This window comes from Methanobrevibacter sp. (assembly GCF_051877095.1).
GTDB lineage: Archaea > Methanobacteriota > Methanobacteria > Methanobacteriales > Methanobacteriaceae > Methanocatella.
Window position 1 is genome coordinate 1 of sequence record NZ_JBJEIO010000004.1, and the last position, 57,671, is coordinate 57,671.

Genomic DNA, 57,671 nt, shown 5'->3' on the forward strand with positions numbered 1-57,671 from the left:
CAAACAAAAATAAACAAAAAACATTGCAAAACTAAATTAAAAATAAAAATAAAAAATATTATTAGAAATAATAAAAAATTACTTAAAAATAAATTGGTATAGCATATAATACCCAATTAAATTAATAGTAAAATTTCTAATGTTTCATGAATAACCTAACCAACAATAAAATAAATATATGTATTACAAAAAATAAAATAATTAATATATACTATTTTTATATAGTTAACAACAATGACAAAACATGATTAATATATAAAACTTTCTATCTAATTCAAATAAAAATTACTTTATATATTACTAACCAAAATTAGTACTGGTGATAAAATATGAAATTCGGTATAGAATTTGTACCAGACAAACCTTTAGATGAAATTGTAAAATTAGTAAAATTAGCAGAAGACGTAGGTTTTGAATACGCATGGATCACTGATCACTACAACAACAAAAACGTATACGAAACTTTAGCATTACTCGCAGCTAACACTGAAACTATTAAAATGGGACCTGGTGTAACCAACCCATACGTAAGAAGCCCTGCAATCGCAGCTTCCGCAATCGCAACCATTGACGAAATCTCAGAAGGAAGAGCAACTTTCGGTATTGGTCCTGGTGACAAAGCAACTTTCGATGCTTTAGGAATTGAATGGACTAAACCTGTATCCACTATTAAATCAGCTATTGCTGACATTAATACTTTATTAGCAGGAGAAAAAACTGAAGGCGGAGCAAAATTAGGTGGAGTAAAAGCAGTCCAAGAACACATCCCTATTTATATGGGAGCACAAGGACCTAAAATGTTAGAAACCGCTGGAGAAATCGCAGACGGTGTATTAATTAACGCTTCCAACCCTAAAGATTATGAAGCAGCTATGCCAATGATTAAAAAAGGACTTGACGCAGCTGGCGAAAAAGAATTCGATGTAGGTGCATACACTGCAACTTCTATTGGAGCTGACTCTGATGCAGCTAAAAACGCAGCTAAAATCGTAGTTGCATTCATTGCAGCTGGATCCCCAGCACCAGTTATCGAAAGACACGGATTACCTGAAGGATACAACGAAAAAATGGGTGCATTCTTAGCTAAAGGTGACTTCGGTGGAGCTATTGGTGCAGTAACCGATGAAGCACTTGATGCATTCTCCGTATGTGGTACTCCTGATGAATTCATTCCAAAAATTGAAGGATTATCTGAAATGGGCGTAACCCAATATGTAGCAGGTTCCCCTGTTGGTAAAAACGTAGAAGAATCCATCAAATTATTAGGAGAAGTAATTGCAAGTTTCTAAACTTGATTACTTTTTCTTTTTTTATTTTTTTAACTTCAATATACACAACTTATTAATAAAACTATTTTTCTAACAATAATTTTTAATTACAAAAAAGTCATAATAATATTACATTAATATTAATTGCAGGTATTATGATGGAAATTGAAAATTTAACAAAAAATATAAGAACAAGAGCTTTTGAGAGAAAAGATCCAAAAACTCCAGAACAAGTTGGAGCAAGCTGGTATAATGATGATTTAACTTATAATGGCATTTCAAAAACATTATTTATAATCTTACCAACACCAGGATGTTCTTGGGCGCTTGGTGATAGTGGTGGATGTACAATGTGCAGCTATGTATCCGATTGTACTTTAGAACCAATTGACACCAAAACCATCCTTAGGATATTCAATGATCATTTATCAAGACATCCAATAGCTGAAGAAGATAAAATTTCAGTAAAATTATTTGCATCAGGAAGTTTCCTAAATCCATATGAACTTCCAAAAGATGCTCGTGATGAAATTTTAAAAACATTAGTCAATCTAAGTAACGTTACAGAGATTATTGTTGAATCAAGACCAGAATATGTAAAAGAAGAATATTTAGATGAAATATTTGAAATCATTGGAGATACTTTATTCGAAGTAAGTATGGGTCTTGAAACATCAAATGATTATACTAGACTTAAAAAAATCAATAAAGGTTTTACCCGTGATGATTTTGAAAATGCAACAAAATTGATTCAAAATTTAAGAAAAACAAAAGGATATAATCTAAAAGCAAAAGCATATATTTTTGTAAAACCTATCCTAATATCTGAAAAACAAGCTATATCTGAGGCAATAGAAACCGCAAGATATTGTAATTCCATTAATGTTGATAGACTTTCATTCTGCCCTGCAACAATACATAGCGGAACCGTAATTGAAAGATTATGGAGAAAAGGAGCTTATCAACCACCGTGGATTTGGTCATGTATTGAAATCATAAATACCGTACGTGATGAATTAGATATACCTGCACTTTTAGACACATCAGGATTTGGATCAAGACGTGGACCATATAACTGTAAAAAATGTAATAAAGATTTAAAACATATGATAATAGCTAACAATTTAACTCAAAGCAAAATTGAATATGAATGTGAATGCAAAAATGAGTGGTTAGCTGAAATCAATAATTCAGATATGAATAGCTCAACTATTGAGATTAAACATATCCCATTATATTAAATATATTAAAAATATTAATTAATATTAGGAGGAAATTATGAAAACTAAATTTGTTAGTTTACTATCCATACTTTTCGGATTAATAATCATTATATTTCCAATAATGGGAATTATTGGAATCAGTTCCTTAATTAGTTTATCCGTACTATTAATGTCTATTTATTTACTTGTCGTTGGAATAACAATAATAGACTACAATAGTAGCGGCGCGATACTTGATTTAATTTTGGGAGTTATACTTTTATTATTAAGTATTTGTTTAATATTCCATCCAGCATTGCTTGGATTTTTAGCTCAAATTTCAATGTATTTCGCAGGAATAATGTTAATTATTGTTGCTGTTGTTTCATTAATTAATAACCGTAACACAAGATACGGATTTTATAGTGGAATCATTGGAATTATACTTGGTTTAGCATATATAATTATTGGAACTTATCTTTTAAATCCAGTTATTCTTGGAACTTTAATCGGAATATGGTTAGTGATAAGTGGTATTTTTAAATTAATGGATAGATAATTTATCCTAATTTTTCTTTTTTTGGTGTTAATATTGATTGGAATTAGTGCAGATTTTGACCCTGTTCATAAAGGTCATGAAAAATTAATTAAAGAAGCTAGAAAACTAGCTGATAAAGAAGATAAGAAATTAGTTGTTTATTTAAATAAAGGATTTAGTGCAAACCATGCTCCTTTTTTTGTTAATTTCGAAGCACGCAGAGACATGGCATTAGCTTTAGGGGTTGATGAAGTTAAATCTTTTGAAGGATTACATCATAGATTGGTTTTATCTTACAGTGTACCAATTAGGCTTAAACAAATGATTGACGATGGAGTAACTGATTATATTACTTCCGCAAGCATTACCCTTAATGAAATTAAATCAAAAGCAAAAAAATTTATTGATGAAGGAAACTTTGTTGGAATGCCAAAAAGTTACACTAATAGAAACGAAATCCGTTGGTATGCTATAAATCATTTTCTTGGATCCAAACTTAAATATCATGTAGTAAAGGAATTCAACAAAAATAAGTATTCCGGCAGATTGATTAGACAATCCATAATTAATAATGAAATAATAATAACAGAAGATGTTAAAAAATTACTTCCAAAAACAACTGTTGAAATTCTTCAGCGTGAAATCGATGCAGGTAGAGTCCCTGGAGATAGAAACTGGAATGACATTTACAAAAAGATGAACACTTATTCCAGAGGAAACCTTGAGAAAATAGCTTATCTTAATGGAAACACCATAAATGAGATTATAAAAAGACGAGTCTATAGAGATCCCGAATCCATTTGGGCAGTTTTTAGAAGATCAAATTACGGTCCTGTAATGACCAGATTGGCAATCAGTTCAATTGAAATGGGAGTTACAAAAAAAGAAGTAATGGATTTGATGAAAAGCTATGAAGCACAAGGGGTTATTCCTGACAATCAAAAGGTACAAAGGGTTATTGACAGAGCATGGTATGTTGCAAGCAGCAATTTGGATGCACGTGAAGCTAATGATAAATTCAGAAGTGAAAAAATTGATGTTAATGCTCCATTAAGTTTAGAAGCTGGATTAAATTTAACTAAATTTGAAACAAAAATCACAGAAGAAGGGTTGAAAACAGATTTATACATTGATAAAAACGGTAAAATTTCTGTTCAGTTTAAAAGTGAAGGTAAAAAAATCAAAACAAACTTAAGATTACCTGCAAAAGAAGTTACTTATCTAAGATACATTATGGACTCTCATTTTATCCCTGTTAATGGGGAAATAAAAAAAGCTAAAAAAGGATTTAAAGTTAATGTGGTTATTGGCTAAGCTTTTCTAATGCTGCTTTAACCATAATTAATTTATTTTTATTGAAACACTTCAGTATTTCATCAAGCTCTTCTGATTTTCTTTTTGAACTATCTAAAGTATTATTTATTCTTGAGATAGATTTTTCCTTAAAATCATCCCCCTCAGTCAAGGCCAAAATATCAAAAAATTCTTCCTCTAAATCATATTCCCTTGCAATTTCTGTTGATTCAATTAAAAGAGCAGACAACGTTTTTGTATAAGTACTTCTAAGTAATTTTAAAATAGATACATCACCAATATTATCACTAATCTTTTTAGTCTGTATAAACTCATTTAAAAATAATAATTCTTTTGATTTTTCACCAGAAAGATATAAAATTGGATTATCAGAATCTATTTTCCCAATTATGGCACCATCAACAAGATTTTCAACATATTTATTTATTTTAAATGTAGTTTCAGGAGAAATATTATTTAAATCTAAGTAAATTCCTTTTGTGAACTTTCCATAATCTTTTGCAACTTGAAGTGCATTTTTTGGAGAATTTGCAGAAATTAAAATATCACAATCAATAGCTACTTCTTTAAATGTATCTAAAACTTCAATTTTAGATTCCTTAATAGATTCTATAGTTTTAAGAGATCTATTTTCTATAGAAGTTACAAATTTAATGTCCTCTGATTTAATCAAATTTACAAGATTTTTTGAAACTTTTCCAAATCCAATTAAACCAATAACCATAATATTCTCCATTATTTTTTAAAAAGAAGCATATCATGTAAATTTGCACCAATATGCCTTGCAATAGTATTACATTTTACACACAGCAAAAAGTAAATATCCTTAGTAGATAAGTCTAGTTCAGTTAATCCTTCATAATTACCCATACCTTTTGAAATTATGAACTCATGACTATCAAAAATTTCTCTAAATTCATCTGAAATTTCACTATCAACATAACCAACAGTTCCAGCACCTATTTCAACAATATCCCCAAATTCATCAAGCCCTACATCTAATGCTTCAACCATTGTAGCATCATTTAAAATAGGCTCGGATTTTACTGCAATTGTAATATCTAAATCATATTCCTTAATTTTATTTAAAAGTAATTTATCAAATACAATCTCACCAGTATTATCTACTAAATATAAAACGTTATCATGTTTTTTCAAAGAATTTTCAAATTCTTCAATATCTTTGACAGCTAAATCCTTTTTAAGTGAACTTTTAATTATACTTTCAATATCATCATCTAAAGTGAATGCACCAAAGTCCAAAATATTACCTATAATAGCTATTTTAACATAGTTTTCTAAGCTATCATCTTCTGTTAGTATCTTTTTAACATCTGGTAAATATTTAAGAGCAATTTCATTACCTTCAACTTTTTCATTATAATAAGGATCTCTGCAATCAGTTTTTTGTTTAATAATATTATGCATTGCAGAACCTGTACCATTTGAGTTTGCGCCTGCTTTGAAATTATTACTTAAAAAATTAAAAATTTCACCCATAACTTCCATTTTAAGATTTTCATCATCAGTTGATAAATCTAAAGCTTCACGAGCTTGTCTTAAAAAACAAGGCCCACATTCATAACTAACATTCAAAATTAACCACCATATATTATTTGAACTATTTGAATTTCATCATCATTTTCTATTACAGTATCTTCAATTACAAGTTCTCCATTTTGCTTTGATACCACATTTTGAGCAGATAGTTCTAATTCATTAAGTAAATCTTTAATTGTATAATTATCATTTGGTAATTCTCTTTTTTCATTTATTGATTTGTATTTCAATGTAAATTGCATTTTATCACAATCCTAATTCTTCTAAAAATGAACAAGCTTTACATAATTTATTTGCTGCAGGTTCACCACATTTAATACATCTTCCATGATTAAATTCCTTTTGTAATTCCTTTTTTAATACATTTTTGATTTTATCATATCCTCTAAGTGTGGAATACTTAATGGTAGGGTGTTTTTCAGCTAATTGATTAATAACCTCTGAAACTTCACCTCTGAATGATTGCATTGCATAAGGACAACTATCAAAATGGACTTCTAGTTCTTTTGCAACAACATATAATCCAATTTCACGTTCAGGTATTTCACGTAACGGTTTAATTTTAACTGTGAACTCTTCTGCTTTAGATTCTGTTTTTGCACCTAATTTAGTTAAATTATCAGTGTTGCCTTCAAGATAATTCATTAAAATTCCTTGAACTTCATCATCCAGATTATGTCCAGTAGCTATTTTTGTTGCACCCATTTCACGAGCTGCTTTATTAATAATAGTTCTTCTAAATACGCCACAATATGTGCAAGACCCCTTGTGGTTTTCCATCTGCATTATTTCATCTAAAGTAATACCATATTCATCTTTTAATGAAACTATTTTGTGTTCAATACCTAATCTTTCAGCATGCCTAATAGCTATATCAACACCATCTTGTCTATAATTATCAATTCCCTCATCAACAGTAACAGCACAAAGATCAATAATGTGCATTTGACGAAATGTATTTAATATTTCAAGTGTTGTCACACTATCTTTTCCACCTGAAAGGGCTACCAAAACCTTATCTCCTTTATCCAATAGTTTTTCTTTTCTAACTGTTTTAATAGCTTTTTTCTCTATTGATTCTATAAAACAATCCTTGCATAATAATTGGCCAGATTGTTCTTTTTTAATAATAACTTTAGGATTACCACATTTACTACATTGCATATTACTACCTACATTTGTTCTACGAATTGTGCGAGTTGATTTAAAGTATTAACCTCAAATACTTGTGCTCCTGCATCCCTATACAATGAAACACAACTATCCACAACGTCCCATTTATTTCTATCTTCCGGATTTAAAATTATAAGTTTTTTAGAGTCTCTTACCATTTCTTCAACAAGTTCTACACTGGCAGGAATACCATTAACCTTTGGTCCTGCCCAATCACGACAATCTGATAAAATGATAACATAAGATTTATTATTAATATTAGCTTGTTCTTGAAAACTTTTAAATGAAGAATACATATTAGAAGTACCATGAATCATCATGTTTTTAATGCGTAAATCTTTGACTTTTACGAATGAATCTATAAGATACTCTTCTTTAAGAGCATCTGTAGTTTCAATTACCTTATTATCAAATTCAAAAGTTCTTGACCTTTTAAATGCTGTTTGTGCTGAAAACATTAACATGAAAAACCAACTACTAATCCACTCACATGATCCACTAATATCATTTAAAAACAAATGTTCATTCTTATGAGGTCTTGGCTTTGCTTTTACAAGTTCGACCGGAACCCCACCATATTTCAAGTTAGCCCTTATAGTTTTTCTAATATCAATCTTATTACAATTTGTTTTAACTTTTCTTCTTGAACGTCTATTAGCAATTCTTTTACCTAATCTCTGACAAATTTCAAGCATACGGGGATCAAAACGATTTAATTTTGTTAAATCTTTATTCATCAATTCACCATCACGTTCAAGTTTTCTAGCCTCTTCAAGTAATGGTTGGCCAGAAAGTATTTTCAACTGTTCATTTGAAATCTTTTCTTGCCGGACTTTACTAGCCATATTCCCTTGCTTTTTAATTATGTATTTATTTGATTTAGGTCCAGCACCATCATATGCCTTACTTTTTTGAGGTTGTTCTGGCATTTCAGCCTTTTCGTTAATAGCAAATACTTCATCAAATATCTTATTAAATTTAGGAATATCATATTTATCCTTAACATAAACTGCCATTAATGCAGTTTTAAGTAAGTTTCTATCATCTTCACCCAAATGCTCGTAAATTTGCACTGCTGATTGAGTACTTCTAATACTCACTGGCAAATCTTTTTTTCTTAACTGATCCGATAAAGTCGCTATTTTAGTTATCATTTTATCTTTTATTAAAAATATCTTTTAAAACTCTTTTCTTATCGCTTTCAGTTTTAATAGCTACACCAACACTATCTTTTAATGACTGGTCTAAATTTTTAGTTCCTAAATTCATAACTGATTGAACCCAATCAACAGTTCCTCTAACAGATGGTTTTTTCATTAGATTAAGGTTACGTATATCATGAATTAACTTAACAACATGTGATACTATTTCATCATCTGCATCAGGTAATTTTGACTTTACAATTTCAACTTCATGCTCAACACTAGGATACGGAATATATAAAAACAAACATCTATCTTTTGTCTCATCAAGTAATGATCTTTGAGAATTTGATGTTAAAATAACAATTAAATTATTTTTCAACTGGAAAGTACCTAAATCATTTATTGTGATTTCTTGTTCACCTAATGCCTGAAGTAAAAAGCTTTCTACTTCTTCATCAGCTTTATCAATTTCATCTATTAATAATACTGAATCATTATCATTTAAAAATGCATTAAGCAAAGGTCTTCTTATGAAAAATTCTTCATCAAATATTTTATCTTGAGAATTTATCTCATTTCTAACAGCTTCTAAATGAAGTAACTGTTTTTGATAATTCCACTCACCAACAATTTGCTCAAAAGTAATTCCTTCATAACATTGTATCCTGAAAAAGTCTCTATTGAATGTTTTTGCAACTACCTTTGCTAATTCTGTTTTTCCAACACCTGGAGGACCTTCAATAAGCATTGGTTTTCCTAGTAAAAAGGATAAATATAATGTAGTTGAAATTTCATTATTTGAAACATAATTTGAATCTAAAAGACTTTTATCAATATCTTCAATAGTAATATTTCCAACTTGCAATTTTTAAACCTTCATAATAACTTTATTATAAGTTAAAATTTAATCTAAATTTATTTAAAGTTTGTGTACTAATATAAATAGTAATAATTTCAATATGTAAAATATAGGAGGTATACTATGAAAGCTGATAATGCTATCATAATTGTATTAGTAATATTAATTGTAATTTGTGGAGCAGTTGCTTTTGTTATTTCCGGCAATGGATTTTCATTTAATAACACAACTAACACTACAAATACAACAACAAATACAACAAATACAACTAATATCACGGCTAATGATACATTTAATGATTCTAGTGTAGACCGCGATACTGGAATTGTAGCTTCAAGCTCTGATGATAGTGCTAGCTACAGTAGTAACAAATATAGCAGTGATTCAAATAGTAGATATAGTTCATCATCAAGTTCCGGTTATTCTAGTAGTAGTCCTAGTTCTGGTTATTCTAGTGATTCTGCTGATTATTCTGATAGTGGTTCTAGTTCAGAATCAGGTTCCGCAGGACAAGACGAAGGTGATGGACCATCTGTAGACTTTGATTAAAACTATTTTTTAAATTCATCAGGATTTTTGAATAATTCAAAATCCTGAACATATTCTTTTCCAGTGATCATTGCAATTTCTGCTTTTTGTAATTCAGAACCTAAATATGCGGCGTGTTCCATTCTTGTAACTAATTCTTTTCTTATTATCTCTTCATAAATTTCGCGAGCAGAATGTCCTACAATTACAATGTCCGGTTTATTTTTATTAAAATGAGTAGCAGTAATAACACTATTTCTAACTGTAGTACCATAATCAACATTAATTTTAAAGCTACCTGCTTTATCCCTTATGAATTTCATAGGTTTTTCTTGTGTGATTTCTGGAATACCATCTCTTTCATTTAGTATAATATCATTTCTTTTATGTTTATCTTTAAATGCAACTAGATTAATCCCTAAATCTTTTGGAATTGATTTTCTGTGTTTTGCAAGAAACATCATTTTAGATGCAGTAGCTAATTCATAAACACTACCTCTTGTTTTTCCACTTTCTTCAGGCGTAAATAAAATACTTACACCTAATTCCATACCCATTCCTGCAAGTAAAACATTAACTCCTCCTGAATCAACATCCATTAATTCTGTAACATTACCCACACCAAAAAACATTGGCGCAGGATTTGTTTTATGGAATTCATTGCAAGCGATTATGGATTCAACAATACTAGAACTATTCACCGGATCTAAAATTAAATCAACAACATATTTTAAACCCTCAGTATCTTTAATTAATTGATGCATTGCTTCCACTCTTTCAGTTGGAGATTTTGGAGATTTTCCCTGTGAGAAATTTGTTGGAAGTAAAACTGCAGGAATTCCTTTTTCTTTTAAAATTTCTTTAATTTCAGAGTTGTTACCTAAATCTAAACTTAAAACAAAATCAATACCATGTTCAGCAGCAACTTTTATCTCCTTAGCATTTAATGTATCAATACTTAATGGTCTATCACCAACAATAGGTCGTAATGTGTCAATTAATTCAGGAATTTTATCTGAAAAATCTTCACCAGCAGCCATTCCTATATCAATCATATCTGCTCCTGAATCAATGAAATATTGACATTTATTAACCAATGCCTCTTTTGATAAAAATGGTGCATTAGCTATTTCAGCCAATACTCTCATTGGAAAATCTTCACCAACTGGAAGATTCCTAATTAGAATGTTGTTTGGTTTTTTAAGAAGTTTTTCAATATTTTTTTTATCATTTTCAAATTCTTCAATGAATTTAAAAGCTTCTTTCCTCTTTTCTTCTTCAATTAACTTGTCTGCAGGTTTATCTTCAGATAATTCAATAGTTTTAACTAAATTTAAAACCATTGCAAGGTCTGCCCCATCAGTAGATCCTTTAAATGTAGGTATTCCAAGTTCTTTTGTAATTTCTTTTGTTCCTTTTTTAATTAAACCTGGGACTAGAATCATATCAATTTCATCCAGTTGATTTGAAAAACAAGATTTTATTTCTTTAATTATTTGATTAGGAGTTAAAAATGCTGCTACTTGAGTATTATTAACAACATGTACGACAATTTCTTCTTTTGAATCTGAAACAACTTCTTTTATTAATGGATATGCCAGCTCACCAGTGATAATCAAAACTTTCATAATAACATTCCAACAAGATTTTTCTTAATATAATATATTAATTATACATTATTATTAAATCCTTTTAAAATAACTTAAATTTTTCAGTATCATCATTCTAATAAAAATTAACATAAAACTTTATATATTTTAGAATTTATAATGATTATACATGATAAATATATGGAGGAAAAATTAATGATTGAAATTCGTTTTCATGGAAGAGGAGGACAAGGAGCTGTAACTGCTGCTGAAATATTAGCTAAAGCAGCATTCAAAGACGGCAAATATTCTCAAGCTTTTCCATTCTTTGGAGTTGAACGTAGAGGAGCTCCAGTTATGGCTTTCACAAGAATTGATACTGAACCAATAGCTTTAAGATACCAAATCTACAATCCAGACCATGTATTAGTTTTAGATGATGGATTATTAAATGTAGTAGATGTTTTCTCAGGAATTAAAGACACTACAGAAGTTATAATCAACACTGAAACTTTTGAGGGTGATGGAAAACATGTTGTAAATAGCATTGATGCAACTGGAGTTGCATTAGATATGTTAGGACGCAATATAGTAAATACCATTATTTTAGGATATTTTGCTAAAAAAACCCAAATTGTAAGTATTGAATCACTACTTGAAGTGATTAAAGAAACTTTCCCTGGAAAAGTCGGAGAATTAAATGTAGAAGCTACTAAAAAAGCTTATGATATGGGATAAAAAGGGTGGATACAATGGTAAATGTAGGTTGCGTAATTAAAACACCAGGTAACAGTAGAAATAACAAAACTGGAAGTTGGAGAACATTTAAACCAATTTTAGACAAAGAAAAATGTATTGAATGTGATAACTGTATTATTTTTTGCCCAGATTCCAGTGTAAACAAACAACATGATATAGATTATGATTACTGCAAAGGATGTGGAATTTGTGCATACGAATGTCCTTCCGATGCAATAGAAATGGTAAAAGAATAAAGAGAGTGATTTAATGATAAAAGAAGTAATGACCGCAAATAAAGCAGTTGCAGAAGCTGTAAGATTAGCTAAACCACAAGTTATTCCCGTTTATCCAATTACTCCACAAACTACAATTTCAGAATATTTAGCACAATATGTTGCAGATGAAAAAATTAATGCTAAATATGTTAAAGTAGAATCAGAACACAGTGCAATAAGTGCTGCGGTTGGAGCAAGTGGTGCTGGAGTAAGAGTATTTACCGCGACATCTTCCCAAGGATTAATGTTAATGCATGAAATTTTATTTGCAGCAGCAGGTATGAGAGTACCTATCGTCTTAGCAGATGCAAACAGAGCAATTTCTGCACCATTAAATATTTGGAATGATCAACAAGACTCAATCGCACAAAGAGATGCTGGATGGTTACAAATTTATGTTGAAGATGCCCAAGAAGCATTAGACACTACCTTAATGGCATATAAAATTTCAGAAAACTCTAACGTATTACTTCCATCAATGGTATGTCTAGATGGATTTATTTTAACACACACAGTAGAACCTGTTGAAATTCCAGATCAAGAAAGCGTGGATAAATTTTTACCTCCATATGTTCCAGAACATTCCTATATTGATCCAAATGATCCAATGTCTATTGGTAACTTTGCTGACCCTGAATATTATACTGAAGCAAGACATGACATGGAAGTCGCAATGACCAATTCACTTGGTGTAATTAAGAAAACTTGTGAAGAATTTGCAGAAATCTTTGGAAGAGAATATGGTCTCGTTGATCCATACAAAACAGAAGATGCAGACATTATTCTTGTTGCAATGGGCTCAATTTGCAGTACACTTAGAGTAATGGTAGACCAACTAAGAGAAAAAGGTGAAAAAGTAGGTTTACTTAAAATTAGAGCATATAGGCCGTTCCCTGTTGAAGAAATCAGAGAAGTAGTGAAAAATTGTGAAAAAATAGCAGTTATTGATAAAAACTTCACTTTCGGAATTGGTGGAGCACTTTATGCAGACATGAAAGTTAAAGTTGATAAAGAAATCTATGGATTTATCGCAGGTTTAGGTGGAAGAGACATCACACCAGATTCAATCATGGAAGTTTATGAAAAAACAAAAAATCCAGTACAAGAAATTACATGGATTGGACTTAAGGAGGAATAGATATGGATATACCTGATAAAGATTTATTAGCACCAGGACACAGAGGTTGTGCTGGTTGTGGAGCATCAATCGCTGTAAAATTAGCTCTTAACGCATTAGGAAAAAATACTGTAGCTATTTCTGCTACCGGTTGTCTTGAAGTAATGACTACTCCATACCCTGAAACTTCATGGGAAGTTCCATTTATCCACGTTGCATTTGAAAACTCCGGAGCAGTAGCATCTGGTGTAGAAAGTGCATTAAGAATTCAAGGAAAAGATGATGTCAATGTAGTTGCTTTCGGTGGTGACGGGGGAACTGTAGATATTGGTTTACAATCATTATCCGGAGCTATGGAAAGAGGACATGATATGATTTACATTTGTTATGATAATGAAGCATACATGAATACTGGTATTCAAAGAAGTGGAGCTACTCCATTCGGTGCAAGTACCACTACCTCACCAAAAGGAAGTGCAAGTTTCGGAGAAGATAAACCTAAGAAAAATATGCCGATGATTATGGCTGCTCATGGAATTCCATATGTAGCAACTGCATCTATCGCATATCCTGAAGACTATGTTAAAAAGGTCAAAAAAGCAGCTGAAACTAAAGGACCTGCTTACATACATTTACAACAACCATGTACTACTGGTTGGGGATTCCCATCTGAAAAAACCATAGAAATGGGAAGATTAGCAGTAGAAACTGGATCTTGGGTATTATATGAAATTGAAAATGGTAACTTTGAAATTACATATAGACCTGAAGAGATAAAACCAGTTAAAGATTATTTATCAGTGCAAAAAAGATTTAAACACTTAGATGATGAACACATCGAAAAAATCCAAAAATATGTTGATGCACATTGTAAAGAATTAGGATTATAGGAGGACTATCAATGGAAAATATTCTTGTAAATAGTGATTTATGTGACGGATGTATGAATTGTGAAAACATGTGTGCATCAGTCCATAACGCTAGTAGGATAAAAATTGTTGAACAGGATTCTTCCTTTTATTCCATTGTATGTCAACATTGTGAAAGTGCACCATGTATAAAAATCTGTCCAACAGAAGCAATCACTGACTACGGCGTTGATACTGAAAAATGTATTGGCTGTGGATTATGTGTAATGGTTTGTCCATTTGGTGCTATGACTTTCCAATCTAAAGTTGCTGAGAAATGTGACCTCTGTGCTGATAGAGAAGAAGGACCTGCTTGTATTAAAGCATGTACTAAAAGAGCTATCACTATCGCAGATCCTGAAAAAGTCAGAGCTAAAAATCAAGAAAAATATTTAGCTAAACTAGCTGGAATCTACGAGCCAGATAGTAAAAAAGGTGGATTTGTCCATGTTATAACAAGTCAAGCAAGAGCAAGACTTGTTTTGGATGAATAAACAAAATTATGTATTCGCAAATATGTACAAATTGTACAAGCTGTGGAAGTTGTCAACAAACACCAAATGTTGACACACCTATTTTATTTTGTATGCACTGCCAACCATCGGATGCACCATGTTTAAAAGTTTGTAAGGAAAATGCAATAGAAGTATTAGGTGGAGCCATAACAATTAATGGTAAAAAATGCACTAAATGCCAAGATTGTATTGAAGTTTGTCCTATTAATGTAATTAAAATTTAAATATTTTAAAATCAAAAATAAAATTAATTAAATTTTATAGGGTTTTATTTTGATTACAAAAGATACTATTAAAGATACTGTTTATGAACTTTACAAACAAGCAGCAATCGTTTTAAGTGATGATGTAAGAAAATCACTTGAAGATGCTCTTAAAATTGAAGAACATAACCTTGCAAGATTAAATATTGAAGCTATTTTAAAAAATATTAAACTTGCTGAAGAAAAACAAATTCCAATGTGTCAAGATACAGGTTTACCAGTAGTTTTTGTTAAATTAGGAAATGTTAAAGTTGAAAATCTACGTGAAGGGATTGAAGAAGGGATAAAAAAAGCAACTAAAGAAATCCCCATCAGACCAAACATTGTTGACCCACTAACAAGAGAAAATACAAATGTAAATGTTGGAGATTACATTCCCCCAATAGATATTGAACTAATTGATGATGATTATCTTGAAATAACTATATTACCAAAAGGATTCGGTTCAGAAAACAATAATGATTTAAAAATGGCACTTCCAGCTGAAGGAATTGAAGGAATAAAAGAATTTGTAATAGAATCTGTTCTTAAAGCTAAAGGAAAACCATGCCCCCCAACAGTTGTAGGTGTTGGAATTGGTGGAACTTCAGATTTATGTTTAAAACTTGGTAAAAAAGCATTACTTGGTGAAATTGGTAAAAGAAATCCTGATCCTCAAATAGCCAAACTAGAAGAAGAAATTTTAACTGAAATTAATAATTCTGGAATTGGACCAATGGGTCTCGGTGGAAAAACAACATGTTTAGATGTGAAAATCTTAAAAGCACATACACATACAGCAGGCCTACCAATTGGTGTTTGTATCCAATGTTGGGCAGACAGGCACGCAACAACAAAAATTTATGATAATTAGATTATTATCTAATCTAATTACTTTTTTAATATTATCTAAAAGTTCTCGGAGTAGTTGAACGAGGAATATTTTCATGAAATTCAATTGAAACATCCATCATTTCTACAGAAATATCACCCATTCTTTCAAATGCTTTAATAACTCTAAATAAATAAATAAAATAGTTGGAACGCTCTTTTTCATCAAATGAATTTTCAGCCATTTGTTCTGCTATTAAATTAATAGCTTTTGTTTGAAGGATATGAATTGATTCTTCTAATTTCATTAAATCATCTTTAAGTTCTGTTTTACCTTCAATAAAAGAAGTAATAGCTAAACGAATCATTTTTTGAGCTATTTTATACATCTTTTTTAATTTCTTCAAAACATTCTCATCAATTTCATAAATATCATTAATAACAAATTTAGCAATATGTGCAGAATAATCACCAATACGTTCTAAATCATAAGCAATTTCATTATAAAGCATTGATTTTGATATTTCAGAATGTTTATTCATATTAACAATTGTTTCAACAGAAGTTCTTATCTTCTCAACCATATTATTTGTGGCATAATCCATCTCTAAAGCTTTATTTGCTTTTTCTTCATCATATTCTAAAACAGCTTCAAATGAAACTTCAATTTGTGAATGAACATGCCTAACCATATTTGCAATCATATCATTAACAATCACATTACCTTTTGTCTCAGTGGGCCCTATATAATCACTTAAAGACTCAGCAACTTTTTCATAGCTTTTTAAATCAATCATATATGCTCTTTTTACGGTTCCTTCTTTAACAAGAGGTTGTAATAATTGAGTAACATATCTACGAGTTATCCCAAGCTTTACAGCAATTTCATCTTGAGTTGAAGGATTCTCATATAAAATAATATCCAAAATATCCTTCAAAGTTTTGTTTTTTTTACTCATTATATCACTATTTATAATCATCTAATAAATCATTAGATTGATATTGGATATTACCAGATGATTTATTAATACCTGCTTCTTGATTTGATGATTCATTCTCATCAGATTCTTGCTTAACAATATTTTTAAATTTTACTTCATGATTAACATAATCATCATATTTAGGATTATGATAATTTCGTCTTAATTTATCTCTTTCAGCATAATCAAAATCATCATGTTTTTTAGAATGATGTATTTTACGAACATTATTAGTTGAAAAATTCTCTTCATTGATTTTATGATTAATCACATTGAATTTATTTTCCTGGCTTTTTGCTGATTTAAGTATATTAATTATTACACAAACTATTAATGCAAATGCCATAATAGCTATTGGCAAATCAAAATACCTGAATACTGCATCATATATATTTGTAACCATATTTCCTAAATCTACAAACCCACGTGCTAAAAATATTAAACCAACAAAAGCAATAACTAATCCATTGGATTTTTTAACAATACCTCTTTTTAGTACAAATGGATATACACTCATAACTAGTAATGCGAAACCTAAAATACGATATAAATTATAATTAGCAATTTTTTGAATTGATAAAAATATATTTAAAAAAGTATAAGGTAAAATACCAACTTCAGATAATAAAGCTGCAATTAAAATAAATTGAATTAAACCTATTACTATAAGAGGAAATACATATGCAATTTCCCATTCAAAATTAGGATTAATTGTTTTTTTTCCAATTGGATTTCCTAATACTTCTGTAAGCATATTATAAAGAACAGAAGAAATAACTGAACCGATAATTGTACCTGCAACACCCATAACTGAAGTTAAAATAGCTACAAATGCTGAAATACAACCAACTAATACAAGTTTTTTATAGTTCATAATTCACCTTATAAAATTTAATATAAAAATAAAATTAATATAATTAATAATATTTAATACTATTTCTTTTTACAAATTTAAACTTTAAGGAAAGTAAAAATAATAAATTTTAAAATAAAAAATATGAAAAATCAGAAGCCTTAGGGGGGATTCGAACCCCCGACTTCCACCTTACCAAGGTGGCGCTCTACCGGCTGAGCCACTAAGGCATAATCAGGAATAAATAAAATTCAAAAATCATAAAATAGTGCAAGGGAAGGGATTCGAACCCTCGAAGGCCTATACCAGAGGATCTTAAGTCCTCCCCCTTTGGCCGCTCGGGCACCCTTGCATACAACAATAATAATATTTATTTTCATAGTATATAAATGTTATTATTTTTTTAAGATAATACTACAAAAATAATAAAATTATAAATTAATATTGATTAACAAACTATTTAAATATTACATATTAAAAATAATTAATATAAAATATATTTTAAAAATAAAATTAAATGGTGAAATAATTGAAAATTGATATAGAAGAATGCGGAGTTTGCGAAGATTGTATTGATGTGTGCATAGAAGAGGCAATTAAAAGAAAAGCCTACACTATAATTATTGATCCTGAAAAATGTGATGATTGCGGAGAATGTGTTGATGTTTGCCCAGTTGGAGCTATTTACAAAGAATAGGCATTGAACATGAAACTAAAATTTACTTTAATTGATTACGTAATAATCGTTTTAGTCATAGGTGCAATCGCATTTGCATTTATACATATAACAACAGATGACTCATCAGAGATACAAAAAACAGCATTTGATTCATCTACAATAAATAAAATTCCAGATACTTATTCTAACTATTATAAAGATGGATATATTGTAAAAGCTACTGTCGATGGATTTAATGCAAGCACTGGTGAAAGAACAACAATAAATGGTACTGTAAATTGGATTGGAAATGATGGTGGAACAGAAGTTAGAATATTAATTGAATCCAACAACACATCATACCTTGTTGGTCTTTATAAAAGCATTCCAGAAGCAGATATTTACATAGATAAAATTTCACTTGAAACAGATTATAGTACATATCCTAATTTAGTGGAGATTAAAGCAAATCCTGAAAATATCTCAACAATTAATGATTTAAATAAAAATTTATCAAGTAATGATTTTGAAATATCAACAACTATTTCTCTTGATTCTATTGATCCAGTGAAAATCCAAGAGATAATAAACAAAATCAATTCACATGATAAAAAAGTCTCTATTAAAACACCTAACTCAGGATTAGAAAATAATTTAATATTAGAAAAAGCTGATAAACAGACACTTGATGATGCTAATTCCATTTTAGGTAATATTCATGGAATTACAAGTGAAATTACTATTAGAATATACAACTGTAATGAAAGTCAATTAGACTACATTAAAAAGAACTACGATGTTACAAATATAAGAAATTTTTAAGTTGTGTAAATAATGAGTATTATCTATTCTAAATTAACTTCAATAATAAATAAAATTAGTGATGGACTCCATAACTCTTTTTTATTTACCCAAATATTCTCCATTTTAGGATTCATTGAAAATCAATGGGTTAATAGTTATTTTAAAAAATTATATCCTAATGAAGAATTTTTAAATTTTTTAAATAAAAGTAACATCTTAAAAAATCATTTATTCCATCCATTAATAGTACTTTTATTATTCTCTTTCTTTTTAATTTTATCAATGAATCCTCCATCTAAGAGTTTAGTCATTACTCTACTCATCGGATTTATAACCTTTTTCATAGGATCAACAATATTACCAAAATATTTTTTAAACAATAATATTAAGCTTATAGAATTTGATAAAAAAGACATATATTCCATTGGTTTTTGTTTAATATTAATTAGTATTGTATTTTTCATAATATGCATTGCCTCTATTGGAGGAATTCCTCTCCTAAAACCATCAATAAGATATTTATTAAAACCTATATTTACAATGCCAGTGTTTTTAATAATACCTGGAACCTGCCTAGTAGCGGGCACTTATTTAAAAGATTTCCAGATGAAAAACATTACCCGTTCACAAGTACGATTTAGATTCCTATTTTTACTTGCCATGAACTGTGCATTATTATTACTCCTAGGTTATAGGACACCACTACTTGCAGCACTTCTCATCATAATTATAATCGGTTTTTATGGAAATATTGTTTCCCTTTGGGAAGTCATAATTGGAGGATTAATTGGTGTAGGTGCAATAATTGGAATTGGCTATTTTAGATCACTTGGTGAAATGACAATAACCTCATCAATAAATCCATTTTACACATTACAATCCAGAGCAGATTTTACATTACATGTTTTAAACTTGCTTGATTTTGTTGGTGGGAATTTTGGATTAACACATGGTAAATTACTTGCTAGTTCCATTCCTGGAAGTGATTTAGGACCAAGAATGCTTGTTGGAAAAATCATCGCATGGAGAACCGAAGTTACAGTCACACCTACATTAATAGGACAAATGGTAGTTGACTTCGGCAAAATAGGAGTAGCTATTGAAATGTGCATTCTAGGATTCATCTTAGGCATTGGATTTAAAATAATGCAAAAGAGTAAAAATTATTTTTACATTGCTATTTACTCATTAATTTTAACATACTCCATTTTAGGTATAGAAACAGGAATTTTAGACATACAAGTTTTATCATATTTCGCAATAACTATTTTTATATATTTAATTAACATTAAAAAATCAAAAAATAACTAATTTTTTTAACAAATAATAATACAAAATTAACAAATAACACTAATTAGTATTACTTTAATAACCTTTATATATTGTAAATTAGATAATTAAGTTTACATATCAAAGGTAAAAAAGGATTATTAATCATTAAATTAATAAAAAAAGAATTTACCTTGATATTATTAAAAAATAATTAAATATATATTTTTAAAAGTATTACTATTTTAAACTTAAAATCAAAAAAAGTATTACTAAAATTAATGGAGGAATTAAATTTGCATATACCTGATGGATTTATCCCTATCGCACAATGTATTATATACTATGTAATTTTAATCGTTGCATTATACTTCTCTGTGAAATGGGCTAGATCAAACTTAGATGAAAAACGTATCCCACTTCTAGCAGTGCTTGCAGCAGGTATCTTCGCAATCATGTCCATGAATATGCCAATTCCATTCGGTACAAGTGGACACATGGTTGGTGGAGCATTAGTAGCCATTGTATTCTTAGCACCTGAAGCTGCTGTTTTAGTATTCACTGTTGTTTTACTCATCCAAGCATTAATCTTTGGAGATGGAGGAATTACTGCTTTAGGAGCTAATGTCTTAAACATGGGTATTATTGGAGGATTTGTAGGATTATACACCTTTAAAGGATTAAACGAAAAAATAGGAAAATACCCTGCAGCAGGAGTTGCAGCATGGTTAGCTACAGTAATTGCAGCATTAGCAGCAGCTATTGAAATGGGTATTGCAGGAACTTTCCCAATGAATATTGGTATCCCATCAATGCTTTTATATCACCTCTTCATTGGAATAATAGAAGCAGTATTAACAGTAATTGTTCTTGCAGCGTTAGATAAATTCAGACCAGATTTACTCGGTTGGAATAAAATTGGAGGAAGTGAGTAAGATGGATAAAAAAGATAGTTATTTAGTTATCATTGCAGTTGTCATATGTGTCATAATTGCTTGCCTTTCACCATATATTGCATCAGGAGATCCAGATGGTCTTGAAAAATCTGCAGAAGATGCTAATGTTCCTGAAGACTTCCAAATAGAAGAAATTAATGGAATACCAGATGCATTATTCCCAGATTATGCATTCGCAAGTGCTCCTGATAACCAAGCATTACAAATTGTTGCATTAATAATTGGAATAATAATAACACTTGGTATTGGATATGGAGTTGCTTTAATAGTAAGGAGAAATTAATTTTATTTTTCCTCTTTTTTTCTCTTTTAAAATAGAATTGACATAATTTAAAATTTACAAAACACAACGATAATATATTACTAATTTTCAATATTTTAATAGTGAAATAATATGGTAGACATAACACAAATTATAAGATTTGATGAATTATCATCTAAAAGTAGTCCAATACATAATCTAGAAGGACGAATTAAATTACTTTCAACTATTTTCATTATACTAGTTTGTGTTATCTCCAAAGAACTTTTTATACCAATAATATTAGAGATAATACTATTGATTATTTTGAAAGTAGCTAAGTTATCATATATAGATTCTGCTAAAAGATTATTGATGTTACTGCCCTTTGGTGGTGCAGTAATAATATTTCAACCTTTTATTCAACCTGGAAATATAATTTGGAGTTATTCTTGGGTACATATTACTGACTTTGGACTCAATTGGGCTATTCTACTACTTATTCGCATGATTGTCTGCTTAACTGCAATAATTATTTATTCATCAACAACCCCCCTGCAAGAAATGGCAAGTTCTTTTAGAAAATTGAAAATGCCTAGAGATTTAGCAATGATCCTTTCAATTATGGTAAGATTTTTATTTTTATTTGTTGATGAGTTAGGATCAATTAGAAAAAGTCAAAAATCAAGAAATTTCAGCATAAACTCCAAAAGTACACCATACAAATGGAGAGTGAAACAGGTTGGATATACCATAGGAATGATGTTTTTAAAATCATATGAACAAGGAGAACGTGTTCACAAAAGTATGGTAAGTCGTGGCTTTTCAGATGCATCCGAAATGTTTGATGAAAAGAAACATATGGAAAAAAGTGATTATATATTTCTAATTTCAATAATACTAATAGTAGTGGTGCTTGAAATTATTATATTCAAATATAGTGGACAATTAGGTTACTTTGGCCAAAATTTCTCAATTAATTAGGTGACATAATGGAACAAATTCATTTAGAGACAAAAAATTTATCTTTTACTTATCCTGATGGAACTAAAGCCTTAAAAAATGTTAATATACAAATCAAAAAAGGAGAAAAAATTGCAATTATCGGACCAAATGGTGCTGGTAAATCAACTCTCTTTTCACATTTCAATGGTTTAACAGAACCTACATCTGGTCATGTTGAAATTGAGGGTAAAAAGATAACTTTTAATCGTGAAGAACTACTTAAAGTAAGACAAAAAGTAGGAATTGTATTCCAAGATCCCAATGATCAGTTATTTGCACCTACTGTTAAAGAAGATGTTGCCTTTGGACCAATGAACTTAGGTCTTGATTATGATGAAGTTAAAACTAGAATCACCGAATCATTAGAAATGGTTGGGATGAGTGGTTTTGAAGATAAAACTCCTCATCATTTAAGTGGAGGCCAACAAAAAAGAGTGGCTATTGCAGGAATTATTGCAATGAAACCTGAAATCATGATTCTTGATGAACCTACAGCAGGTCTTGACCCTGAAGGTGTTGATAAAGTATTAAATATTTTAAATGACCTTAATTCTGAAGGTATGAGCATTGTAATCTCATCACATGATATTGAAATGGTAAATCAATTTGCAGATAAAATATTTGTATTATATGATGGAGAGATAATCGCTCAAGGAGATAAACACCAAATATTCTCAGATAAAGAATTAATAAAAAAAGCTCACTTAAGACCTCCAGTAACAACAGAAATATTATATAAATTAAAAGAAAACGGACTCGATGTTGATACTGAAAAGATAACCGTTGATGAAACAGTTAAAGAGATTTTAAATACTAAAAAAATTAAATAGAATCAATTTTTGATTCTGTTTTTTTAAATCTATTTTTAAATTTTGTTATAAATTCAAATTCTTGGTCCAATTCAGGTGAATTAGCAAATCCACAATTCGGACAATGAATTTGATTACAATGATGTTTTCCACAATTAGAACATCCACGAGTTTCTAATTCATTTTCATTGAATTCAAAACCACACATTCGACATTTCATAATTTAACACCATTAATAAACTACTTAAACGAATGATAAAAAATTGAAGTTACATGACTTCAATATTTTTAGCTTCTTCTTTACGAAGACAAATATCATATCCTTTTACACTCATTTCAATAGGATCTCCTAAAGTAGCTACTTTTTTAAGAGTAATTTTTGCTCCTTTAACAAATCCCATACCTAATAAATGTCTTCTTAAATCAAGATCTCCAGTATCATGATATTTAACTAAAGTTACTGTTTCACCAGGTTTTGCATCGTTTAATGTTTTCATATTATCACCCAATTATCACCTAAATAATTTTTAGGCATACTAAAATTTCTTAATTCATTATTTTATTTTAACCAGTATATAAATATTTAGCTATAACTAAAAATTTTGATTTTTTACAAAAATACGAAATTAATTATCAACTTTCTTAGGAACTTTGACTCCACGAATTCCACTTTTACTACGCATAATTATCACCTAACTAATTTTATAAGTTCAACTACTAATATTTAGGAATACCTAAAAATTTTAAGAAGATAAAAAAAGATGGTAGAAAACCACCTTAATTATCCAAATCCTGCTAATAAACCAACATTATAAATTAAGAATGAAACAACAAATGCAGTTACTAAAGTAATAGCACACATAATTAAAGCCCATCTATAACTGTTTGTTTCTTGTTTAATTGCACCAATAACTGCAAAACATGGAGTATATAATAATGTGAATGCCATGAATGAAAATGCTGATAAAGGAGTAAAAGTATCATGAACTAATTGAGTAATTCCCTCTTCATCATCTTCCTCCATACCTGCAAGAGTTCCAAATGTTGCAACTACAACTTCCTTAGCAGCTAAACCAGCAATAATTGCTACAGCAGCTTGCCAAGTACCAAATCCTAATGGCGTAAATATTGGAGCAATAGTAGCACCAATCATACCTAAAAGGCTCATTTGAGGATCAGTTCCACCATATGGGAATATGTTTTGTAAAATCCATAACACTATAGAACAAGCAAGAATAATAGTACCTGCTTTTCTTAAGAATCCTTTTACTTTTTCCCAAGTATGTAATAATACACCTTTTAAAGATGGAACTTTATAAGTTGGTAACTCCATAACAAACGGAGTAGATAATCCTTTAAACATAGTTCTTTTAAGAATAGCAGCAACAATAAGTGCTACAACAATTCCTAATAAATAAATTGCAAGTAAAACATTACCCCCATTATCTGCGAAAAATGCTGAAACAAAAATAGCATAAATTGGTAATCTTGCAGTACAAGACATAAATGGAACAAGCATCATAGCAAGCATACGATCCCCTTCATTTTCCATGGTTCTTGTTGCCATAATAGCCGGTACACCACAACCAAATCCTAAAATCATAGGAATAAAAGCTTTACCATGAAGACCAACTATTTTGTGCATGATTTTATCTAAAGTAAATGCTGCTCTTGCAAGATAACCACAATCTTCTAAGATACTCAAGAATAAAAACATTAAAATAATAATCGGTAAGAAAGTAAGAACACCACCTACTCCTCCAATGATACCATCACAAATAAATGAAGACAGTAAACTATCACCAATAAATGTAGCTACCCATTCACCCAACATACCAAATGCTTGATCAATCATATCTTGGAAAGGAGCTCCAACTGTAAATGTTAATTGGAACATTGCCCACATGATAACAATAAATATAAATGGAGCTAAAATTCTATTTGTAACAATTTTATCAATTTTATCAGTCATTGTTTCTTTTTCAACAGCAGGTCTCATAACCGCTTCAGCAAGTAAACCATCAATAAATGCATATCTTGCATTAGCAACAACTTCTTCAGCACCTTCATTATAAATACTGTAAAGATGTCCAGCCACTTTATCAGTTTCAGCCATAATTTGAGAACCAATTGAAGATTCTTGTACTTTCTGAATTACAATAGAATCTTTTTCTAATAATTTAATTGCAGTCCAAATTGGTGGAACATCCAATAATTTATTGTCTTTCTCAATTAATTCTTGAAGATCACCCAAATGTTCTTTTAATTCATCCCCATATGATAATTTAATACTAGTATCTTTTGGTTTTGAAGCAACTTTTTCAATAGTATTTAATAAATCATCAAAACCATCTTTATTTTTTGCATTAATTTCCACAACAGGGAATCCTAATAATTCACTCATTAATTTAATATTAATAATGTGATCTTTTTTCTTTGCAAAATCATTCATGTTAAGTGCCATTACTAAATTAGCACCCAATTCCATCATTTGAACTGTTAAGTATAAGTTACGTTCTAAATTAGCAGCATCAACTACATTAACAATAACATCAGAATCATCATCCACAATAAAATCCCTAGAAACAATTTCTTCCATAGAATGAGCACTTAATGCATAATTACCTGGCAAATCTACAATATCATACTCATATTCACCATGATTAAAATGACCTTCTGCCCTTTCAACAGTTTTACCTGGCCAATTCCCAACATGTTGACGCATACCAGTTAATTGATTGAATACAGTTGTTTTACCAACATTAGGATTTCCTGCTAATCCTACAATTAATTTTTTCATCAATAACCTCCATATTTAATTGATTAACAAATATTCAATATTTAGGTTAACCTAAATAATACATTATTTTTACTTCATCTTATTTAAATATTTAGATGTACCAAAACTTTATAGATTAATAATAACTATTAATTATATATCATAATTTCCACTCACATCGAATATGAAAAAAATTAGGTATACCAAAAAAATAGAAACATTCATATATAATGAAAACAAAGTTTAATACAAGTGACATAATTTAGGTATGCCTAAAAATGTCGCTTTAACAAGACATTATTAATTTAAACAAATAATGCAATCTCCAAAAATATACATACCTTAATATTAAATTAGCTTTACACAATTTTCTAATTTAATACCTGAAAAATTATCTGCCAAAATTTTTCAAAAAAAAAACAATAATTGGTGTTATCAACCTCAATTCAACACCAATTATCTCTCTTTTCTTAAAAAAAATTTCTAGACTATTAACTCCCATAGTTACGAATTTATATACTAGTAGCTATTAATAATCACCATTAATAAGATAATTCAAATACTATTTAAATATTAACTAAAAAATATATTACTACTTATAGGTGAAACCCATGATTAGCTATGATGATATAATTAACGACTCACCATTTATAATAAATCATTTAATTACATTAAATAAAACTCATGATTTCTACATTAATAAACACATTAAAAATGAAACTGACATCCAACCAAGCCAATATTATATGCTGATGTTTTTATATTATGAAATGGGAGCAACCCAATCGGATATTGCAAAAGCCTGTTTAATGGATAGAAGTGGTGTTTCAAGAGCATTTAAAGAATTTGAGGAAAAAGGATTAATTAAAAGAAACATCAATGAAAATAATAAAAGATCTTATAAAATAAACTTAACACAAAAAGGTAAGAAAACCGCTGAATTTTTAATCCAAAAAGAAAAAGAATGGGATAATATTATTTGTGAGGAACTAGACATAGCTCATAATGATTTACTTAATTTATTATCAAAAGTTTCTTTAAAATCCCTTGAATTTAATAGAAAAAAATTCTAAATTATAACTATCAGTCTTATAATATTAATCTATTAAAACAAAGTAAATATTAAAAATTTAGATTATTATTTTTAATTACTTAAACAAAGTTTAAATTATATTTTAATTAATTAATAAGCATGATAGAATTAGTAATTGCTTGTTTTATAGGTATATTTATCGGAACGACTACAGGACTTATACCAGGAATACATGTCAACACTGCTGGTGCAATAATGTTTGCATCATCCAGTTTATTATTAACACAAGTTTCACCAGAATTCCTTTGTGTATTGATGGTTTCCATGTCAATTGCTCATGCTCTAATAGAATTTGTACCCTCAATGCTTCTTGGAGTCCCACAAGAAGGAACTGCAACATCCATACTTCCAGGACATAGAATGGTTCTAGAAGGTAGATCAAAAGAGGTAATACGAATCGTATCTGTAGGTGGTTTTGGAGCAATACTCGTTACCATTCTAATGCTTCCAATTTTTTCAATTGTCTTACCATTCCTACATGAAACTTTAAAACCATACACTTGGATAATTCTTCTTGCTGCATCAATTTATTTAACCTATAACTTAACAGCAAATTTCAGGGATTTTTTATGGTCATTGCTTTTGTTTATATTATCTGGAATTTTAGGTTGGATTCTATTTCAAAGCCCAATAACCTCAGGAGTTACATTAATGTGTGCATTTTCAGGTCTTTTTGGAATAAGCACCATTCTATTTAGTTTAAATGAATCATCAACTCTCCCTCACCAAAACCTCTTTTATGAGCTAAACATAGATTATAATAAATTTAAAAGTATTTTCGCAGGTGGAATAACAGGAGCAATCTTAGGATTTCTTCCAGGATTTGGACCTGCACAAGGAACTGTAATAGCTCAAGCAGCAAGTGGAACTAATGACAATGACGATAATGATACTGTTAATTTTTTACTTGCAACATCAGGACTTAATATTTCAGATTGTCTGTTTTCTTTAATAGCAATTTACATTATTGGAAATCCTAGAAGCGGAATAGCTGTTTATATGTCTTATCTTATTTCAGAGATGAATATGAATCATTTGTTAATTTTTATTTTTGCATCTCTGATTGCAGTATCAGTTTCACTTGTATTATCATTAAGATTAGGAGATTCATTTTCTAAATTAATGGAAATGGTAGCTTATAAGAAACTATCTATTGGTGTTATTCTACTTCAAATTGTAATATTATATATCTTCATTTTCTACTATAATGCCCCCATTGTTTATATGACAATAGCTTTAATTACTTCAATTGCTCTTGGAATGTTACCTCATTACATTGGTGTCGGAAAATCTCATTTGATGGGCATTTTAATAATTCCTGCTATTGTAATTTACATGAAAATGTTTATTTAACTATATAATTATTACATTATCAGCTATTTTTTCTGCTTTTTTTACAATTTCTGAAGTATCCACACCAGGAAATGCATCAATCACACATAAATCCACATGATCTGTATCTAAATCCTCAAATGACTCATTAAATATTTCAAATCCCTCAAAAATATCATTAATCTCTAAATTTTTTCCTAAACTTTTAATCATCTCAGGATTTATATCATTAAAAATTACTTTCTTAAATCCATATTTTAAAAGATAAATTCCTAATGCTCCAAGACCACACATTCCATCAATAGCCGTTCCTCTATTAATATTATTATTTTCAAGATAATTATGTAATCTCAATAGTTTCTCTTCAGTAGTCATTGCAACTTCTATATGATGCATAGATTGATTTTTAACTATAACAATTTTATCTTCTAACAATGTCCTCATAACATTGATTTGCTCATCATCTCCTACAAGTATTTCAAAATGATTGAGTTTAGAATTCTTATCAAATTGACCAATATGACTTTGAGGACTTCCTTTTAAAACACATTTGACTTCTGGAACCTCTTCAAATAATCGTATAGCAACATCATCATTAAAATCTGGATGAAGTAATATTAATGTATCTTCACCAATAAATTGAGGATTTAAACTACTATAATAAAAATTAGATAATGGAATCGGAGAATTGTGTCTCAATGTGGCTTTTTGAGGAACTATTTCTTCATCAATCATTATTTTTAGAATATGACTCATCACAATATCAAGTGGTCTTTTCCCACATTCACATTTCATATAACTCCCATCAAGCTCATCAAAATCAATTAAATCTTTTAAAGGAGAAAACTTTTTAATTTGAACATCCCTACAGTTTTTACAATAATCTAATGCTTTAATCTGCTCATCAAAATCAATCATAGAAACACCATAACCATATAATATTTTATTATTGCCTTCTAATAACTATTTTGAAATCAAAAGTAATAAAAACTATATAAATTAGTATTACTAATTTCTAAATAGAATTATAAATCGCCATTGGTGAAAATATGGACAATAATAACATAATACCACAATATGACATAATTAAACAAGACTATACATCCTATGAAAAAATATTACTCAAAGAAATTAGAGAAAAATTAGTCGATTTAGCTATATCAACTGGAGAAAACTTTCAAGTAAATAAACATAAGCTATTAAATAATATCAAAGGATTTTTATTTGAAAGATTAAATGAAAACCCACAAAATAACAATATCACAAATGAATATTTAGATAAGTTATCTCAAAAATTACTTAGAGATATTGTAGGGTATGGAGAAATTGATCCATTAATCCAAGATGACAATCTAGAAGAAATTATGATAATTGGTACAAATAAACCCGTATTTGTTTATCATAGAGAATACGGAATGATGAAAACAAACATAACCTTCGATAACGAACAAGAATTAACTGATTTAATAGATGCAATCGCAAGACAAATTAACAGGCGTATTGACCAAGAATCACCAATTTTAGATGGGAGGTTAATCGATGGTTCAAGAATTAACGCCACATTTACATCTGTTTAAACTAGAGGTATTGTCAAAATCAATATAAGTAAAATTATAGGAGTGAAAAACCTATGCAATTAATAAAAAGAAGCTACCACAGAATAAGAAAGATTAATTTACAGAAACCAAGCTTGAACCACAGCAAAAAGACAATTAAAAAAGTTTACTTCAAGCCTAGCATTAACAATCCAATTATTAACACCAATCAAAGAAGCAGTAGGCATAAAATAACAATAACAAAACTAGGAACCTAATCCAATTGAGGTTGGCATTAACAAACCCCCTCAATTTCTTTTTTTATTGATTCTCTACTTGAATATCAGTCTTTTACCACCAATATCAATCTCAACCTTATCCTCAATTGGAGCAATAGTTACTTCTTTATTATATTCAACAGTATAATCATCAGGTATGTTCTCTATTAGGTTCTTCAAGACATCAATAGTTAAAATTGCCATAATATACCCCATTATTAAAACTTCAAAACATTATGCAATATTCTTTTCTTCTTCAATAATTAATTGCTCAATTGTGCCGTCATTTAATTGCATAAGCAAATCATATAAATGATACTTGAACTCTGACATCACTTCTACTTCTTCGTGCCAGTTAGCATTTTCATACTCTCGTACTTCAGACCATTTTTCATAGTTTACATCTACAGCAAATTCACTTTCATCTATTTTTTCCAACATTGCAAAATATTTGGCTTGAATATCTTTTCGCAATTGTTGGAGCTGTTCGTAGCTATTGATTAAATCTTTTAGCTGATAACTCCATAATTCAAATCGTGCCTTATCGCATTCAATTTTCATAGCTCGAAACATATCTAACACATAATGTTCATCATTATTCAACTCATTGTATAACTTTATTTTTTGATTATTCATTTAATCACCTATTTAATTATTGATTAAACGATTATAAAATCTTTTTGTTATGAGTGTAGAGCAATATTGATGTTAACTTGTAAAATAACAAGTTTAGAGCAATATTGATATTGGCATGAAAATACAATAACATACTTTTAAGCTAATTCTTTTATACCCACACCCAATAATACATCATATGTCAAATCTAAAACAGAAATTGGTGGAACAAAGACAATAAATCCATCACGAACTCATGTTTGAACCGACAATTATTTTAATGATTTTTAATACTTATTTAACAATAAAGTAATACTAAAAATTAAAATTCCAAATACATAATTTACCTTTGATTCCATTACCAAATCAAACCAAAAAATACTCCATTAAAACAATCAATTATTTTAATTATCATTCATAAAATATTAAACATATTATTATAAGGTTGAATTTGCATGACTACAGAAACAAAAATAGAAAACAACTTGTTCAATGATAAAAAAATGGAAGAGTTCATAGAACTATATGATGATGCTTTAACCATCCAATCTGATTGTGACCCCATCAGCTATTGGATAAAAAAATTAGAACAAGATTACATTTAAATCCAAAAAACAAGCAAAACAATCGGGTTATAAGGCATGTAAGATTTGCCATCCGTAGTTAGTTTAATCAAAGCTCATAGTTATTTGTTATGAGCTTTGTTTAAATCATCTTTTTTTTATTCAAGTTTCTTAATGAAACTATCCAAAACTTTTTTTGAAATACTTTTGAACAGTTTACTGCCAAAGTGTTTAATTAAGAAAGGACTTGTGCGATAATATACTTTAACAAATAACTTTCCGAAGAAATTAGTTAATAATCTCTCATCTCTGAATTGCCTTAAAGTTAAAACTTCTTGAGCATCATAATCTCCATATACGAAAGTTGCAATATAACAATTTCCAGGGTCTTTAGTGAGCTCTTTTAGCCGAACAGAAGTCTGACCATTCCGTATTGCATTCACCAATCTTTGCCCATCTTCGATGTCTCTCCCTGGAAGTAAGAACTTCATTGACTTTTGTCTATTACTTACAGCAATCTCAATTCCTGCCTTGTTATTGAAATAAACAGCTTTAACAATCTTTTTCCTATCAATAGTTCTCTGCTGACCCCCGCCAACATAATAAACCTTATCACCTTGAAGAGTAAGTGTTCCCCTTCCCAGCTTAGTCCATTCTTGAGTAGATGTGGAAGTACTACTATGAGTCCTATACCCTTTTTTTCCATAACTGGCTCCCCTTGAATGCCTAACTGCTCTTGTTTCATAAAAGTCTACATAATTAACATTAGAATAAGTAGCCAGACCATCATCAACAGTTGTAATATTATTATTAATGACATTTCTTTTAAATATAGGAGTTGCATCGTTTTCAATTATAAATCCTATATTGGATATAAAATCATCAATAGGAACATCAGACTTTAGCATTCCGTTTTTGCCTTTAATATCAAATGTTGGGCAATCCTCTTTATTTTGGAAATATTGAACAAACAAAGTTGTTTTTGTAGAAGATATCCAATCAACTTTATCAGCAGATTCATAATCGATATCAAAAGTTTTCATTAAATCTTCTATCCTTTCATCTCTTGGAATAGAATTATCATAATATGATAATAGTTTTTTTCTCAACTCTTCTTTGTTTAATCCAGTTACTCCATCTGTACACATCTTTTCAACAACAACCCTTGTCACTTCATCTTTAGGAAGAGAAGCAATATCATAAGATGATTGTTGTAAAACTAACGAATTGCCTTTATGGATTTTTTCTCCACAGTTTGCACAGAACAAAGCATCATCAGCTAAATCAGCCCCACAGTTCGGACAATATTTCATCTTCATAAAAATATCACCATTATTTATTTTTAATTCATATAATATAAAAATTTTAGTGATTATTTAATTGCGAAAATGATTTAATTTTTATAATAGAAAAAGGATATAAGTTAGTTTTATCCCTAACTAACTCAGAATCCATTAGAGTCAAAATCACATTTTTGAAAAATCATCGTAAAATTAGGGCTAAAAATGGGCTTTGATTCATGGGTCGCTCCACTATTTTTTATCATATTTTCACAGATATGGTTAATTAATTATTTACTTAATTGATTAAGTGATTGAATAATTAATTGACTTTTTAATTTAATGATAGAGATGACTGAAAATTTAATGGATGTGCTGTGATAACTATATGTTCAAGCAATAATATGTAATCTTGAAGCATTGGTCTCCGATTGAGTATACCTCATGGGGTACCCCAACTTCAACTGTTTAGTTTCTGTATGTTAAAGTGGAAAGTTTCTTTACAATATTTAGTTAATTTTTTTATTTGACTTCATAATTCAAAATTTCGAGTAATTTTTGAACACTTCTATAAAATGTTAAAAATTGCTTACATTTTTTTGATGATTTAGGAATGCCTAAAAAAATTAAATCGCAAAAAGAAGCATTTTCCTTCCTTTTTGGCAAGTCAATTCGACATCCTAATAACATTGTTATTAAATATCATCAAATCTTTTCAGCAACTATGCCCAACAGCACCACTACTACCATAACTGCTGAAGCTATTGCAACACCACCACATTAGCAGTTGCCCATGTAATTAATCAATCAATTAATCATGTAAGCAAGCAAGAAATCAACAGCTATTGCACCAGAGCAACTGAAAATAAGTGAAATATACCCAATGGCGAAAAAATAACTTGCAATTCTTGAAAATAAGCACTAAGAACCCCCCCCATTCAATATATATGACTCTAGGTTCATTCAACATGTTGTTTTTTTAGCTAGTTGTCTTACATATATAATTATCAAAATGATTACTTGTCTTACAGCTATTTAGAAACATTGCTGACCTATTAACAATCAATTCATGCAAAAACCATCAATACATATATCTATAATATCTTTTATAACAGATGAATTAACAACAAATTCACCATAATCAAGAGTATGATAAGTCAAATATTCTTTTAATACATTATCTAACTGATTATCCTCAATGTAAACTGTATAACGAATGCCAATCTTATCAATCAAATGCTTAATCTCATTAATTTTAACATTAACGCTGTCTTCATCAACTAAAATATAAATTTCATCACCATAATCTTCAATTAAAACTTGGACTTTAGCTTTTTTAAAATAAACATCCAATGAATCATCATTAAGAATGAAAGTATGATATTTAGAATCTCTATAATATATAGCTAAATCATATACAATACCACATAACCTATTATATTCATCATAATCCACTTTATGTCCTTTTTTAATATTATTCATATAATAAGAGATAATCTTTTGCTTAATATCAAATTCAGAATCGTCATAATTATCTTCTACTTCCCCATCATCATTATTTACATTATTGTAAATAGCATGTGTCGAATCTATTGTTAAATATTGCACCAAATCCAAGTAATATCTCTTAATATCTTTATTATAGAACTTATTTTGGTCAGTTGTATTAGCTTGAAATAAGTCAATTAATTCATTTTTATCAGAACCCTTTAATGACAAATGTTCTTCACATATTTTAACAAATGTGTGTCCAATATTGCTTGCATTAAACAGTACCATATCACCATTATGAAATTTATTTAATTCCCTTTTCTTGCGACTTAATTCTTTCGTGATAAAATCTTTATTTAATGGTTTTTCATCAACGATAGGAGTTTTATTTTTATCATAATTTTTAAATAAATAACTCTCTTCAGTTAAATCAACATATTTTTTTCTATCTTTTAAATAATCAAATAAATATTTAGTCGTTTCAGGAGTATTAAAAGCAATACAGACATTTGACTTATCGGATATTTGCCAACATGAGACAATATCTAATGGATTTTTATTTAACAAATCATCAATACTTTCACCATCATCCACATATTCACTACAAGAAGATAATAAATCTTTAATTTTCAAATTTCTAATCATATTATGCTCTAATCCAGTAGTAAAAAGAAAACTAATTATAGCTTTATGTAAAAGATTTGATGAACTACACACCTCAAAAATAATATCATTAGATAATTTCTGCTTCATTATAATATATTTTTAATAACTTATCTAAAATACATTTTGATAATAAAAAAATACACGAAAAAATTATTCGCAAAAATGCGAAAAAATAGAACCTATATAAATATACAATACTCGCAATAATAGAAACAAATTCGCAAAATAACGAAAAACTAATACTTATAAATTACTTAAATCACATACATACCATCTACACTATAATGCAAGGTTGCATATATAGTAAAAAATGAAATTGGAGGCGATACATTAAGAATCAATTGAGTTAAGTAACTACTAAAAAAAGTCTATCTTCTTTTTATATTTGTTAGAATTTAGAATACAAACTATAACAAAAATTAATAGGGAGAATTTATTATGACTGTTAAACACAATAATAATCCAATAACTATTAGAAAAACTGAAGAAATGGAAGAAATGTTAGATTTTTTACAAAAGAAATTGTTACTAACTCCAACATCAATAATGCGTATAGGGTTAGCAAGATTATATGAATATGAAGTTAATAAAAGAGTTGATGATATATGAACACTTTCGAAAAGGTTGTTAATCTTGAAGATGATTTGGCTTTTTATAATATGTTAATTGTCAATTATAAATTTGAGTTAGCAAATATACGAAAATTGTTAATAAAACTAGAAAATTGCCCAACTAGTGAAATAATGGGTGATTTATGTAAAGATATAACTGAATCTAAAGAAGATAGTCAACTCTTTTTAGAAGAGATAGTAGATATATCAACACAGTTAATTAAAGATATGGAATCATTAAACCAAATGCTTGAAGATTACGCATTATAAATAAAATAACATGAACACGTAATAAAAATTAATTTTTAAGAAAAAGAACATTATGGTGTTGTTCTCCATGAACATGAAGAACAGTTACCAACTTAGTACAATGTAACTGTTTCTTTTCTGATATTTATAAATATTTCTACCAATATGGTTACAAACACTAAATTGTTCTTTTAAGTAGTGGAATACTTAAGCAAGTAATTGCGTAATTGATTGCTTAATTAACTAAGCAATTAACCATAGGAGATGATAAAATATGGTTACAGAAACCGTTACTGAATCAAATTCACGACGAAACGATTCAAATCAATATTATAAGCAATTAGAATCAATCTATGAAAATTTGTTTTATCCAATCAACGAAAAGAGAAGAAGCTATTGGATAGAACCTGCAAATAATGCAGAGAAATTAGTAGATTATGCAATCAACTGTAATAATGAAGATAAATACATTGAGATATATACATCAATCAATGATGATGTAGTTGGTACACTACGAACGATATTTTTTGACTTTGACTTAAGCACAGAAAACCGATTAGAATGGGAATTAACCCACACACTTAACGACATAACAGACTCTGAAGTTAGTTCAGCTATTGCAAAATACGAAAAAAACCAAGACATATCAGATTTAACTGATGACGAACGAACGAAATTGCTTGATTACTTAAGCAATTACGAAGCGGAGCGATTAGCTGGATTAACCGATGAAGAAATTCAAAGCTATTTTTATAAAAAGATTGAGAATGGTTACTTGAAAGAGCCATTTGAAGATGCAATGAAGGTAGCAAACTATTTCACAGAACATGGAGTTGATGTAACTGTAAATTGGTCTGGAAGCAAAGGTTTACATATTAGGATACCACTAGATGAGCTATCTTTCACCGATAAGATAAACAATGACCCCAAACTTTTCATATTATCTTTAGCTGAAGCTATTGAAACAACAATATTAGATAAATCAATCAATGAATCCAGTATTGATTATGTAGTATTGAATCGGAATAAAGGTCTTCAGCGATTGCCATGTTCACAACACACCACAAGTAAACTTCACAGCAACTTCATCAACATAAATGAAGACTATTCTACAGCTATCCAACATTTATTGCATGCTAAATCAGATTATCTTCCAAATATTGTAGATAAAAAATCAAATACTAAAACATTTATGGAGTTAGCTATTGTTAAAGAAGCTATTGCTACAGCAACTGAAAATGAATCCTATGACAACTACAATGATGAATTTGCGAACCCCAATTATACCTTTGGTTCAGATAATAAAGAACTAAAAGAAAATATTGGTAAAGTATACATTAACGGACATAGGAATGAAATCGGCTACAGAACTATCCATGTATTGCGACGGAGCGGGTTTAAGCGGGAAGAAGTAGAGAACATCTTCAAAGAGTTACATGACCCACAATCTAGCGACTATGCAGATACAATTGCTGGAAGCATCAAGTATGCCTATAGCAAAGACATGAAAAAATTATGTGGATTACGACATTTAATAAAAGGGATAAAAGAATTACCTAACTTTGAAGGTAAAGAAACTGTAATCGATTACTTCAAAAATAACTTTGGTTATTATGATAAACCTACTGAAACCAAAGTAAAACCATTTAAACTTGAAGATAGGACTATAGAAGTTATTGTTTATGAAAATCATACAGATAAATGGATTATGTTCTCTGAAATATTTGATGGAGTAGACCTTGAGTTAAACTTCAACAAATTACAAGGAGCATTTATTAGAAAAACTGACAATGAGAATATAATAACTTTTGAATTTAAGTATAACAAACAATTATTTAAAATATCAAGAGACGAATCAAAAACTATTGTAGATTTTTTAGATGACGAAGAGATTACAGTTCCTAAGCTATTCTTCCAAAAGTTAAAACAGTATTTTAAAAATAATGACTCTTCCATTACAGCAACAAAAAAATTAAATGCAGAACAAGAGTTGTTTAAAATATTTTCAAGCGATAATGTACAAGTACGAACTGCTCGACGGAAATTAGGACATTATCTAAAAGAAAATGGAATGATATTGCGAAGAGGAATAAATACTCCATATTTATTAGATAAAAATACTAATGGATATAATTCTGTAGATATAGATGACATTGTGATTGGACTAGACAATGACATATTTAATAATGAAGATTTAGTGCATTCTAAAGATGTTGAAGAAGCTATTGGATTCATTGCTGAAAGAAAAAGACCAAAATACAACATTGTTAAATTTAACAATTGTTTATATGATATGACTAATTTCAAAGTAATATCAGCTAATGATGAGCCAGTATTTACATTAATTGAAGTTCCACACAATTATAATCCCCAAGCTAAAGGAAGCAAAGTAGAATATTTTCTGAAAACTTCACTACCAAAACCAAATAAGGAATCAGAAGAAATCAACATAGATGAACTAGTGCAAGGGTTTTTAGAAATGGTTGGATATATTTTAACAAGTGGGAATCCATTAAATGCTTTTTTTATTTTTTCAGGCATTCCTGGAGCTGGTAAAGGTGTAGCCAGTAATTTAATCACAAGCATTTTTGGAATGGATAAAGTAGGTAAGTTACAATTACAAGAGCTTACACCTGACAACAGATTTGCAACAGCACATTTAGAGAACAAACAAGTTAATATTGTAAGTGATTCGCCTGAAAAACCTATTGAAGATACTGGAATGTTAAAATCAATAACAGGATATGATGATATACCTGTTGAGCCAAAAGGTAAAGATAAATACCTTATTCCTAAAGAAGAAGTTCCAGACATGATTCTTTTCTGCAATAATATTCCAAAGTTTAAAGATGGGATAGAAGAAGCTATCGTACAACGAGCAATCATATTTGAGTTTCGTAACCGATTTCGAAATACAGAAAAGATGAACCCTAATCTCCTTAATGAAATATTATCCGACCCACAAGAAATGGAATGGTTAATTTATAATGGTATTGAAGCTTACAAAAAAATGATTACTGAAGGTAAGGACTTTAAAGCTCGAGTTGATGAGGAAGAAACAAGAGAGCTATTAGGTAGACATACAGACCCTATTTCCCATATATTACCCAAATTAGTCAAATATTCTGATAAAGACATTGGTTCTGAAGAGCCAGTCGTGGCAAAAGAACTAAATAAATTAATCATTCGTGTTGCAAATTGTGAAGGATACTCTATAAGTCATATTGATACAAATGGACTAATAAATGCTAAATATTTAGCTTCTGAAATTCGTGAAGTATTCGAATTAGATAGTAGCTGGACGACTAAATTAGCTAGTGTTGAAGGATATAAAAATTCTGTTACAATTTACCCAAAACTTTACAAAGCACCAGAATATTGTGAGTTATGGGAAGAAATAAAACCGAGTGATAACGAAGATAATGAATAAAGAAAATCTAGAGTTCTAGACTTAGATGACATGAAGTCTAGCTAACTCTCCTTCTTCTTTTTGCCATAAATCCCCGCCAAAACACTTCTTTTACTACACCTAGAGAACAGCCACATATACGAAAAAATGACAAAATATTTTTTTTATTAGCTGATTTTTTTATTATATGTGTATGTAGGTGAGTATGGGGCAAACTCTATGAAATCATAAAGACCCGCTGTTCCGCCGAACCGCCGATGCTCCATCGTCTAGACTTATAAACCTAATACTCTAGAAGTCTAGAATTGCCCCATTTTTGGCAAAATTTCACCACATCAAACAACTTTAGTAGTGAAACTTAGTTTCACAACAATCAGACCATCAATCCACTAGGCAAAAAGTTTTAGTAAAACCATTAACAGACACAAAAGTATATCATCAGTTATTATCATACCTTTAATTCCAAAGATAAATATGCAATTAAGTGATTAATTAATTAAGCAAGTAATTGAATAATCAATTAGGCGATAATAAAGATATAAAAATAGAGCTTTAGTCATAATTTACCTTTTCCAAGCCTCAATAACACAAACATGGAAAAATAACAGATACACCACTAATGCATCTTATGTTCAAAAAAAGCCTATTGTAATTTATCCAGCATATCAAGCCCATATTCAGTTAAACGATAAGTACGACCTTTACGAACTTCAGGATTAATTACTTCAGCAATTTCTTTTTCAATTAGTCCTTTTAATATTGAACTTACTTGATTTTGTGGTATCTGAGTTTCTTTAGCTATTTTTGATGGGAATTTTGAATCATTACCTAATGATTTGATTACTTTAGCTCGATACCCTGAATTGTTGATGTATTCTATTATATCTTCCATAATAACCTCTTAAACTTATTTATTCAGATAATTTAAAAAATCCAGCTATTATAATCACCACAATTACTATAATATAAATTAACATTGACATGGGGTCTGTATAAGGAACAAAAGCACTAATATACGCTCCAATAATAAAAATGCCAATTAAAGGAATGAAGCAAAATAATGCGCTTTTTTTATCTGAATCTGTAATCATAGAAAATATAAAATACAGTATTACTGCAACAAATAAATATGTACCTATCGTAATTAATGTTTGAGGAATGAAAAAATTGCCTCCAATACCTAAAAATGCAGTAAGAATATATAAAATTACCAAAAACATGGGTAATATACAACAAATAACTTTTTGTGAATCAGATAAATCAGAATCAGACATGTAAAAATCCCCTTTAGTTTTTTGAATAAAAAACAAACAACAATAATACTAAAACAGCAAATCCTAAAACAACATAAACAACAGCATCAACGAAATAAAATGAAGAAGCCATATAATAAATTATTCCACACATTACTGGCAATAAACAACAAAGCCCATACATCCCTAAATCTGAATCATTTGATATAGTTGAGTCATTCCCCATTTTTGAAATCAGAAATGATATTGAAATAGATAAAACAATGCCTATTAAAATTACCAGTACCCAATTAAAAGGGCTGGAAAAAGGAGCAGTAACACCAAAATTACATATAATAAAAAATAATATCGGAGCAGTTATACAACAACCAATAATATATGAAAATCCTTCATCTTCCATTATTAGCACCTATATAAAAAGATAACTTAAGCCAAACATTAATCCAGTAATCAATCGCAACCGATTATTACTTTCTCTTAATTTAAAAAATTGTGTAAATCCATCCAATAATAATGGAAAAGTTAGAATAAAGCAAATAAGAAAATTATTAGGTAATGAAAATAATTTAAGATACTTAAATAATATTGAAATAAAAAAACCAATATAAATTCCCGTACACCTTGAACATACTGGAAATTGACGTCCTTTAAAGAAAAAACTCCTTTCTGGAAGTCTATGGCAAATCAAATAATGATACTTATTCATGAGATTAATCTTCCATATCAATTTTTTTACAAAATTTAAATTTTGTATGTATAACTATCTCTATAATAATATATAAAAATTGTGTTTAAACCGAAGCATTATGAATTATAAATATTAATTAAGAACGATTAAGAACCTTTATTTAACTATTAAAGTAGTTAATAAAGAATATAACAAATAAATATGAGTGAAAAAGAATCAAAACAAAATTTTTGGTCGTTGATAGGTTATATAAAAGTTTCTCCAGCTCGTTTGAACTGTGTAAAAATTATCAGTTTGGAATACAAAATGCCAACAGAAATTGTTAAAGAAAGTGGGATGAGAATAACACAAATATCAAATGCACTGCATGATTTAAAAGTAAAAGGGATAGTGTTTTGTTTAAATGAAGATAATATTAAAGGCAGATTATATCAAAATACGGAATTAGGATTAAAGCTACTGGAAGAATTAAATAAGACCAAAAAATAATAAATTTCAAACACCACTCCCCGCCACCAAATGAAAATATGATTGCATAATTCCATAGTTGATTAATTAGTTTACAAATTTAATAAACCAATTTATCGATTATTTAAGATACATATATAAAGTACATATAAAATCAAAATTACATAGACATGAAAAACAAAAAATATGGCTATACCTATCTGACGGTACTTACAACAAAGAAATTATGAAATCGAGCAATTAAGCAATCAATCGATTAATAAAGCACTTTGCATTAAAATAAGGAAAAATAAAAGTGTGTTGCTGAAGCTATTTTTATGGGAAATATTATCCAAAATTGCAGTAATAGTGGAAATAATGAGGCAAGTAAAAAAGATATTAGAAAGATAAAATGAGATAAAAGGAGATTATAAAAGCTCATTTTACACAAATTACCTTTTTACGAGGCATTATTTTAAATTCCATTAATTACTTCAAGTAGTATATCTTTAACTAAATTTTCATCTTCTAATTCTTCCATAGTTAAAGGATTTTCATCTAAATACCTAATAACACTTTTTTCAGCAAGTTTATAATTAGAACGAACAATTTCCTCAACATAACCATATTTAGAAGATGCTACTAAAATCTTATTAACTTTTAGCTTCAATTCATCACTTATATGGACACTATCTGAATAATGAGAAGAAGCCTTTTCATATACTTCATCGAAATTATCAGGGTACAATTCATTAACTGCTCTTGCCTTATCAAACAAACTTTCAAGATATTCTTTATCATCTGCATTAAAATTAATAACATCTTTAATAGCAAATTCTAAAGCATATTGACATAAAACATCAGCTTCTTTTTTATAGTCTTTAATTTCAAATTCCCCTTCTTCAATGTATTTTTCTACCATACCATGCTTTGAACGATAATAACTAAAGAGAACTTTCCAAATATCTTCTTCTACTTGAATATTGATGTTTCCAATTTTCTTTTGAGCTTCCAATTGAGCTTTCACATCAGCTAGTTCTTTCTTAAGTTCTTCTCCTTCTTTACTAGTCATAACTCTAGCATCAATATTTTCCAAAGTCAAAGATTCCCATAAACTATCCTTATAAACATCCATAACATCTTTTTTAGACTTTTTCACATAAGATGGGTCATTTTTACTAGGTGGTTTATGCCCTTCCATTAAACTTCTCAATCTAGAATCAGGACATTTCTTATCAAGAACATTAATAAAGTATTTTCTACAACCATGTGCATGAAATCTAGGTATCTCTTTTTCCAATAGCTCAAAATCTTCTTCACTACATTCTCCTTGAGCAATCTGATTCTTAATTTGGCTTACTCTCCATTCATGCAACTTATGGCTTTTTAATGTAAATTGGTCAGTAATACTTTTTACAGTCATTGGTTCTTTATACATCTTATGATGAGAGCCAAATAAAGCATCATCTTTTGATATTTTTAGTTCTTTTTTCAATCGTTTACTTTTTCTAGGCAAATACTGGTTTTTTATTCGTCGAAGGTTTTGTAATATGTAGTTGCTAGATTCAGCAGAATTAACTGTAGCACATTTAATATTATATCTACTAGTTTTTTTAGGTTCAAATTCCCAATAACCCAACATATCATCGGGAGCATTATCAATAAAATCATTAACATCTTTAAATTCATGACTATCACTAGTAGCTTCCATAAAATCCCTAATAGTAAAAGTTAAACAATCCCCTATCCTAATACCAGTAGATAACATAAAAGTTATAAGTGATTGATGAGGTAAAGACGAATCTTTCATAACAAAAATAAAATCTTCTTTCGTTAATGGTGTCCAATCATCATATTTCTCTTCTAATGGAGTCCATTTAGGCAAATCAATATCGTAACTCTTTAGAAAAGTCCTAATAACAATTACTCCATTATTAATAGTTACATTACTATTGTCTTTATCTTTACAGAAATCAACAAATTTATCTTGTGCTATTTTAGCCAAAGAGTTAGGGTTATTAGCATCAAATTCAATTAAATAAGACTCATTCGGATTATCTTCATTAGGCACTATTTTAGTTCTTTGCTGAATTTGACATTTCTCAATAAGACTTCCAAATTCCATATCGATAGCTTTACATAATTTAGCTATTTCTTTTGCATATTTTTCCTCAGATATCTCATTTGCAGAACTTCCACTAAAATAACCAGTAAAATAAACATCATTTCTAACATCATAATCATTATCCATTACCAATCACCACAAATTATATTTATTATCATAGCAATATATATACTCTACATTACCACTAGTTTAAAAAATAGAAAACGCCACAATACCTCCAATCTCAGCAGATGGACCATCCCTTACAATAAGAAAATTTAGAAAAGACCCATTTACAATAATTGATTTAATAAAATCAAAAACCATATCTGTTGAACTAGCAGCATTCTTTTGGTTATGTTTTGATGGATTAGGAGTTAAATCCGCAAATGCAATAATATCTGGAGGAACAAGTTCTGGAAAAACAACAACACTTAATGCTCTTTCAGCCTTCATCAACCCTAAAGAAAGAATAATCACCATTGAAGACACCCTAGAACTTCAAATTCCTCATGAACACGTTATCAGAATGGAAACTAGACCTAGAAATGTTAAAAATAAAGGCGAATTAACTATGGATGACTTAGTTAAAAATTCCTTAAGACAACGCCCTGATAGAATAATCGTTGGAGAAGTAAGAGGAAATGAAGCAATTACATTATTTACAGCACTAAATACTGGACATTCAGGATTTGGAACTCTTCACTCAAATGATGCAAGAGAAACTATAACAAGATTGACTAATGAACCTATGTCAGTACCAAAAATAATGATTCAAGCTATTGATTTTATAATAATGCAAAATAGAATCTACACACCATCAGGAGTATCTTTTAGGAGAATTAGTGAAGTAGCTGAAATAGTTGGAATTGAAGAAGGAGTTGTTCAACTAAATAAAATATTCCAATGGAACCCTGAAACTGATACGATTGACAATATTAGTATAAGTAGCAGAACAATATCTCAAATTGCAAATTTAAGTGGAAAATCTGTTAACGAATTATATCAAGAAATCGAAAATAGAAAATCCGTTTTAAAACACATGGTGAATTATAATATACGATCCGTTGAAGAAGTAAATGCTGTTTTAGAATTATATTACAAAGATTCTAAAAAAGTCTTAGATAACATATTATAGGTGATTAAAATTTTGAAAGAATTTTTCATAGCTATTGGAGATATATACCTCTCCTCCATTGGCTTTCTTAAGAATTTATCATTTAAACAAAATGAAAAAAAACAAAGATTTAACCCTAAGATAACTCAAAAATTAAATTTACAACAAAATATAATCTCCACCAATAACGAAAATACCCTCCTTAAAAAAATTAGAGCATTATTAATTCTTTATTTAATGAATAAAATAATAATTGGAATACTTATTATAACCTTCATTATAATTGCATTATTTATAAATTTAGAGCTATCAGCAATATATTTTATATTAATTCTAATGACTTATGTATTTGTAATTTATTATCCTCAAATCCAACAACAAAGAAACTACTCAGACATAAATCAAGAACTACCCTACGCATTAAGACATATAAGTATTGAACTAAAATCAGGAAAAGGACTTCATGATACCTTAAGAACAATTAAAAATGCAAATTATGGATCTCTTTCGCAAGAATTTACAAGAGTCCTAGAAGAAATCAAATTTGGTAAACCAACAGAGGAATCTTTACTTGAAATGTCCACTAGAATTAAATCAGAAGGATTATCAAGAGCAATACATCAGATTATTAGCACACTACGAGTTGGTGGTAATTTATCTAATAGTTTAGACATAATTGCTAAAGATATTTCTTTTGATATGCAAATTAAATTGAAGGAATATTCTCAAAAATTAAACTCATTCATATTGATTTACACATTTATTGCTATTTTAGCACCTGTAATTAGTCTAATAATGCTAATGGCAAGTTCAACAGTTATGGGAGATATAATCTCATCAGGTTTATTGTTTATAATCTATGGATTATTTTTCCCATTACTTGTGATTTTTATGGGAGTTTTTATTAAAAAAATAGAACCTAAAATTTAAAAACAACATCAAACCCTACTTTTTATAACAGAAAAATTTAAACTTTAAAAAATGTTAGAATATTTAAAAATAATACTAAAATCCGAAAAATAGTAAAAATAAAATAAATTAGGATTAATTTAAATAATCCTACATCAATCTTCCAACACCAGTAATTTCAATACTAGCTACGCCTTCAATAGCTTGAACCATTTCTTCAACAGGTTCAGATCCACCTTCACCATCTTCAGTGATGAATTGTAAGATAATAGCAACTAAACCAAAAGCAATTGGCTCTTCAGCAATCTCATGGATTTTAGCAGTTTCTGGCATTGAACTTTCTATAGTAGCTTTAATAGCAGCTAAATCAACATCTGGACTATCAGGCATGATTTTCATAGTAGTTAATACTTCACCCATTCTAATTCCTCCATTTTAAAAATCTATGGTCCTTCAAAGCCACATTCACATTTGTAAGCATGACCAAATGTACGACATTTTTCACATCTTGCGATTTTTGCTCCACAAATAGGACATTCGAATTCAACAAATGTACCAGTTAATGGAATTTCTTGTTTACATGAAATGCATTCTACAGTTTTCATTTTTAATCACCTATTATTTTTGTGTAATCGAAGTTATAATCAGATATATTATCATCTATTAAAGATAACACCCTTTCAGGGTACTTCCCATTCACAACATAACAATTAGTCCCGAACTTTAATAAAAGAGACGGTAACATTACATCAATCGATGACTCTTGAGAATTTAGTAAAGTTTTTGCATCAATATTATCTATGAATGTTGAACCTGGCTCTTTAGGTTCTTGGGTATATATACCATTTACATCTGTTACTATTAAAAGTTTTGCATTTAGAATGTGTGAGATATAAGCTGCAATTGAATCTGAAGTTACATCCCAAGAACATTCAAAAGGATCTTCATTTCTTAAAAAATCTGAAACTACAAAAATTGGTGTAAAACCTTCATCAGAAATATTTTGAACATCTTCAATTGAATATGCTAGTTTTGTAGACTCAATTTTATCATTAACAAGCTTAGCAATTATATCCATACAATCTATAGCAGTCCAGTGATTAACTTCTTGTGAAAAATTAATTTCTAAGTCATATTTACGAATAAGATTTGCAAATTCGCCTCCACCTAAAACTATAAGTGAATTAGTGTTTTTTAGTTTTTTTACTAATTCTATTGCATAATTTGGAAATAAACTCCCACCAATTTTAACAACCTGTTTTATGCTCATAATTACAACCACATTTAATTAAAAATAGCCCCCATTAAATAGATAAAGATCCTATAAAAGTTTTAAATCCCCAGTTATCTTATCAATTATTTCATCCTCATCAGGACCAAGTGCTAAAACTGTAACACTTGATGTAGGTATCTGAGTTCTCCCAGCATCAACTACAAGATAATTAGGAACTTTATTAATATCAGCTAATTTTTTAAGTTCAGTTAATTCATCTAAAGTCTTAACTTTTAAAACAACCTTAGCATAAGCTTCATTTTCCCATTTTTTAATTTTATCAGGTGAAGCTTTCTTATAAGAACCAATAGAACCATGACAACATTGAGCAGCTATCTTTCCTTTACCCATCTTCAAATCTGTTCTAACGATTATAACTTGTTTCATAAAATAACATCCACCTTTCACACTCTCAAATAATATATTTATGAGAGACATAAAAATAATTTTTGATATTAACAGAGCATATATATTTGGGACAAGTTGGGGTAAACTTAATTTTATAAAATTCCTACACTGTAATAATTGATACTTCTACCTAATTGAGCTTTATCCAACACACTAAATTTACATTTTTTTAAGCCTTTGGTAGGGTCTGCAACAAGATAATCCGTACTATTAGCCCCATAAATAAGTACATAATGACCGTAATTATTCTTGTATCCTAAACATGTTGCTGGTTTTGTGTCAATATGTGCGATAACTGGTTTACCCATGCTTAATTGTGCTTTAACACTAGATTTATTACGACTAATCTTATGTAAAGAATATCCTAATTTTTTAGCACCATTTACCATGTCAGAAGGTGATGTACCACTACCAATAATAGTATTAACGGCTTTCGCACATTCCTTTTCAGAAACATAACCAAACAACATCTGAATACCCATAGATAATGAAGTTGGACCACAAGTATACGCATTATCCTGATAATCCATCACCAATGGATTATTTGCTGTTGAATTCAAAGTTACATAATTAGGATAACGACCATGTTTCCTAATAAAAATATTCTGAGCTTCAAACAAACCCATATACTCAGATTTACTTATTTCATGTTTCTTACCAGACATGTCAATCATTGTTATACTAGACAAATATCCTTTATTCTCTTTAATACCTTTTCTTAATTGATTACTTGCTTTACTCATTTCATTTTTACTAAACTTAATCAATTAAACCCCCTCCTTTTAGGTTACGTTCAATTTCACAGTCCTTGTACTTCCACCATATTCAATATCTCCTCCAAACTGATACTTAACAGTGTACTCACCTTTACCGGAACTTATTTTTAATTTAAACACCCCATTAGCATCAGTTTTCATAGAATATGTTTTTGTCCAACCTTTCTCAGTCGTAGTAGTAGTCACAGGAGTCTTTTTAGTCACAGTAGTAGTTTTAGGAGTAGTCTTATAACCTGGGAAATTATTAGCAATTTCACTTGCAGATTTACCCTCTGCAATACCAATACCTGCTTTTAACAAACTACTACGAGGCTTACTCCACCCTTTAAAACTTGATGGACTAAAATTATCATCATGAGCACGAGGAAGAAACTTATCAGTTAACACACGATTATACAAACCAATAACCATTTTAGCATTCCTACTTTTCAAAACAGAGTGATAATGATTAGAATAACATTGCTCTTTTAGTGTACCAGCACAAAGACCACCATACAATGTGAAATATACACCATTCTTTTTCACTTTACCAATATCTGCATAGTGAGTACTTGGACCAATACCCCCAACAGTCACACTATACCCTCTTTTTCTAAGATACTCTGCTATATCATTCATTAATTTTTTATCCTTTGATTTGCTGTTAATATTGTCAGTGTTCATGAATACATGGACACCACTTCCCTCTTTTTTCGCAACAGTTTGTGTACTAGTCACAGTTTTAGTAGTAGTGACAGTAGACTCACCTTTTGTAATACTAATAGAACAAACCTTTTTATCTAATTTCGCTCCATTCTCATCACTCAAGACTGCAGAAATATATTTTCCTTTTTTAACAGTAACATCACTTGCAGAAATACTTGTAGCTTTCTGATTAATACGAGTACCCACTTCAGCATTAGTCAAAGAAATTTTAGTATCACCAGGCAAATGAGGATCAGTTTCTATCTTACCCACTTGAGCACGAATTAAAGAATCATATTCAGGTATCTTTACATACACTTTATCATACAAATTAAATGTTGAATTTTCAGATAATATCTGATTTAAATCCTTTAAATCAACTTCTAAGTCTAACTGAGGATATCTTTTATCAATTAAAGCAACAGCACAATCATTATAAATAGAATACTTGTTCGTATCACTTGTAGACACTGTTCCAATCTTAGGAGTAGTAATAGCTGGTGTAGCGGCATCTGGTCGTGATAAGATTTTCTCATATTCCACACCAGTATTCACATCATCACGAATAAACAATTCACCAGCAAGCTTCTTAAAAGGAGCAGACCAATAAGCAGTTATAGTCTCAACAACAGTAGTACTACCATCAGCATTAGTAACATTCTCTTTTTCCACAATCATAGGAATAGTTTCGCCTTTCTTCACAGCTAAAGCTTTCCAATCACTAATAACTTTCCCTAAATCTTGTCGAGTCATAGTATTCGCTGAATCATCAGTTTTTAAAGATAATACTGGGGCAATACCTCTATAAGTATTTGACTCATCAGTTTCATACTCAATATTTTCAGCATTAAAACTTAAATCAATAACAGTATCATGTTCCACACCAGCATGACTCGGTTGTAAAAAATCAAGATACCTATGAATAACATTAGTTTCAGCATCTTTTTCATACCTAGTTATGAAAATATTACTAGTTTCCTCCTCAATATACCTGAGAAGTTCTAGTTTAGTCATTGTTCCGTTTAAACTGACTTTACCTCTACTACCCATACATGATTCAACAGTTCCTATATTGAAATAATTTCCAAACTCAGATTCCAAAAAAGAAGCATTAATTGTTCTTGTCTCAGCAGTTCCCTGCTGGAATAATTCCACAAAATTTAACTCTACAAGCACTTCTTCAGCTTCAATTTCAACATGATTATTCTCCCAAAAATCATACTTCGAAAAAGAATTAATCACATACAAACAAGAATCATCACCATTAGGAATCCATATTTTATTCCCAATTTTAAAAAGACTTCTTATCTTGTTAATATCATCACCAAGAGGATAAACTAGTTTAATTGATTTTAATTCACCTATTTCAGAAGTCTTTTCAATATCACATTGCTCTGAATCAAGATAATATAATGGTTCTTCTTCTTGATTTAAAACTAATATCGTAAAACTCATAAACTATCTACCACCGTTCATAAAATGAGATTGACTGAATATTAGCAGTATTATTACAATTAAAACGATATTCTCCTTGAATCAAGAACCAATCACTATTAAAATCCACTTTATTCGTAATATCCTCATTTACAAAACTTCCATCTTCTTGAGGAACTAATTTATTCACTGTACGATTTGCACAATCAATACGGATCATATCCCCACTCAATGTAGAATCATTAATAATTAATTTTTGAGAACTATTTTCTTCAACAATAGTTATTGTTGTCCCATTCGCAATTAATATTATTTCCGGATTAACTTTAGCCATACTACTATTCACACCAGTAGCATTGGTTATTACTGCATCAGTACTACGACTATCACCAGAAGGAATTACCAATTTAATTTTACCGGAATAAGTACTGAATTCTACATCTGCATCAATAGCATCTTTCATAATAAACTCCCAAATTCTACCTGGAAAATGACTAAATTCAATAGTATTTAATATAGGTTTATTGAATTTATCCCTATCATTTGAAAAAAGCCTTGATATCCTCTCCATGAACTGACTTGTTTCTACAATATCACAACCAGGCACTACAAAATCAATTTCTAATTCTTTTTGAGATATATTAGACCGATAAGCAGAATTACTATCAGTCCCAGTTATCTCTAAATACTTAACATCAAGATTATGCCCCGCAGGAATTTTAACATCATTAATAAATACATTATAATATCTTAAATCTATACCATTTACCCATGCTTTAATAATACTATCCGTAATCTCAATGTAATGGAATGTTATATGTAGGTTATTTAATTCTATATAGGAGTCGTGAGTGTAATTATTTAAGAATACTATTTCCAATTCGCAGTTTTCTAGTGTTTCGGGGTTAAAATCTTCAAAATCTAACCCCCATAAATCAAATTGCCCTCCAATTTCCAAAGAGCCAGTCGTTTCATTAACAATAATACTACGCTCACCAATTTTTCCTTCTGCAGTTATTAACCTCACCAACACACTCATAGTAGAATCAATATTAACATCAAAATTAACACTAACACCCTGTATAATAGAGTTATCATCAGTTAATAATCCACTTGTGTCAATATCATATGCTCTTACTTGATTAGTTGTTCTAAAACTATTTAATAAACATGCACAATAATCATCTGCAAAAGGCAAACCTTTCACTGGATATGGGAATAAACCAGGTTCTTCTAAAGACATATCCTCTGATAAAATCTCACTTATACACGGATAAGTATATAGGATATTAATTGCACTTGCATCTGCTTCAACATACTCACCAGTAATAAAGATCATAACCGGATAATCCTCACAATATTTAAAAGCGATGGATTTTTCTTCAAAATCATTAATCACAGAGATAGGTTCAGACCATACACTATGGCTAAAATAATCCTCATCAGTCTCTAATCCAGTTGGATTCTCATTAAAAACACCTATACGGTAATTATAATCATAAGCATCATATAATGAACTATTTTCTTCAGAACAACTCAATGACATTACACTACTAACCAAATAATCTTTACCATCACCTAACCTATCAATAACTTTTTCATCAAGAATTAACCTAGCAAAATAAGGTAAAGTTAAATTCTCAGGTCTAACCTTTACAGAGTATACCTTTGTAATAGTTTCAAACAAAGTAGTGAATTCATGATTACCTGTAGTATTACATGTTAAAGTAAAAGTAATTTCATTCACATTTTTCTCAGATAAATCTGGAGAAATAGTATAAACATTACCCGTATTAGTAACAGCATACTCTGATTCAACAAAATCTATTGTGAAATTGTCAGAAAATGTGACAATCACATCTTCACAGCCATTTAAAGGTTCATCTGCTGAAATCGTTACTACTGCTTCAAAAGGTTCAGACTCTTTAACAACATCATCATACATGACATTGACTTCAGCAGTGTTTTCCTGGACTTGCAATATAAGTCTAGATGAACTATCTGATGAGTCTTCTACGAAGTTTAGTGTTTTTGTACCAATTGTAGTGAAATACACTTGAAATGTCACTGATGCAGTTTTCTGATTTAATAACTGAGCATTCCAAGTCAACACATTATTTTTAACACTTACTGACCCCCAACCAGAAATTTTACCATTAAAAACCGTTCCAGCAGGCAATGTAACTGACACACTCGAGTTATAATTCGATAAATTCGATGCAGTAGCTAAATCTAAAGTAATATCAACAGGTTTATTCACATGAGGTTTAAGATTATCTGCAGATGAATTAACTGAAAATTTAACCGCAGAATAAGTAACTTCAACCCAAACATCACTTAAACGAATAATACTAATATTAGTACTAGAATTAGCAGGATAATTTAATTTCAAACCAAAATTATAATCATTTACCTGCTTAGGAGTTAAAGAAGTAGTAAAAGAGGTAACAAAATTCTTTTTACTAGTAGGTACTGCATAACCTTTACTGGATAAATTCTTTGCATTTAATATGGTGATTGTAGGAGCTGCAAAAACACCATATGCTCCACCTACTTTTAATTTATAATGACTATAACCTACACGTATACGAGTAATTTTCGCATAATCTGGAATATTAAAACCGAAGTTCTTAAAGGAAATAGTACTTGGACGAGGCCAAGTCCCAGTTTTACCACCAATATAAGTACTAATACTATTACTTTGACCACATTGACTAACTCCTCCCTCAGATTGTAGATTGTTTAAATTCGACCAAGTACGATAATATTTCTGATTAGCATATTGACCTGATGTTTGAGTAATATTTTGAGCATATTTTTTTACAACAACCATAAATTTATATCCCTCCTTGAGCCGGCGTATAAGTCGCAGTTAATTTAACACCATATAAACGAACTTTACCCATATTTCCACCAGCATTAGCTGGGAAATTCACTTTAACTTTTACTCCATCATTTAATTCAGAAGCAATTGCTCCAGTCATAGTAAATGAATCACTTACCCAACTACTTTTTCCAGGAGCTTTATCTTTATGTGAGTGACTTTGACCAGTTCCAATATCTGAAATAGTAATTGTTGGAGCACCAATTGTAGGATAAGCAGTTGTTCCAGAATATGGTAACTGTGCACTTTTCCATTCAGCTTTTAAACTAGTGACAACAGCATCACCAGGTATAGCGAAAGAGATATCTTGTGTTAATACTGCAGGTCGATTATAAGACCCTGATGCAGTTGCAATATTTGTACATTCAGCATAATTATCAGTACAATTATTATACACATCATTCCATTTACGGTATGGTACACTATCATTTCCACTTGTAGACTTAGTCCCAGCACATACACTTGCAGTCATAGGTGCTAAAATATTAAATATTTGATTAAAACTTACTGGATTATAATAATCATCACCAGCAAATGAGTATGTAGCATCTACACTTTGAACACTACCAGTTACTGTTTTCCTACATTTACCCATATCATCAGTTGTTAAGTCAAAACTAAATGTGTTTCCAGCTCCATTAATCCAAGTAAGTAGTACAGGTTTACTTGATAATACATTTCCATTACTATCTTCAAGAACTGCTCCAATTTGCCAACCGGAATAAATATCTGAGGTTAGGGAAGTTAATACTGGAGTGTCTTTTACCACTTCAACAGTTATATTAGTACTAGTAGATTCACGATATACTCCACTACTTTCAAATACTGCTTTATAAGTATGTGCACCAATAGTGACATTAGAATGGTTGAAACTAGCAATTCCAGAACTATCAGTTACACCAGTCCCAATTACAATATCCTCTTCATAGAATGTGATGTTTTGCTCTGAAATAGGATTACTATTACTATCCAAGAGTACGGCAGATAATTCAATAGGATTAATAACAGACACAGTCGGGGTAGTAGAATACAAGTTAAGTGTTGTTGGATCACTTACTTTGATTGCTTCAGAAACACTTGTACTAAGGTAAGTATCATTTTCTATAGTGTTTATTTCAATTTCTGTTTCCACTGCAGAAGCTAACGTATGATTAAAAATACATTCACCAGCTTCATCAGTAGTTAAATTATGTTCCTCACCATTAATCACCATTTTAAAATCTAATGAAATAGGATTATCGAATTTATTAACTGTTTTAATTGTTAATGGTAATACATCACCAGATTCATAGACTTCTTGAGGATATGTTAAGATAATTGATGGAGTTGCTTTAATGAGATTTAATGTTAATTCATTAGAAACAGAACCTAAGTATTGTACTGGTGTTTCAGGTTCGAATTTAGCAGTAATCTTATTTTCACCAATAGAAAAAGCACTTGTTAATGGTGAAAACATTGCAGTTCCTAGTTGATCTGTTTGTGCAGTAGACACTAACTCATCAAGAGAGTATAAATTCACTGCTTCATCAAGAACAGGATTATTTTCTTCATCTAATAATGTAGTGGTAAATTGGAAAGTATCCAATAAATCACCACTTAAAGAGTCTGCAGCTAATCCCAATGTGGTTGTGTGGAATACATAAATATTAACTTGTGTGGAAGCAGCATCATAAATTAATTCATCATTAGTTGTAACAAGAATTATATGATCTCCTCGAATATTTGATGAATAGTTGAAACTGCATGTTCCATCAACTGTTTCACTAGATCCTAAGAGAGTATTATTTTCATAGAAGTATACATCTACATTTGATATGAATTCTCCAGTTTCTTCTTCTGTGAGTTCAATATTTAAAGTTGTTGACTCATCAGGATTAATACTAAAGTCACCAGTGACTTTTAAAATCACTGGAATTCTATTTAGCATTATCTTGAATATTGGCCATTCAATGTTTTCCACGATTATTTGCTCACCAGTTAATACTGGAGAACAGTTAACCCCTGTAAAATCTTCAGGATTACTGTTGTTATTAACTACGTTTCCTAAAGCTCGTGTTTTTGCAGGATATACGCTATATTTCTTCATGAGAGTACTCCTTTACTCCTTTTTTGTTTTCTTTCAAGTCTTGTTTTTGCTTTTAAATCTGCTAATTGGAATTTAATATTATTAGTTAAAGATTTTATCCAATTTTCATCATTTGTTGTTTCACGGATTAGTTTCATGAGTGTTTGTTCATCGATGCCATCTGGAATGTTCTCTAAATTATGGTTAATGTTGATATTAACATCTCCGGAGAGAACAACATCATCTACAACAGTAGTGTCTTCTTTTTCTATGTTTTTAGTTTCTGGAGAGGATAATTCTGATAAAGTAGTGCTTATTTTTCCAAGTGTTGTGGTTAAAACATCTGCCCTACCACCAGTTCCTGCTGACTGTGAAGGTGTCCAACCATATCCATGCTGGAATCCTGTAGTGTCCATTTTGTGACCTTCCACAACTGCCCAGAAATGACCTATACCATTCCAGGAACCATGTTGTTTATATGCAGATAAACCACAAGTATGTGCAAGAGCAATTAATGCATCAGATCCATCACTACAGTTAGTTTTACCATTCATAAGTGCATTTTGCCAAGATCCATACTTATCACTGTCAAAATAGAAATCGTAATCTATTTGACTGAATAATGATTCTGCAATATTTTTGAAACTACTGAACCCTATGTTAGGTGTTCCATTTTCAAAATCAGAGACTTTAAATGATAATCCAGTTTCATATTTGCCTGCTATAACTGGTCCTTTCATAGTCCAGTCTCTTGTTTTCTGTTTAATATAAGAGACATTATTCGGAACACTATCCATCCACCCAGCACTTTTACCGTTATCTGTGATTCCAAGTACACAATCCACACAACCAGTTTTCATTAAATCCAAAGTATTAACATCTGGACCTTTTGGAGCAATATATTCTACACATTCGTTGAAACAAGGGTTTCTACGAATAGTATTGATACTAATTGTTTGAGGGATAGTTGGATTAAGAATATTTCTTATTTTATTAGATCCGCCACTAGGCCTACCAATGTTTCTTGTTGTTGATGGTGATCCAGAACCTCCACCCGCACCCCAACTTGATGGATTTTGTAATTTCCGATAAAATGTTCCGATTGTTGATGATAATTGAGTGAAATGAGCATTACTGTCAGTTTTTATTTTTTTGGCTGCAGAAACAATGCTATTTTTCATACTGTTCCATGCTTTGACCATCTCTTTGGTAACTTTACTAGTACTGTTCCGCATTTTATTGAGATTAGTAGTTGTAAGTGCAGTAGTTTGCATTAATCCATTTTTTGTGGAGTTGAGAATGTTTATCATGCTTGTGTGAACATGATTAGTCATACGGTTTAATGTGCTTTGTTCATTTAATCCTATTTGACTAAATGATTGTTCATTCAGTGAAACTAATTGATCTAAGTTTGGTTTTATTTCTTCATTGATTTTACTGTATTGTCCTGGTAATTCAGAATCAGGTGTGACTTCAGAGCTTACTTCAGCAGTTTGCATAGGTTGAGCAATATCTGGAAGGTTATTTGTTGGTAAATTAATAATATTTGAAAGAGCATCTCCAATATTTTGCCTATTAAACCCATCAAGCAAACCAGTTGCAACATTATCTGCTGCTTTAACCGCATCATTCTTAGTATCATCAATACCCTTAATCATATCAACAAACTCTTTAACAGTCTTATTTTGAATAATACCTGGAGAATGAATACCCAAAGCACCTAAAAAACCATTAATTAAATCAGATGCTACTTGTTTCGCTTTATTGACTAATGCAGTTCCGGCCTGAACAATACGGGTACCAATGTTTAAGAATTCAGTATAAACTTTTCCAGGTAATTGTGCAATAGATGAAATTACACCAGTAACTACTCCTTGAGCTTTATTTTTTGCCTTACTAATCCATGAAGCAGCACCACTAGCAATTCTTGAAGCAGTACTAAGAATATATGCTCCAACTCTTCCAGGAAGTTGCCTAATAAATGAAATTACACCATTCAGAAAACCTCTACCTGCACCTAAAGCTTTATTAATCAAACTTGCAGCCCATGAAGTCACAATTGAAATAATTAAAGATAAAATTGAACTAAACAAACCACTAATAGTTTGCCAAATAGTACCCAATAATTGAGGTAAAGTAATTTGACCATTCATAAACTGCTGGAAAGCAACAACAAGCACCATTACACAATTCCATACTGACTGAATAACTCCCATAAGGAACTGCCATGCAGGGCCAAATACCCCCATAATAAATTCACCAACTGGACCTAAATAAGTCATTAAATTCATAAATCCAATAGTTAAAGCAGCCACAGGACTTTCACCATTACCTGATAATAAACCCAT

General features: G+C 29.7%; 60 protein-coding genes, 2 tRNA genes and 1 pseudogene (1 of these 63 running past the window's edge). 30 read left to right on the forward strand and 33 right to left on the reverse strand.

From position 1 onward, the window contains the following. The first annotated feature begins 329 nt into the window (after positions 1-329). The 4 genes from mer to ACI389_RS01955 all read left to right on the forward strand — a co-directional run bounded on the left by mer (position 330) and on the right by ACI389_RS01955 (position 4,322). Positions 330-1,289: a 5,10-methylenetetrahydromethanopterin reductase gene (gene mer / locus ACI389_RS01940; protein WP_439779868.1), complete on the forward strand. Its 960-nt coding sequence runs from the start codon at positions 330-332 to the stop codon at positions 1,287-1,289. A gap of 137 nt (positions 1,290-1,426) precedes the next feature. Continuing rightward, positions 1,427-2,509, forward strand: a complete 1,083-nt coding sequence (locus ACI389_RS01945; protein ID WP_439780050.1) for an archaeosine biosynthesis radical SAM protein RaSEA — start codon at positions 1,427-1,429, stop codon at positions 2,507-2,509. Positions 2,510-2,546: 37 nt separating this feature from the next. Next, positions 2,547-3,029: a DUF308 domain-containing protein gene (locus ACI389_RS01950; protein WP_439779869.1), complete on the forward strand. Its 483-nt coding sequence runs from the start codon at positions 2,547-2,549 to the stop codon at positions 3,027-3,029. Between the two features lie 24 nt (positions 3,030-3,053). Continuing rightward, entirely contained in the window at positions 3,054-4,322 is a 1,269-nt protein-coding gene (locus ACI389_RS01955) for an adenylyltransferase/cytidyltransferase family protein (protein ID WP_439779870.1), read from the forward strand. Here the strand turns inward: ACI389_RS01955 and ACI389_RS01960 are convergent. Genes ACI389_RS01960 through ACI389_RS01985 form a run of 6 tightly spaced genes read right to left on the reverse strand, consistent with a single transcriptional unit; the run spans position 4,312 to position 9,065 of the window. Then, complete coding sequence (locus ACI389_RS01960) at positions 4,312-5,046, reverse strand: NAD(P)-binding domain-containing protein (protein ID WP_439779871.1); 735 nt, start codon at positions 5,044-5,046, stop codon at positions 4,312-4,314. The two genes, ACI389_RS01955 and ACI389_RS01960, sit on opposite strands and share 11 nt — an antisense overlap. A gap of 11 nt (positions 5,047-5,057) precedes the next feature. Continuing rightward, the gene (locus tag ACI389_RS01965; RefSeq protein WP_439779872.1) at positions 5,058-5,918 is read right to left on the reverse strand and encodes a damage-control phosphatase ARMT1 family protein; all 861 of its coding nucleotides are present in this window, start codon (positions 5,916-5,918) and stop codon (positions 5,058-5,060) included. 2 nt (positions 5,919-5,920) lie between these two features. Then, the gene (locus tag ACI389_RS01970; protein ID WP_439779873.1) at positions 5,921-6,124 is read right to left on the reverse strand and encodes a MoaD/ThiS family protein; all 204 of its coding nucleotides are present in this window, start codon (positions 6,122-6,124) and stop codon (positions 5,921-5,923) included. A 4-nt stretch (positions 6,125-6,128) separates the two neighbouring features. Further along, positions 6,129-7,046: a TIGR00269 family protein gene (locus ACI389_RS01975; protein ID WP_439779874.1), complete on the reverse strand. Its 918-nt coding sequence runs from the start codon at positions 7,044-7,046 to the stop codon at positions 6,129-6,131. Between the two features lie 8 nt (positions 7,047-7,054). Beyond that, positions 7,055-8,209, reverse strand: a complete 1,155-nt coding sequence (locus ACI389_RS01980) for a vWA domain-containing protein (protein WP_439779875.1) — start codon at positions 8,207-8,209, stop codon at positions 7,055-7,057. A gap of 1 nt (position 8,210) precedes the next feature. Then, positions 8,211-9,065, reverse strand: a complete 855-nt coding sequence (locus tag ACI389_RS01985; RefSeq protein WP_439779876.1) for an AAA family ATPase — start codon at positions 9,063-9,065, stop codon at positions 8,211-8,213. Between the two features lie 117 nt (positions 9,066-9,182). Between ACI389_RS01985 and ACI389_RS01990 the strand changes: the two genes are divergently transcribed. Continuing rightward, complete coding sequence (locus ACI389_RS01990) at positions 9,183-9,608, forward strand: hypothetical protein (protein ID WP_439779877.1); 426 nt, start codon at positions 9,183-9,185, stop codon at positions 9,606-9,608. Between the two features lie 2 nt (positions 9,609-9,610). On the opposite strand, the gene ACI389_RS01995 is transcribed toward ACI389_RS01990, so the two are convergent. Then, positions 9,611-11,215 carry a dihydropteroate synthase-like protein gene (locus ACI389_RS01995; RefSeq protein WP_439779878.1) on the reverse strand — a complete coding sequence of 535 codons (1,605 nt, stop codon included), beginning with the start codon at positions 11,213-11,215 and terminating at the stop codon, positions 9,611-9,613. 177 nt (positions 11,216-11,392) lie between these two features. Here ACI389_RS01995 and ACI389_RS02000 point away from each other — a divergent pair, with 177 nt between their 5' ends. From ACI389_RS02000 to ACI389_RS02030, 7 genes are read left to right on the forward strand one after another with little or no spacing between them, the layout of a single operon-like run. After that, positions 11,393-11,914: a pyruvate ferredoxin oxidoreductase subunit gamma gene (locus ACI389_RS02000; protein ID WP_439779879.1), complete on the forward strand. Its 522-nt coding sequence runs from the start codon at positions 11,393-11,395 to the stop codon at positions 11,912-11,914. A gap of 14 nt (positions 11,915-11,928) precedes the next feature. Next, positions 11,929-12,171 (forward strand): pyruvate synthase subunit PorD, encoded by a 243-nt coding sequence (gene porD, locus ACI389_RS02005; RefSeq protein ID WP_439779880.1) that lies wholly within the window; start codon positions 11,929-11,931, stop codon positions 12,169-12,171. Between the two features lie 13 nt (positions 12,172-12,184). Next, entirely contained in the window at positions 12,185-13,330 is a 1,146-nt protein-coding gene (porA, locus tag ACI389_RS02010) for a pyruvate synthase subunit PorA (RefSeq protein ID WP_439779881.1), read from the forward strand. 2 nt (positions 13,331-13,332) lie between these two features. Further along, complete coding sequence (gene porB, locus ACI389_RS02015; protein ID WP_439779882.1) at positions 13,333-14,199, forward strand: pyruvate synthase subunit PorB; 867 nt, start codon at positions 13,333-13,335, stop codon at positions 14,197-14,199. Positions 14,200-14,210: 11 nt separating this feature from the next. Beyond that, positions 14,211-14,711: a 4Fe-4S dicluster domain-containing protein gene (locus ACI389_RS02020; RefSeq protein ID WP_439779883.1), complete on the forward strand. Its 501-nt coding sequence runs from the start codon at positions 14,211-14,213 to the stop codon at positions 14,709-14,711. 8 nt (positions 14,712-14,719) lie between these two features. Then, the gene (locus tag ACI389_RS02025) at positions 14,720-14,956 is read left to right on the forward strand and encodes a 4Fe-4S binding protein (protein ID WP_439779884.1); all 237 of its coding nucleotides are present in this window, start codon (positions 14,720-14,722) and stop codon (positions 14,954-14,956) included. Positions 14,957-15,005: 49 nt separating this feature from the next. Then, a complete protein-coding gene (locus tag ACI389_RS02030; protein WP_439779885.1) occupies positions 15,006-15,848 on the forward strand; it encodes a fumarate hydratase in 843 nt (280 codons plus the stop codon). Positions 15,849-15,879: 31 nt separating this feature from the next. On the opposite strand, the gene ACI389_RS02035 is transcribed toward ACI389_RS02030, so the two are convergent. The 4 genes from ACI389_RS02035 to ACI389_RS02050 form a co-directional block, all read right to left on the reverse strand. Beyond that, entirely contained in the window at positions 15,880-16,764 is an 885-nt protein-coding gene (locus tag ACI389_RS02035) for a PhoU domain-containing protein (protein WP_439779886.1), read from the reverse strand. 7 nt (positions 16,765-16,771) lie between these two features. After that, positions 16,772-17,659 (reverse strand): hypothetical protein, encoded by an 888-nt coding sequence (locus ACI389_RS02040; RefSeq protein ID WP_439779887.1) that lies wholly within the window; start codon positions 17,657-17,659, stop codon positions 16,772-16,774. A 136-nt stretch (positions 17,660-17,795) separates the two neighbouring features. Then, positions 17,796-17,868: transfer RNA gene (locus ACI389_RS02045), tRNA-Thr, on the reverse strand. A 39-nt stretch (positions 17,869-17,907) separates the two neighbouring features. Next, positions 17,908-17,990, reverse strand: a tRNA-Leu gene (locus ACI389_RS02050). Between the two features lie 177 nt (positions 17,991-18,167). Here ACI389_RS02050 and ACI389_RS02055 point away from each other — a divergent pair. The 7 genes from ACI389_RS02055 to ACI389_RS02085 all read left to right on the forward strand — a co-directional run bounded on the left by ACI389_RS02055 (position 18,168) and on the right by ACI389_RS02085 (position 23,401). Continuing rightward, positions 18,168-18,335 (forward strand): 4Fe-4S binding protein, encoded by a 168-nt coding sequence (locus tag ACI389_RS02055; RefSeq protein ID WP_439779888.1) that lies wholly within the window; start codon positions 18,168-18,170, stop codon positions 18,333-18,335. A 9-nt stretch (positions 18,336-18,344) separates the two neighbouring features. Continuing rightward, positions 18,345-19,118, forward strand: coding sequence for a TrmB family transcriptional regulator sugar-binding domain-containing protein (locus ACI389_RS02060; RefSeq protein WP_439779889.1), 774 nt, complete (start codon positions 18,345-18,347; stop codon positions 19,116-19,118). 12 nt (positions 19,119-19,130) lie between these two features. Next, positions 19,131-20,411, forward strand: coding sequence for an oligosaccharide repeat unit polymerase family protein (locus ACI389_RS02065; protein ID WP_439779890.1), 1,281 nt, complete (start codon positions 19,131-19,133; stop codon positions 20,409-20,411). A 254-nt stretch (positions 20,412-20,665) separates the two neighbouring features. Then, complete coding sequence (gene cbiM, locus ACI389_RS02070) at positions 20,666-21,304, forward strand: cobalt transporter CbiM (RefSeq protein WP_439779891.1); 639 nt, start codon at positions 20,666-20,668, stop codon at positions 21,302-21,304. Between the two features lies 1 nt (position 21,305). Next, on the forward strand, positions 21,306-21,608 hold the full coding sequence (locus ACI389_RS02075; protein WP_439779892.1) for a PDGLE domain-containing protein: 303 nt from the start codon (positions 21,306-21,308) through the stop codon (positions 21,606-21,608). Positions 21,609-21,719: 111 nt separating this feature from the next. Continuing rightward, positions 21,720-22,550, forward strand: coding sequence for a cobalt ECF transporter T component CbiQ (cbiQ, locus tag ACI389_RS02080; protein WP_439779893.1), 831 nt, complete (start codon positions 21,720-21,722; stop codon positions 22,548-22,550). A gap of 8 nt (positions 22,551-22,558) precedes the next feature. Then, positions 22,559-23,401 (forward strand): ATP-binding cassette domain-containing protein, encoded by an 843-nt coding sequence (locus ACI389_RS02085; RefSeq protein WP_439779894.1) that lies wholly within the window; start codon positions 22,559-22,561, stop codon positions 23,399-23,401. Here ACI389_RS02085 and ACI389_RS02090 read toward each other — a convergent pair. From ACI389_RS02090 to feoB, 3 genes are all read right to left on the reverse strand, one after another. Next, positions 23,394-23,600 carry a hypothetical protein gene (locus tag ACI389_RS02090; RefSeq protein WP_439779895.1) on the reverse strand — a complete coding sequence of 69 codons (207 nt, stop codon included), beginning with the start codon at positions 23,598-23,600 and terminating at the stop codon, positions 23,394-23,396. The two genes, ACI389_RS02085 and ACI389_RS02090, sit on opposite strands and share 8 nt — an antisense overlap. Before the next feature lie 49 nt (positions 23,601-23,649). Beyond that, positions 23,650-23,877 (reverse strand): FeoA family protein, encoded by a 228-nt coding sequence (locus tag ACI389_RS02095; protein WP_439779896.1) that lies wholly within the window; start codon positions 23,875-23,877, stop codon positions 23,650-23,652. A 284-nt stretch (positions 23,878-24,161) separates the two neighbouring features. Beyond that, positions 24,162-26,180 (reverse strand): ferrous iron transport protein B, encoded by a 2,019-nt coding sequence (gene feoB, locus ACI389_RS02100; protein ID WP_439779897.1) that lies wholly within the window; start codon positions 26,178-26,180, stop codon positions 24,162-24,164. A 590-nt stretch (positions 26,181-26,770) separates the two neighbouring features. On the opposite strand from feoB, the gene ACI389_RS02105 reads away from it, so the two are divergent. Together ACI389_RS02105 and ACI389_RS02110 are read left to right on the forward strand one after the other, a co-directional pair. Beyond that, the gene (locus ACI389_RS02105) at positions 26,771-27,232 is read left to right on the forward strand and encodes a MarR family transcriptional regulator (protein WP_439779898.1); all 462 of its coding nucleotides are present in this window, start codon (positions 26,771-26,773) and stop codon (positions 27,230-27,232) included. Positions 27,233-27,351: 119 nt separating this feature from the next. Next, positions 27,352-28,605: a tripartite tricarboxylate transporter permease gene (locus ACI389_RS02110; protein ID WP_439779899.1), complete on the forward strand. Its 1,254-nt coding sequence runs from the start codon at positions 27,352-27,354 to the stop codon at positions 28,603-28,605. Here ACI389_RS02110 and ACI389_RS02115 read toward each other — a convergent pair whose 3' ends face one another. Then, on the reverse strand, positions 28,606-29,502 hold the full coding sequence (locus tag ACI389_RS02115; RefSeq protein WP_439779900.1) for an SAM-dependent methyltransferase: 897 nt from the start codon (positions 29,500-29,502) through the stop codon (positions 28,606-28,608). It abuts the gene before it with no gap. Between the two features lie 131 nt (positions 29,503-29,633). On the opposite strand from ACI389_RS02115, the gene ACI389_RS02120 reads away from it, so the two are divergent. After that, on the forward strand, positions 29,634-30,161 hold the full coding sequence (locus tag ACI389_RS02120; RefSeq protein WP_439779901.1) for a hypothetical protein: 528 nt from the start codon (positions 29,634-29,636) through the stop codon (positions 30,159-30,161). Positions 30,162-30,451: 290 nt separating this feature from the next. Here the strand turns inward: ACI389_RS02120 and ACI389_RS02125 are convergent, their stop codons facing one another. Both ACI389_RS02125 and ACI389_RS02130 read right to left on the reverse strand, forming a co-directional pair. Next, positions 30,452-30,601 (reverse strand): hypothetical protein, encoded by a 150-nt coding sequence (locus ACI389_RS02125; RefSeq protein WP_439779902.1) that lies wholly within the window; start codon positions 30,599-30,601, stop codon positions 30,452-30,454. Positions 30,602-30,631: 30 nt separating this feature from the next. Continuing rightward, positions 30,632-30,871 carry a hypothetical protein gene (locus tag ACI389_RS02130; protein ID WP_439779903.1) on the reverse strand — a complete coding sequence of 80 codons (240 nt, stop codon included), beginning with the start codon at positions 30,869-30,871 and terminating at the stop codon, positions 30,632-30,634. A 596-nt stretch (positions 30,872-31,467) separates the two neighbouring features. Here ACI389_RS02130 and ACI389_RS02135 point away from each other — a divergent pair. Together ACI389_RS02135 and ACI389_RS02140 are read left to right on the forward strand one after the other, a co-directional pair. Further along, complete coding sequence (locus ACI389_RS02135) at positions 31,468-31,617, forward strand: hypothetical protein (RefSeq protein WP_439779904.1); 150 nt, start codon at positions 31,468-31,470, stop codon at positions 31,615-31,617. Next, complete coding sequence (locus tag ACI389_RS02140; RefSeq protein WP_439780051.1) at positions 31,607-31,675, forward strand: Ada metal-binding domain-containing protein; 69 nt, start codon at positions 31,607-31,609, stop codon at positions 31,673-31,675. The genes ACI389_RS02135 and ACI389_RS02140 overlap by 11 nt, the downstream gene beginning before the upstream one ends. Positions 31,676-31,733: 58 nt before the next feature. On the opposite strand, the gene ACI389_RS02145 is transcribed toward ACI389_RS02140, so the two are convergent. Both ACI389_RS02145 and ACI389_RS02150 read right to left on the reverse strand, forming a co-directional pair. Further along, on the reverse strand, positions 31,734-32,894 hold the full coding sequence (locus tag ACI389_RS02145) for a zinc ribbon domain-containing protein (RefSeq protein WP_439779905.1): 1,161 nt from the start codon (positions 32,892-32,894) through the stop codon (positions 31,734-31,736). A 1,023-nt stretch (positions 32,895-33,917) separates the two neighbouring features. Next, positions 33,918-35,099 (reverse strand): hypothetical protein, encoded by a 1,182-nt coding sequence (locus tag ACI389_RS02150; RefSeq protein ID WP_439779906.1) that lies wholly within the window; start codon positions 35,097-35,099, stop codon positions 33,918-33,920. A gap of 351 nt (positions 35,100-35,450) precedes the next feature. On the opposite strand from ACI389_RS02150, the gene ACI389_RS02155 reads away from it, so the two are divergent. The 3 genes from ACI389_RS02155 to ACI389_RS02165 all read left to right on the forward strand — a co-directional run bounded on the left by ACI389_RS02155 (position 35,451) and on the right by ACI389_RS02165 (position 39,302). Further along, positions 35,451-35,621, forward strand: coding sequence for a hypothetical protein (locus ACI389_RS02155; RefSeq protein WP_439779907.1), 171 nt, complete (start codon positions 35,451-35,453; stop codon positions 35,619-35,621). Then, on the forward strand, positions 35,618-35,893 hold the full coding sequence (locus ACI389_RS02160; protein ID WP_439779908.1) for a hypothetical protein: 276 nt from the start codon (positions 35,618-35,620) through the stop codon (positions 35,891-35,893). Before ACI389_RS02155 ends, ACI389_RS02160 begins: the two co-directional genes overlap by 4 nt. A gap of 253 nt (positions 35,894-36,146) precedes the next feature. Continuing rightward, positions 36,147-39,302, forward strand: coding sequence for a DUF5906 domain-containing protein (locus ACI389_RS02165; RefSeq protein WP_439779909.1), 3,156 nt, complete (start codon positions 36,147-36,149; stop codon positions 39,300-39,302). A 622-nt stretch (positions 39,303-39,924) separates the two neighbouring features. On the opposite strand, the gene ACI389_RS02170 is transcribed toward ACI389_RS02165, so the two are convergent. Genes ACI389_RS02170 through ACI389_RS02185 form a run of 4 tightly spaced genes read right to left on the reverse strand, consistent with a single transcriptional unit; the run spans position 39,925 to position 41,240 of the window. Beyond that, on the reverse strand, positions 39,925-40,173 hold the full coding sequence (locus tag ACI389_RS02170; RefSeq protein ID WP_439779910.1) for a transcriptional regulator: 249 nt from the start codon (positions 40,171-40,173) through the stop codon (positions 39,925-39,927). Positions 40,174-40,192: 19 nt separating this feature from the next. Further along, on the reverse strand, positions 40,193-40,555 hold the full coding sequence (locus ACI389_RS02175; protein WP_439779911.1) for a hypothetical protein: 363 nt from the start codon (positions 40,553-40,555) through the stop codon (positions 40,193-40,195). A 13-nt stretch (positions 40,556-40,568) separates the two neighbouring features. After that, positions 40,569-40,934 (reverse strand): hypothetical protein, encoded by a 366-nt coding sequence (locus ACI389_RS02180; RefSeq protein ID WP_439779912.1) that lies wholly within the window; start codon positions 40,932-40,934, stop codon positions 40,569-40,571. A gap of 9 nt (positions 40,935-40,943) precedes the next feature. Continuing rightward, complete coding sequence (locus tag ACI389_RS02185; protein WP_439780052.1) at positions 40,944-41,240, reverse strand: DUF2085 domain-containing protein; 297 nt, start codon at positions 41,238-41,240, stop codon at positions 40,944-40,946. Positions 41,241-41,423: 183 nt separating this feature from the next. Here ACI389_RS02185 and ACI389_RS02190 point away from each other — a divergent pair, with 183 nt between their 5' ends. Then, positions 41,424-41,711 (forward strand): MarR family transcriptional regulator, encoded by a 288-nt coding sequence (locus tag ACI389_RS02190; RefSeq protein WP_439779913.1) that lies wholly within the window; start codon positions 41,424-41,426, stop codon positions 41,709-41,711. 433 nt (positions 41,712-42,144) lie between these two features. On the opposite strand, the gene ACI389_RS02195 is transcribed toward ACI389_RS02190, so the two are convergent. Next, complete coding sequence (locus tag ACI389_RS02195; protein ID WP_439779914.1) at positions 42,145-43,920, reverse strand: hypothetical protein; 1,776 nt, start codon at positions 43,918-43,920, stop codon at positions 42,145-42,147. A 76-nt stretch (positions 43,921-43,996) separates the two neighbouring features. On the opposite strand from ACI389_RS02195, the pseudogene ACI389_RS02200 reads away from it, so the two are divergent. After that, positions 43,997-44,911 (forward strand): annotated as a pseudogene (locus tag ACI389_RS02200) (CpaF family protein); the annotation flags it as partial. 315 nt (positions 44,912-45,226) lie between these two features. Continuing rightward, a complete protein-coding gene (locus tag ACI389_RS02205) occupies positions 45,227-45,820 on the forward strand; it encodes a type II secretion system F family protein (RefSeq protein WP_439779915.1) in 594 nt (197 codons plus the stop codon). 129 nt (positions 45,821-45,949) lie between these two features. Here the strand turns inward: ACI389_RS02205 and ACI389_RS02210 are convergent, their stop codons facing one another. From ACI389_RS02210 to ACI389_RS02250, 9 genes are all read right to left on the reverse strand, one after another. Next, on the reverse strand, positions 45,950-46,219 hold the full coding sequence (locus ACI389_RS02210; protein ID WP_439779916.1) for an elongation factor 1-beta: 270 nt from the start codon (positions 46,217-46,219) through the stop codon (positions 45,950-45,952). A 23-nt stretch (positions 46,220-46,242) separates the two neighbouring features. Continuing rightward, a complete protein-coding gene (locus ACI389_RS02215) occupies positions 46,243-46,404 on the reverse strand; it encodes a zinc finger domain-containing protein (protein ID WP_091699076.1) in 162 nt (53 codons plus the stop codon). A gap of 2 nt (positions 46,405-46,406) precedes the next feature. Beyond that, on the reverse strand, positions 46,407-47,063 hold the full coding sequence (locus ACI389_RS02220; RefSeq protein ID WP_439780053.1) for an amino acid kinase family protein: 657 nt from the start codon (positions 47,061-47,063) through the stop codon (positions 46,407-46,409). A 57-nt stretch (positions 47,064-47,120) separates the two neighbouring features. After that, a complete protein-coding gene (gene pth2 / locus ACI389_RS02225) occupies positions 47,121-47,459 on the reverse strand; it encodes an aminoacyl-tRNA hydrolase (protein ID WP_439779917.1) in 339 nt (112 codons plus the stop codon). Between the two features lie 113 nt (positions 47,460-47,572). Beyond that, a complete protein-coding gene (locus ACI389_RS02230; protein ID WP_439779918.1) occupies positions 47,573-48,247 on the reverse strand; it encodes a C39 family peptidase in 675 nt (224 codons plus the stop codon). Positions 48,248-48,262: 15 nt separating this feature from the next. After that, entirely contained in the window at positions 48,263-50,395 is a 2,133-nt protein-coding gene (locus tag ACI389_RS02235) for a hypothetical protein (RefSeq protein WP_439779919.1), read from the reverse strand. Between the two features lie 7 nt (positions 50,396-50,402). Further along, the gene (locus tag ACI389_RS02240) at positions 50,403-53,207 is read right to left on the reverse strand and encodes a phage distal tail protein (protein WP_439779920.1); all 2,805 of its coding nucleotides are present in this window, start codon (positions 53,205-53,207) and stop codon (positions 50,403-50,405) included. Between the two features lie 4 nt (positions 53,208-53,211). Beyond that, a complete protein-coding gene (locus tag ACI389_RS02245; RefSeq protein WP_439779921.1) occupies positions 53,212-55,344 on the reverse strand; it encodes an Ig-like domain-containing protein in 2,133 nt (710 codons plus the stop codon). Continuing rightward, positions 55,341-57,671, reverse strand: the 3' portion of a protein-coding gene (locus tag ACI389_RS02250) for a hypothetical protein (RefSeq protein WP_439779922.1). 1,977 nt of this gene lie beyond the right edge of the window; the window shows 2,331 of its 4,308 coding nt (coding positions 1,978-4,308); its start codon lies beyond the right edge, outside the window; the stop codon is at positions 55,341-55,343. The genes ACI389_RS02245 and ACI389_RS02250 overlap by 4 nt, the downstream gene beginning before the upstream one ends.

Coding starts and splice junctions, on each gene's coding strand:
- mer (WP_439779868.1), top strand. CDS start 330: ATGAAATTCGGTATAGAATTTGTACCAGACAAACCTTTAGATGAAATT.
- ACI389_RS01945 (WP_439780050.1), top strand. CDS start 1,427: ATGGAAATTGAAAATTTAACAAAAAATATAAGAACAAGAGCTTTTGAG.
- ACI389_RS01950 (WP_439779869.1), top strand. CDS start 2,547: ATGAAAACTAAATTTGTTAGTTTACTATCCATACTTTTCGGATTAATA.
- ACI389_RS01960 (WP_439779871.1), bottom strand. CDS start 5,046: ATGGTTATTGGTTTAATTGGATTTGGAAAAGTTTCAAAAAATCTTGTA.
- ACI389_RS01970 (WP_439779873.1), bottom strand. CDS start 6,124: ATGCAATTTACATTGAAATACAAATCAATAAATGAAAAAAGAGAATTA.
- ACI389_RS01975 (WP_439779874.1), bottom strand. CDS start 7,046: ATGCAATGTAGTAAATGTGGTAATCCTAAAGTTATTATTAAAAAAGAA.
- ACI389_RS01980 (WP_439779875.1), bottom strand. CDS start 8,209: ATGATAACTAAAATAGCGACTTTATCGGATCAGTTAAGAAAAAAAGAT.
- ACI389_RS01990 (WP_439779877.1), top strand. CDS start 9,183: ATGAAAGCTGATAATGCTATCATAATTGTATTAGTAATATTAATTGTA.
- ACI389_RS01995 (WP_439779878.1), bottom strand. CDS start 11,215: ATGAAAGTTTTGATTATCACTGGTGAGCTGGCATATCCATTAATAAAA.
- ACI389_RS02000 (WP_439779879.1), top strand. CDS start 11,393: ATGATTGAAATTCGTTTTCATGGAAGAGGAGGACAAGGAGCTGTAACT.
- porD (WP_439779880.1), top strand. CDS start 11,929: ATGGTAAATGTAGGTTGCGTAATTAAAACACCAGGTAACAGTAGAAAT.
- porA (WP_439779881.1), top strand. CDS start 12,185: ATGATAAAAGAAGTAATGACCGCAAATAAAGCAGTTGCAGAAGCTGTA.
- porB (WP_439779882.1), top strand. CDS start 13,333: ATGGATATACCTGATAAAGATTTATTAGCACCAGGACACAGAGGTTGT.
- ACI389_RS02020 (WP_439779883.1), top strand. CDS start 14,211: ATGGAAAATATTCTTGTAAATAGTGATTTATGTGACGGATGTATGAAT.
- ACI389_RS02025 (WP_439779884.1), top strand. CDS start 14,720: ATGTATTCGCAAATATGTACAAATTGTACAAGCTGTGGAAGTTGTCAA.
- ACI389_RS02035 (WP_439779886.1), bottom strand. CDS start 16,764: ATGAGTAAAAAAAACAAAACTTTGAAGGATATTTTGGATATTATTTTA.
- ACI389_RS02040 (WP_439779887.1), bottom strand. CDS start 17,659: ATGAACTATAAAAAACTTGTATTAGTTGGTTGTATTTCAGCATTTGTA.
- ACI389_RS02060 (WP_439779889.1), top strand. CDS start 18,345: ATGAAACTAAAATTTACTTTAATTGATTACGTAATAATCGTTTTAGTC.
- ACI389_RS02065 (WP_439779890.1), top strand. CDS start 19,131: ATGAGTATTATCTATTCTAAATTAACTTCAATAATAAATAAAATTAGT.
- ACI389_RS02075 (WP_439779892.1), top strand. CDS start 21,306: ATGGATAAAAAAGATAGTTATTTAGTTATCATTGCAGTTGTCATATGT.
- cbiQ (WP_439779893.1), top strand. CDS start 21,720: ATGGTAGACATAACACAAATTATAAGATTTGATGAATTATCATCTAAA.
- ACI389_RS02085 (WP_439779894.1), top strand. CDS start 22,559: ATGGAACAAATTCATTTAGAGACAAAAAATTTATCTTTTACTTATCCT.
- ACI389_RS02090 (WP_439779895.1), bottom strand. CDS start 23,600: ATGAAATGTCGAATGTGTGGTTTTGAATTCAATGAAAATGAATTAGAA.
- ACI389_RS02095 (WP_439779896.1), bottom strand. CDS start 23,877: ATGAAAACATTAAACGATGCAAAACCTGGTGAAACAGTAACTTTAGTT.
- feoB (WP_439779897.1), bottom strand. CDS start 26,180: ATGAAAAAATTAATTGTAGGATTAGCAGGAAATCCTAATGTTGGTAAA.
- ACI389_RS02105 (WP_439779898.1), top strand. CDS start 26,771: ATGATTAGCTATGATGATATAATTAACGACTCACCATTTATAATAAAT.
- ACI389_RS02110 (WP_439779899.1), top strand. CDS start 27,352: ATGATAGAATTAGTAATTGCTTGTTTTATAGGTATATTTATCGGAACG.
- ACI389_RS02115 (WP_439779900.1), bottom strand. CDS start 29,502: ATGATTGATTTTGATGAGCAGATTAAAGCATTAGATTATTGTAAAAAC.
- ACI389_RS02120 (WP_439779901.1), top strand. CDS start 29,634: ATGGACAATAATAACATAATACCACAATATGACATAATTAAACAAGAC.
- ACI389_RS02125 (WP_439779902.1), bottom strand. CDS start 30,601: ATGGCAATTTTAACTATTGATGTCTTGAAGAACCTAATAGAGAACATA.
- ACI389_RS02135 (WP_439779904.1), top strand. CDS start 31,468: ATGACTACAGAAACAAAAATAGAAAACAACTTGTTCAATGATAAAAAA.
- ACI389_RS02145 (WP_439779905.1), bottom strand. CDS start 32,894: ATGAAGATGAAATATTGTCCGAACTGTGGGGCTGATTTAGCTGATGAT.
- ACI389_RS02150 (WP_439779906.1), bottom strand. CDS start 35,099: ATGAAGCAGAAATTATCTAATGATATTATTTTTGAGGTGTGTAGTTCA.
- ACI389_RS02155 (WP_439779907.1), top strand. CDS start 35,451: ATGACTGTTAAACACAATAATAATCCAATAACTATTAGAAAAACTGAA.
- ACI389_RS02160 (WP_439779908.1), top strand. CDS start 35,618: ATGAACACTTTCGAAAAGGTTGTTAATCTTGAAGATGATTTGGCTTTT.
- ACI389_RS02165 (WP_439779909.1), top strand. CDS start 36,147: ATGGTTACAGAAACCGTTACTGAATCAAATTCACGACGAAACGATTCA.
- ACI389_RS02170 (WP_439779910.1), bottom strand. CDS start 40,173: ATGGAAGATATAATAGAATACATCAACAATTCAGGGTATCGAGCTAAA.
- ACI389_RS02175 (WP_439779911.1), bottom strand. CDS start 40,555: ATGTCTGATTCTGATTTATCTGATTCACAAAAAGTTATTTGTTGTATA.
- ACI389_RS02180 (WP_439779912.1), bottom strand. CDS start 40,934: ATGGAAGATGAAGGATTTTCATATATTATTGGTTGTTGTATAACTGCT.
- ACI389_RS02185 (WP_439780052.1), bottom strand. CDS start 41,240: ATGAATAAGTATCATTATTTGATTTGCCATAGACTTCCAGAAAGGAGT.
- ACI389_RS02190 (WP_439779913.1), top strand. CDS start 41,424: ATGAGTGAAAAAGAATCAAAACAAAATTTTTGGTCGTTGATAGGTTAT.
- ACI389_RS02195 (WP_439779914.1), bottom strand. CDS start 43,920: ATGGATAATGATTATGATGTTAGAAATGATGTTTATTTTACTGGTTAT.
- ACI389_RS02205 (WP_439779915.1), top strand. CDS start 45,227: ATGACTTATGTATTTGTAATTTATTATCCTCAAATCCAACAACAAAGA.
- ACI389_RS02210 (WP_439779916.1), bottom strand. CDS start 46,219: ATGGGTGAAGTATTAACTACTATGAAAATCATGCCTGATAGTCCAGAT.
- ACI389_RS02215 (WP_091699076.1), bottom strand. CDS start 46,404: ATGAAAACTGTAGAATGCATTTCATGTAAACAAGAAATTCCATTAACT.
- pth2 (WP_439779917.1), bottom strand. CDS start 47,459: ATGAAACAAGTTATAATCGTTAGAACAGATTTGAAGATGGGTAAAGGA.
- ACI389_RS02235 (WP_439779919.1), bottom strand. CDS start 50,395: ATGAGTTTTACGATATTAGTTTTAAATCAAGAAGAAGAACCATTATAT.
- ACI389_RS02240 (WP_439779920.1), bottom strand. CDS start 53,207: ATGGTTGTTGTAAAAAAATATGCTCAAAATATTACTCAAACATCAGGT.
- ACI389_RS02245 (WP_439779921.1), bottom strand. CDS start 55,344: ATGAAGAAATATAGCGTATATCCTGCAAAAACACGAGCTTTAGGAAAC.